This window comes from Stenotrophomonas cyclobalanopsidis (genome assembly GCF_008710035.1).
In the GTDB taxonomy this organism is placed as follows: domain Bacteria; phylum Pseudomonadota; class Gammaproteobacteria; order Xanthomonadales; family Xanthomonadaceae; genus Stenotrophomonas; species Stenotrophomonas cyclobalanopsidis.
Genome location: NZ_VYKI01000012.1, coordinates 70220 through 125963, shown reverse-complemented (window position 1 = coordinate 125963; position 55744 = coordinate 70220). Strand labels below are relative to the sequence as shown.

The window sequence follows — 55744 nt, the reverse complement described above, 5'->3', positions numbered from 1 at the left end:
GGCAACCCCGCCCGATGCGCGTCGAACCCCGAACGGACTCACAACGCGTTCATCGCTACGACACCACCCTCACCGCCATAACAAGGAGATCCCATGCGCCGCACCGCCACCCCGCTGCTGCTTGCCCTGTCCCTCGCTCTTGGAGCCTCGATGACCGCCCACGCCGCCCCGTCGTCGCCGTCGATCGCCGCCCAGGCCGAAGGCACCCTGCTGAACATCTCGGCGAATGCCGAAGCCACCCGCGTGCCGGACGTGGCCACCCTGTCGGCCGGCGTGGTCACGCAGGCCGCAGACGGCAACAGCGCCATGCGCGAGAACGCCCAGCAGATGGACAAGGTGCTGGCCGCTGTCAAGGCTGCCGGCATTGCCGAACGCGACGTGCAGACCAGCGGCGTCAGCCTCAACCCGCAGTACCGTTACGCCGACAACGAGGCGCCGAAGATCACCGGCTACCAGGCCAGCAACACCGTCAGCCTGAAGGTGCGCGACATCGCCAAGCTGGGCAAGGTGCTCGACGCCCTGGCCGCGCAGGGCGCCAACCAGATCAACGGCCCGCAGTTCGAGATCGACCAGCCCGAGCCGGTCTATGACGAAGCCCGCCTGGCCGCGCTGAAGAAGGCCCAGGCCCGCGCCCAGACCTATGCGAAGTCGCTGGGCCTGCAGGTGCGCCGCATCGTCAGCATCTCAGAGAACAGCAATGGCGGCTTCCGCCCGATGCCGATGATGCGGGCCATGGCCGCCGGTGCGGCGATGGACAATGCGACCCCGGTGGCGCCGGGCGAATCGACCGTGTCGGTGAACCTTGACGTGGTGTTCGAACTGGGCCGCTGACGGGTAGCGCGGGGCCACGCCCCGCGAGCGCAGCGGCATGCATTTCCGCCGGGCATGGCCCGGCGCTACCCGCAATGGCCGACGAGCCGGTAGCGCGGGGCCATGCCCCGCGAGCGCAGCGGCATGCATTTCCGCCGGGCATGGCCCGGCGCTACCCGCAATGGCCGACCAACCGGTAGCGCGGGGCCATGCCCCGCGAGCGCAGCGGCATGCATTTCCGCCGGGCATGGCCCGGCGCTACCCGCAATGGCCGACCAACCGGTAGCGCGGGGCCACGCCCCGCGAGCGCAGCGGCGTGCATTTCCGCCGGGCATGGCCCGGCGCTACCCGCAATGGCCGACCAACCGGTAGCGCGGGGCCATGCCCCGCGAGCGCAGCGGCATGCATTTCCGCCGGGCATGGCCCGGCGCTACGCGTTCATGAAGGCCAGCCCAACGGCGTCGCCCCTGCCTCTAGGCAGTGGCCGGGGGGCGGCGCTAAAGATTGACTGCCAGCCGCGTGCGGCAACCCCGATGGCGGCCCTGGTGCGTTGAGGACTTCGTCACTGGCATGGAGGTGGACCATGGTTCGTACGTATCCCGTTGTACCGCTGCAGTTCGATCCCGCCCGCGTCGCCGCCTGGAGCGCGGCCATCGCCCTGCACCTGCTGGCCTTCCTGTTGCTGCTGATACCGGCAACCTACCAGGCCATCACCGCCCTCCCCCGCGACACCACCGAGGTCAGGTTGATTCCCAAGGAACAGCCGAAGCCGCCGGAGCCGTTGCCGGTGGAGCCGAAGCCGGAAGTCGCCAAGGTCGTGCCCAAGCCGCAGGCCGCGCCGACCGTGATCCCGCCGCTGCCGGCCCCGACCGCTACGCTGGAGGAGGCCCAGGGCATCATCCTGCCCGCAGCCGAACCGGCCCCCGTGCAGGCGGCACCAAGCCTGGCGCCGTCCACGCCGATGGCCGGGGTGCAGCTGCAGTACCGCAGCGCCCCGCCGCCGGCCTACCCGGTCCAGGCCCTGCGCAACCACGAACAGGGCACCGTCCTGCTGCGGGTCGAGGTGGATACCAGCGGCAAGCCGGTGAACGTCAGCATCGAGCGCAGCAGCGGCTCGCGCAGCCTGGACCAGGCCGCCCGCCAGCAGGTGCTGCGCCAATGGCGGTTCGTGCCGGCCGAGCGTGACGGCGTGGCCGTGCCGGCCATCGGCATGGTGCCCGTGCAGTTCTCCCTGCCCGACTGAGGCCCGCAGGCGGCCCGGCGCAATGCCGGGCCGCCATGGTCCGCGCTTACCCCACCCGTCAAGAGCCGTTCGCGCCAGAACATTTCGCTTCGGTCGAAAAATCGTTACGAATTCAGTAAATCTTCACTGCGCCGTCACCTGCCAGAAACCTAGATTGATACGTCCCGGTACAAACCGGATGACGTCCTCAATGCTCGAGTTTTCCAGTCAGGAGAGAAGCTGTGAAACACCCGATCCAACGGCCCGCCAGCCGCCGCCAACACCACCTGGCATCGTCCATCACCCATATCCTCGCTGGCGGCACCCTGCTGCTGGCCGGCGCCGCGGTCTCCTCCACTGCTTTCGCACAGGAACAGGCCACCAACCTTGACCGCATCACGGTCACCGGTTCGAACATTCCGCGCACCAACACCGAGACCCCGTCTCCGGTGCAGGTGGTGACCCGCCAGGAAATCGACCGCACCGGCAAGACCACGGTCGCCGAGTACCTGCAGACGCTCACCGCCGATGGCGCCGGCTCCATTCCCAAGACCTTCGGCAACGGCTTCGCCGGTGGCGGCGCGGGCATTTCGCTGCGCGGCCTCGGTGCCGGTTCGACGCTGGTGCTGTTGAACGGCCGCCGCATGGCGACCTACGGCCTGGCCGATGACGGCCAGAAGGTGTTCACCGACCTCAGCACCATCCCGCTCGACGCCGTCGAGCGCGTGGAAGTGCTGAAGGACGGCGCCTCGGCCATCTACGGTTCCGACGCGATCGCCGGCGTGGTCAACATCATCCTGCGCAGCGACTTCCAGGGCGCGATCCTGCGCGGTTCGTACGGCGTGTCCGGCGATGGCGACGGTGATGCCAAGAAGGCCACCCTGACCGCCGGTACCGGCGACCTCGCCAGCGACGGCTGGAACGCGTTCTTCAGCCTGGACGTCGGCAAGACCGACCGCATCCAGATCAGCGACCGCAAGAACCGCAAGTGGATCGGTACCGGCGATATCCGTCGCTGGGGCTACGACGCCGCTGACGCGCAGTTCCTCGGTGGCGCCTTCCTGTCCGGCGGCACTGCCGGCGGCACCGGCCCGAACGGTTCGGTGTTCAACACCGCCGGCCGGCTGGTCGCCCTGCCGGGTTGCGCGGGCGTGACCACGATTCCGGGCCAGACCGATGCCACCGCCCAGGCACAGGGCTGCCTGTGGGATCCGGCACAGCAGTACCGTGACCTGACTCCGGAAGAGAAGTACGTCAACGTGTTCGGTCGTGCCAGCTTCGCCTTCGGTGAAGGCGGCGAGGTCTACACCGAGATCGGCTACTCGAAGAAGGAAACCATCTTCAGCAATACGCCGTCGGGCGTGTCCGGCGGCTGGGGTTACCCGGGCGGCCCGGTCAACGCCAACAGCGGCGCCGGTGCGACCATGCTCTACGCCGGCCACCCGGACAATCCGCTGCCCTACGCTGCGCGCCTGCGCTACAGCGCCTGGGACGTGGGCCCGCGCGTGACCAACAACACCAACGAGTTCAACCGCTTCCTGGTGGGCGTCAAGGGCAACTGGGGTGAGTGGAGCTACGACACCGCCTACCTGCACTCGGGCACCGACCTGGTCAACAAGCGCACCGGCTTCCTGAACTATGACGCCGTGCGCTGCGTGCTGGGCAACCCGGCCTGTCCGTACGGCACCTGGCGCATCGGTGATAACGCCTCGCTGACCCCGCAGTCGGTCTACGACGCGATCAGCCCGACCATCAGCGCCCGCGCCAAGTCCAGCCTGGACATGTTCGACTTCACCATCTCGCGCAGCCTGATGGACCTGAAGGGCGGCCCGCTGGGCCTGGCCTTCGGTACCGAGTGGCGCAAGACCAGCAACAGCCTGACCCCGCAGACCTTCACCGACGTCGGCCAGATCATCGGCCTGGGCTACTCGGCCTATGACGGCACCCAGAACGTGTACGCCGGCTACGCCGAACTGTCCGCACCGGTGCTGGAATCGTTGGAACTGTCGGGCGCCGTGCGTTACGACAAGTACGAGAGCGGTGAAGGCAAGGCCACGCCGAAGCTGGGCGTGAAGTGGACCCCGGCCGACTGGATCGCCCTGCGCGCCAGCTACGCCGAAGGCTTCCGCGCGCCGAACCCGGCCGAGAACGGTGATGGTGGCCTGGCCGCCTTCTCCAACGCCCGCGATCCGGTGCGCTGCGCCATCGATCCGGCCAACGAGTGCACCGCGCGCTCGGTGGCGATCATCACCCGCCCGAACCAGGACCTGAAGCCGGAAGAGTCCAAGAGCTACTCGGTGGGTATCGTGCTGCAGCCGACCTCCACCACCTCGCTGACCGTCGACGCCTGGGAAATCAAGCGCACCAACGAAATCGCACAGGGCAGCACCGCCGATGCAATCGCCGCCGGCAACGTCCTGCGTGATTCCAACAACATCGGTGGCGTGGCCAACAGCGGCACGATCCTGGCGGTCAACACCGCGTACGTGAACGCCAACTCCTCGCGTGTCCGCGGTATCGACACCGACGTGCGCCAGACCTTCGACTTCGGCGCCGGCCAGCTGGAAATGGACCTGCAGTGGAGCCACATCCTGAAGTTCGAACGTACCGAGGGTGACACCACCGTCGATTACGTTGGCACCCACGGCAACTGCGACGTGACCAACTGCATCGGTACGCCGCAGGACAAGATCAACTTCGGCACCACCTGGAAGCAGGGTCCGTGGAGCGTCAGCGGTGTGGTGAACTACATCGACAGCATGGACAACAAGGACCGCCGCGGTGGCGACTACCTGGCGTTCTACGAAGACGGTTCGCCGGTGGAGAAGATCTCTTCCTTCACCACCTTCGACCTGTCCGGCCGCTGGAACATCACCGAAGCCTTCGAACTGAATGCCTCGGTGCAGAACGTGTTCGACCGCATCGCTCCGCTCGACCCCAGCACCTACGGTGCGGTCAACTACAACCCGCTGCACTTCAGCGGCGCGATTGGCCGTTACTTCACCGTCGGCGCCAAGTACACCTTCAACTGATCGAAGGCGCGTCACCTGCAAAGGCCCGGGCATCTGCCCGGGCCTTTGCTTTTTTAAATGATTTTCGCCGCAGGCTCAGGCATGTCGGGCGCCCCCGCTCACCAGACTATCCAGCACACCAGAATCAACAGGGCGACGACCAAACTCCAGCAGCAAATCTGGTAAAAACGTCGGTCGAGGACTTCGGACTGCACAGAATCTTGCGCAACCTGCAGCGCCCCCTGCTGGGACGCAAGTTTCTTTTTCAGATCGACAGCGGCCTGCTGTGCTCCGACGAGCAGCTCCTCGTTTTGCCTCAATTGGGCAGCCATCCGGCTCAACCCTTGCTCCATTCCAACGCAGCGCGCGGTCACTTCGTCCAGTTCCGACTGCCGCTGGCCGCTCTGCTTTTTTAGTATCTGCAGGTTCTCCTGATATTTACGCAACTGCAACTCTAGGAAGGCTTTGCTACTCGGATTGCTGAGAACTATTGCCTGCAGAAAACCACGCTCACTTTCCAGCAAGCGCTTGATCCCATCGAGATACCGCGCCTCCTTCAGATCACTGGTCTCATCTTCTGGGTGGGGATAGCAGTAAATCGGCACCCTTCCGATATCCACCTCGATCACCGCAATCCCCAGATGTCGGAGACCATCCTGTTTTGCAGCGTCCACCGCGTGCGACCGTCTGACCTCAAGAAGAAAGTTACCTTCCCACTTCAAACCCAACGCATCTTCGCTGGCGAACTCGACGTAAAGATCTGCTCGATAGTCCCCCCGGCCCGGAACTCTCCACTCCTGCTCCACCCGGGTAATGGATATCTTCGATTCGCACCAGGGGCGAGGTCCCTTCTTGCTGGGAACTGAAAGCGAGAGCCGGACGTGAGTCAACCGGCGGAATGCCTCTTTGAAAAGAAGGTGCTGAAGGGATTCACCGTCCGTGGCCGCCCCTCCCTTCTGACCATCAATATACGCAAAGTACCAAGAGGACCCCTTCATGACATGCGTGACCGGACGACGATGACCCACGCGATGTGTCGAGAAGTAGCGGTCCCCGGTCGGTTCCCCCCCGTAGTCCTTGTTGCGACGGTTCCCCACGGCCTGCGCCGTGACGTACTCGTTTCCGTCCAGTGTAAGGTAGGCCCGCGATTTCATCATTCAGAGGACTCGTTGGGGAGGTTCCAGCCTGCCAGATCCCCGTCTCACACAAAGAGATGGATTGAATCAACGAGCACCTGAAATGTGAACCTCAAAGGATGCTTTGCCTTTTGGGCTCATGAGCCCGTTGCCAGCGCAGGAACCCCAGCGGATGCCCACCTCCAACCAACGTCTTGGCCTGGCCGCGCTGACCGCCCTGGTGGTCGGCTCGATGGTGGGCGCTGGCATTTTCTCGCTGCCGCAGAACGTGGCCCGCAGCGCCGGGCCAGCCGCCGTCCTCATCGGCTGGGTGCTCAGTGGTGCCGGCATGCTGATGCTGGCCTTCGTGTTCCAGGCGCTGGCCAATCGCCGCCCGGACCTGGATACCGGCATCTACGCTTACGCCCGCGTGGGCTTCGGCAACTACATCGGCTTTTCCGCGGCGTGGGGCTACTGGGTGGCCTCGGTGCTGGGCAACGCCAGCTTCTTCGTGCTGATCTTCAGCGGCGTGGGCCATTTCCTGCCGGTATTCGGCGAGGGCAACACCGTTGCCGCCGTGGCGGCGTCCTCGGTCCTGTTGTGGACCGTGCACCTGCTGGTGCTGCGTGGCCTGCGCACGGCCGCGCTGGTGAACAGCCTGGTGACCGTGGCCAAGCTGGTGCCCATCGCGCTGTTCCTGGTGCTGGCCGCAGGCGCGTTCCGCATGGACATGTTCACGGCGGATTTCTTCGGTGCACCCGCGCTGGGCGACCTTGGCACGCAGCTGCGCGGCATGATGCTGGTCACCGTGTGGGTATTCATCGGCATCGAAGGCGCAAGCATCTATTCACGGCGTGCCGCGCGCCGCGCCGATGTCGGCCGGGCCACGGTCATTGGTTTTGTCGGCGTCTGGCTGCTGCTGGTACTGGTCAGCCTGCTGTCCATGGGCGTGCTTTCGCAGCCGCAGCTGGCTGCGCTGCCCAACCCTTCCATGGCCTACGTGCTGCGCGCCATTGTCGGCGAATGGGGGGCGTCGGTAATCATCATCGGCTCGATCATTTCAGTACTGGGCGCGCTGCTGGCCTGGGTGCTGCTGTGCGCCGAAGTGCTGTATGCCGCCGCCGGCGATGGCACCATGCCCGCCTTCCTCGGCCGTGAGAACGCGCGCGGCGTGCCGGCCAATGCGCTGTGGCTGAGCAATGGCCTGATCCAGCTGTTCCTGCTGCTGGTGCTGTTCAATTCGGGCAGCTACACCAGCCTTGTGCTGCTTGCTGCATCGATGAGCCTGGTGCCCTACTTCCTGTCGGCGGCATTCGGCGTGCAGCTTGCCTGGCGCGGCGTGGCCTATGCGGGACAGCCGGCCGTGCGCTGGCGTGATTTCGGCGTGGCCCTGCTGGCCAGCACCTACGCGTTGTGGCTGGTATACGCCGGCGGCCTCGACAACCTGCTGCTGTCGGTGCTGCTGTATGTGCCCGGCGTGGCGCTGTTCGCGCTCACCCGGCGCCAGCATGGGCAGCCGGTGTTCACGCGCTGGGAGTGGGTGCTGTTCGGCACGATCCTGGCCGTGGCGGTCGCCACGCTGGCGGCGGTCTGCAGCGGCAACCTGAAACTGTAGCGTCGAGCCTTGCTCGACTGCTCTTTTGTAGAGCCGAGCCCATGCTCGGCTGCCGTTCTGCCGGAGCCGAGCATGGGCTCGGCTCTACAGAAGCTCGATGCAAAAAAACCCGCATCTTGCGATGTGGGTTTTCAAAGGTGGCGCCCGAAGTTGGACTCGAACCAACGACCCCCTGATTAACAGTCAAGTGCTCTAACCGGCTGAGCTATTCGGGCAGACGATTAGTATAACCACTCTTCACGCGCGATGGTAGGGGTGATTGGCAATCATTGCGGCGGCCCGATACAGCTGCTCGGCCACCACCAGCCGCACCAGCATGTGCGGCAGCGTCAGCGGTCCGATCGACCACTTCTCATCGGCCAGCGCGGACACTTCCGGCGAGTGCCCTTCCGGGCCACCGATCAGGAACGCCAGGTCCCTGCCCTGCCCGCGCCAATGCTCCAGGCGCTGCGCGAGCTGTTCCGAACTGAGCTGGCGGCCCGGCACGTCCAGCGCCACCACGTAGGCATTCTTCGGCAACGCAGTGATCACCCGCCTGCCTTCGTCCTCGGTGGCGCGTCGCGCATCGCGGCCCTTGCCACGCAGGCCCGGTTCGATTTCCACCAGTTCGAACGGCAGCCAGTGCGACAGCCGCTTCTGGTATTCGGCGAAGCCCTGCGCGACCCAGCTGGGTGCGCGTTCACCGGTGGCGATCAGGCGGGCTTTCATCTACGCAGTCTCCAAAACGTCGACGGCGCCATCGGCGCCGTCGAAGGGGTACAGCAACGCCGTGGCTCAGGCCACTTCGTCGTCGTCGCTGGGCGGCGGCTGGTCGCCGACGGTCCACAGTCGCTCGAGGGCGTAGAACTCACGCACGCGCGGCAGCATGACGTGGACGATGATGTCGCCCAGGTCGACCAGCACCCACTCGGCTTCGCGCTCGCCTTCCACGCCCAGCGGCATCACGTCGATGTTCTTGGCGAAGCGCACGACTTCGTCGGCGATCGACTTGACGTGGCGGGTCGAGGTGCCCGAAACGACGATCATGTAATCGGCAACGCTTGACCGGCCGCGCACGTCGATCTCGACCAGGTCCTTGGCTTTCAGGTCTTCGGTGGCTTGGCGGACGCTGGCCAGCAATTGCGGCACGGAAGGCGGCGGGCTGGGCAGATCGACCTTGATGGTCTGGGGCTGGGTCTGGTTGCTCAAAGTGGATCGACTCGATAAACGTGGGGGCGATTATACGGGCATGGCGCGCTTGCGCCATTCACGCAGGTATTCAGGGTGTGCCGGGGTGGTACAGGCGATGGCCGGCCACGTAGTCGGCCACCGCCGGCGGCAGCATCGCCCGCCAGGGCCCGGCCGCGGCGATCTGGGTGCGTACGGCACTGGCCGACTCGCTTCGCAGGGGCTGGTGCAGGCGCAGCACGCGCCCGGCCGGGCTGGCGAACAGCGACTGCTCGTTGTCGGCCCAGCGCCCCTCCAGCGCCTGGCCGAGCTCGCCGGCCACGGCATCACGCAACGGGCTGCCCGGCCGCTCGGCCACGATGATGTGGGCCAGGCCGAACAGCGCCTGCCATTCGTGCCAGGCCGGCAGGGCCAGCAGGCTGTCGGCACCGACCAGCCAGGCCAGCGGCCGGCTCGGGCCCAGCTCGGCGCGCAGCTCGCGCAGGGTGTCGACCGTATAGGACGGCTGGCCGGGGTTGCGCGCGGCCCGGTCCAGCTCGCGCCGGTCGAGCAGCAGGCCCGGCTCGTCGCCGATGGCCAGCGACAGCATCCGGCAGCGCTGTTCGGCGGTGGCTCCCGGGGCGGCGCGGTGCGGCGGGTCGGCGGCCGGCAACATGCGCACGGCCACCTGCAGTTCGTCGCGTGCGGCGCGCGCGATGGCCAGATGGCCCAGGTGCACCGGATCGAAGGTGCCCCCGTAATAGACCCGCAGGCTCATCACTCAGGCGCGCGCGAGCAGGCGCACGGCACGGGCCTCGGACACCGCCACCAGCAGGCGCTCCAGCGCCAGCCAGGCGTCACCGTCGGCACGCCCCTTGGCGATCCGGTCGACCAGCCCCGCCTCGGCCACGAAGCGCTCCCAGCGCTTGCCTTCCGGATGCCGCTGCAGCGCGCGCTTGTACGGCGCCTGCCGCGATTCCCAGATGCCGCGCGATTTCATTTCAGCGGCGACGTTGCCGCCACGGGCCTGCACCCGCGCCAGGCCGGCACCGGCCAGCAGTTCGCGGATCACGATCGGCATCAGCGCGGCCACGGCCTCGCCTTCGCCACGCAGGCCGGCCAGCATGCGCAGCACCGCCTGCGGCTGGCCCGAGAAGGTCGCTTCGACCAGGCGGAACACGTCGTAGCGGGCGGCATCGGCCACCAGCGACTCCATCCTTTCCACGTCCAGCGGCTGGCCGTCGGCCAGCAGGGCCAGCTTGTCGATTTCCTGTGCGGCAGCCAGCAGGTTGCCTTCCACGCGCTCGGCCAGACGCTGCACCGCGGCACCGTCGGCACGCAGGCCCTTGCTGCGCAGGCGGCGCTCGATCCAGTCCGGCAGTTCGTGCGGCTTGATCGCCCAAGCCACCGACAGCACGCCGACGCGGTTGACCGCCTCGGCCCACTTGCCCTGGTGGGCCTTGCTCCATTCGTTGGCGGTGATCAGCAGCACCACGTCCGGCGCCGGGTCGGCGCAGAACCGGCTGATGACCTCGGCACCGTCCTTGCCCGGCTTGCCGCTGGGCAGGCGCACTTCCACCAGGCGCCGCGCACTGAACAGGCTGGGCGCGTTGAAGCTGGCGTCGAGCTGGTTCCAGTCGAAGTCGCGGCCGTCGGCGTCGAACACCTCACGTTCGTCGACGCCGCGGGCACGGGCGCGTGCGCGCACCGCATCGGCGGCTTCAAGCACGCGCAGGGTTTCCGGGCCGGCGATCAGGTATACCGGCGCCAGCGCGGTGTCACCGCCCTGGCTGGCCAGCTGCTCCGGTCGCAGTTCCATCGTGGGCGGCAGCTCAGGGCTTGACCGGCGCCGGCGTCGTCGCCGGTTCGCCATCGGTGGTCACGGCCGGCTTTGGCGCGGCCAGGCTGCCACCGCGTTCCAGCTCGGCACGCACCACGCTGTCGATGCGTCGGATGATCGAGGCGGACATTTCCCGGCGCAGTTCGTCGGCCAGGATCTCGCGTTCGGTGGTGGTACCGGTGGCGTCGGTCGGCGGCGACACGTAGTCGCGCGACAGTTCGATCACCTGCTGCGGCACCAGCTCGCTGCCATCCTCGCGGCGGAAGATGAAGATGACCGCGTAGCGCAGGCTGTATTCCTGCGCACGGCCCTGTGCATCGATGGCGATGGGCAGGTCGCCCCAGCGCTCGGACAGCACCTGCAGCTGTGCTGCCGGGTCCTTGCTGTCATCGTCGGCCAGCTTCGCACCGGATGCCAGCAGGCTGCGGTTCAACAGCTTGACCAGCTCGCTGTAGGGCGCGGTGGACACCACCTTCACCGGCGCGGTGTCGGTCGGCAGCATCAACTTGTTGCGCAGGTGGAAGCCACAGCCGGCAAGGCCGAGGGCAAGGACGAGGGCAAGCAGAATTCGAGTCATGGGAACAGTCTGGCGGAGCCGGGCGATCACGGCAACAGACAGCCTGCCCGAGGACGCGTGAACGCAGGGCCATCGGCCGATGGCCGTGGCGACAACGCACCGGCCGCCTGGGCGGCGGCCGGTGCCGGGTACATCAGGCAGCGACGATGTTCACGATCTTGCCGGGGACAATGATGATCTTGCGCACCGTCAGGCCTTCCATGAACTTGGCGGTGTTCGGCTCGGCCAGGGCCAGTGCCTCCACCTGCTCGCGCGCGGCCTCGGCGGCCACGTCGATCGTGCCACGCAGCTTGCCGTTGACCTGCACGGCCAGGGTCAGCGCATCACGCACCAGCGCGGCACTGTCGGCCTGCGGGAACGGTTGGTCTTCCAGCAGCGTCTGGCCGTGGCCCAGCACCTGCCACAGGGTATGGCTGGCGTGCGGGGTGATCGGGTTCAGCAGCAGCACGACGGCCTGCAGCGCTTCCTGCCGCACCGCACGACCCTGCTCGCTGGCGTCCTCGAACCTGGCCAGTGCGTTCATCAGTTCCATCACCGCAGCGATGGCGGTGTTGAAGCTGTGGCGGCGGCCGTAGTCGTCACCGACCTTGCCGATGGTCTCGTGGGTCTTGCGGCGCAGTGCCTTCTGGTTGGCATCCAGTGCGGCCACGTCCAGCGCCGGGGCGGCGCCGTCGGCGGCGTGCTTGTGCACCTGGGCCCACAGGCGGCGCAGGAAGCGGGCCATGCCGTCCACGCCGGCCTCGTTCCACTCCAGCGACTGCTCCGGCGGTGCGGCGAACATCGAGAACAGGCGCACGGTGTCGGCGCCGTACTTGCCGACCATCGCCTGCGGGTCCACGCCGTTGTTCTTCGACTTGGACATCTTCTCGGTGCCACCGACCACCACCGGCTGGCCATCGGCGATCAGGGTCGCGCCGGTGATGCGGCCGCGCTCGTCGCGCTGCACGTCCACGTCGGCCGGGTTGATCCAGTCCTTCGAGCCGTCCGGGTTCGGGCGGTAGTAGGTCTCGGCGATCACCATGCCCTGGCACAGCAGGTTGCGCGCCGGTTCGTTGCTGTCCACCATCCGCGCGTCACGCAGCAGCTTGTGGTAGAAGCGGAAATACATCAGGTGCAGGATCGCGTGCTCGATGCCACCGATGTACTGGTCCACCGGCAGCCAGTAGTTGCCGCGCTTGTCGACGGCATCACGGGCACCTGGCGAGGTGTAACGGGCGTAGTACCAGCTCGACTCCATGAAGGTGTCGAAGGTGTCGGTCTCGCGCTCGGCCGCGCCGCCGCAATCCGGGCAGGTGGTCTTGCGCCATTCCGGGTCGGTCTTGATCGGTGAACCGGTGCCCGAGAACGCCACGTCCTCCGGCAGCACCACCGGCAGCTGTTCTTCCGGCACCGGCACCGCGCCGCACTTGGCGCAGTAGATCACCGGAATCGGGCAGCCCCAGTAACGCTGGCGGCTCACGCCCCAGTCGCGCAGGCGGTAGTTGACGCGGCGCTGGCCCTGGGCCTTGCGCTCGAATCGTTCGGCCAGCGCTTCGAAGGCGCCCTGGAAGTCCAGGCCGTCGAATTCGGCCGAGTTGACCAGTTCGGTCTGGCGGCTCTTGTCGCTGTACCAGTCCTGCCAGCGGGTGGCATCCCAGGTGCGCTCATCGTCGTTGCGCGCATCCTTCAGGGCGATGACCTGCACGATCGGCAGGCCGTACTTGTTGGCCACCTCGTTGTCGCGCTGGTCGTGGCCGGGAACGGCCATCACCGCGCCGGTGCCGTAGCCCATCAGCACGAAGTTGGCCACCCACACCGGCACCTGCTCGCCGGTGACCGGATGCACGGCGCGCAGGCCGGTATCCATGCCGCGCTTTTCCTGGGTTTCCAGTTCCGCTTCGGACACGCCGCCCTGCTTCAGGTCGGCCAGCATCGCGGCCAGTTCCGGGTTGCTCTTCGCGGCGTGCAGCGCCAGCGGATGCTCGGCGGCGATCGACACGAAGGTCACGCCCATCACCGTGTCCGGGCGGGTGGTGAACACGCGCAGCGGGTCCAGCGCATTGCCATCGACATCGCGCACGTCGAACTGGATTTCCAGGCCTTCGGAACGGCCGATCCAGTTGCGCTGCATGGTCTTGACCGATTCCGGCCAGCCGTCCAGCTCATCCAGGCCGTCCAGCAGTTCCTGGGCGTAATCGGTGATGCGCAGGAACCACTGCGGGATCTCGCGCTTCTCGACCAGTGCGCCGGAGCGCCAGCCGCGGCCGTCGATGACCTGCTCGTTGGCCAGCACGGTCTGGTCGACCGGGTCCCAGTTCACCACCGCGTTGCGGCGGTAGGCCAGGCCCTTGCGCATCAGGCGGGTGAACATGCGCTGCTCGTGGACGTAATAGTCCGGGCGGCAGGTGGCGAACTCGCGCGACCAGTCGATGGCATAGCCCAGCGACTGCAGCTGGCTGCGCATGTGGTCGATGTTCTTGTAGGTCCACGCCGCCGGCGCGGTCTTGTTCTTGATCGCGGCGTTCTCCGCCGGCAGGCCGAACGCGTCCCAGCCCATCGGCTGCAGGACGTTGTGGCCGGTCATGCGCTTGTAGCGGCTGATCACGTCGCCGATCGTGTAGTTGCGCACATGACCCATGTGCAGCGCGCCGGACGGGTACGGAAGCATCGACAGGCAGTAGTACTTCGGCTTGTCCGAGGTCTCGTCGACCTCGAAGGCGCGGGTGGCATCCCAGAAGCTCTGGGCGGCGGATTCAACCTGCTGCGGGTCGTAAACGTTGGGTTCGGCGCTGGTCATGTAACACGCGGTTGCGGCGGCAAAGCGGTACAGCGTACCGCAGTGCGGCAAATGGCTCCAATCCCGGGACGGAAAGCCTGGCGCGACCGTGGCCCGGCTGCCGTCTCAGCGCGCCCGCGACAGCGGCAGAGCCAGCGCCAGCCAGGCCGCCCAGCAAGCGAAGGCCAGCCGCTGCGCCCACGGCGCCGGCAGCACGCCCTGCAGCACGAAAGCGGCCAGGCCAGCCAGCGCCCCGCAGGCCACGGTCAAGCCGGCCATGGCGCGCGCATGCCCCGCGCGCAGGCGCGGGATGCCCAGCATCAGCGCGCCGACCACGAAGCCCAGCACCCAGACCATCCACGCGCTGGCGTGCAGCTGGCTGGCGCCGCCATGCAGGTCTTCCGGGTCCAGCGGCAGCAGGCCCATCGCCGCGAAGGCCAGGCCCGCCAGCAGCAGCATCTGGCTGCCGACCCGCGGCGCCCAGCCTGCCCCCACCGGCAGCTGCCGGCGCAGGCGCTCGGCCACCAGCACCGCCAGCGCGCCCGGCAGCACCAGGCCCAGCACGTTGAAGGCCAGCGCGTGCGGCACGCCGCGGGCCCCGAGCAGCGCCACCGGGTGGACGGCCTGGGAGTAGCCGCCCAGCGCCGCGCCGAAACCGACGACCGCCAGCACGAAGCACGCGGCGGCCAGCAGCCCCAACCAACGATCAAGCCAGAGCACGGACATCGCGCGGATCCACCTGTAATGAAAGACCGCTGCATTGTCGCGGCAGGCGCGGCAACCGCCAAGCCACGACGCGGTTGTCGGTGCCTGGTGTGAGGACAGGGTTGAGACCGACACGGATCGACACCATAGAATCGGTCTCCAGTTGCCAGGCGATACTTCTCCCATGACCGAGACGACGACCCACGTATTCGACGCCACCACCGCGACCTTCGAGGCCGAGGTGCTGCAGAAGTCCCTGCAGACGCCGGTGCTTGTGGATTTCTGGGCCACCTGGTGCGGCCCGTGCAAGACTCTGGGCCCGATGCTGGAAAAGCTGGCGGCCGAGTACAACGGCGCGTTCGAGCTGGCCAAGGTCGATGTCGACGCCGAACAGCAGATCGCCGCCGCCTTCCAGATCCGCTCGGTGCCGACCGTGTTCCTGGTCAAGGGCGGCCAGCTGGTCGACGGTTTCCCCGGCGCCATCCCCGAAGGCCAGCTGCGTGAGTTCCTGGCCCAGCACGGCGTCGTGCCGGCCGACATCGGCGACACCGTCACCGAAGACGAGGCCCCGCTGGACCCGCAGGCGCAGGTGGACGTGCTGCGTGCGCAGATCGCCGCCGAGCCGGACAAGGACGAACTGAAGCTGGACCTCGCCCTGGCCCTGCTGCAGGTGGGCGGCGTGGACGAGGCCGGCAACCTGATCGATGCCCTGCCCGCCAACCTGGCCACCGATGACCGCGCGGTGCGCGGCCGCGCCCGCCTGGCCTTCGCCACCGCGCTGAAGGATGCGCCCCCGGCCGAGGCCTTGGACGCGCGCATCGCCGCCGACGGCAAGGACCTGCAGGCCCGCCATCTGCGCGGCGTGCAGCTGCTGCTCGGCGGCCACGACGAAGCCGCGCTGGAACAGTTCCTGGAGATGCTGCGGATCGACCGCAGCTTCGCCGAAGGTCTGCCGCGCAAGGTGCTGATCGATGCCTTCAACGTCATCACCGACGAGGACCTGGTTGGCCGCTACCGCCGGAAGATGGCCTCGCTGCTGTTCTGAACAAAGACGCGTCTCGTTCAGAAATCCTGCACTGACCACGGGCGATAATGTGATCGGTAGCGTGCTTTTGGCCGCTACGATCCATTCGGGGGGATGAGGTCGGGGCCATGGGGTCTTGCAGCTGCGCCCCCGCTCAGCCGGGACAGCACTCCGTGACCGTTGGCCGTTCGTCGTCTTCCCTCGTCCGCCGCTTCGCCGCACTGCTGTGCGCCCTGCTCCTGCTACCCGGCCTCGCCGCCGCACAGGAGTGGAACTACCGGGTCCGCCCCGGCGATACCCTCTGGGACCTGGGCGGCCTGTACCTGAAGGCGGATGTGCCGTGGCAGCAGCTGCAGCAGCACAACCGCATCGACAACCCCTACCGCCTGCCGCCCGGCGGGCTGCTGCGCTTCCCGGTCAGCTGGCTGCGGGTCGAACCGGCCCCGGCCCGCGTGTTGGCCGTGCGCGGCGGCGTGCAACTGGTGGCCGCCAATGGCAGCGCCACCCGCGCCCTGCACGCCGGCGAGCTGCTGCACATCGGCGACACCGTGCAGACTGGCGCCGATGCCAGTGTCACCCTCGAATTCGCTGATGCGTCGCGCCTGCAGCTGCGCGAGCATTCGCGGTTGCGCCTGGACCAGCTGAGTCGTTACGGTCGCACCGGCATGGTCGACACCCGCATGCGCCTGCAGCAGGGCCGGGCCAGCAACCGCGTCACCCCTGCCCGCGGTCCGGCGTCGCGCTACATCATCGATGCCCCAGCCGCCACCAGCAGCGTGCGCGGCACCGTGTTCCGGGTCAGTGCCGGCGACGGCACGCAGATCGGCGCCACTGAAGTGCTGGAAGGCCGCGTGCAGGTCGGCAACCCGCATGGCCATCGTCTGGTGCGCCCGGGCCAGGCCAGCCGCAGCGCCAGCGCCGATATCGCCCCCGAGGCGGCATCGGTGCTGCTGCCCGCGCCACGGCTGCGCAGCGATGCCACCGCGCTTCCGCCACTGCCGGCACGCCTGGCCTGGGAGCCGGTGGCCACTGCCGACCACTACCGCGTTGAAGTCGTGCTGGCTGCCACGCCGGAGATCCTGCTGTTCGCGGCCACCACCGGCGACACCTCGCTGGTCATCGACGACCTTCCGCCGGGTGCCCTGCGCCTGCTGCTGCGCGCTGTCGATGCGCAGGGCGTGGAGGGCCTGGATGCCAGCGCCGATTTCCTGCTCAGCGACCAGCCGCCACCGCCGCTGACCGTCTCGCCCCTGCACGGCCAGACCGTCAACAGTGACCGGCCGCGCTTCCACTGGACCCAGGCCCCGGGCGCGGGCAGCAGCGTGCTGCAGATCGCCGCCGAGCCTCGTTTCCTGCAGCCGCTGCAGCAGCAGGCCAGCACCGGCACCGACCTGCGCCTGGCCACGCCGCTGCCGCCCGGCCAGTACTTCTGGCGCGTGGCCTCGCGCGATGGCCAGGGCCACCAGGGCCCGTTCGGCCAGGCACTGCCGCTGCAGCTCACCGACGAACCAATCGACCCGGCCCTGCAGCCGCCCGAAGCTGCGCATGGCGAACTGACCCTGCGATGGCAGGCCGGCAGCGAAGGCCAGCGCTACCGCGTGCAGGTCGACCGCCGCGGTGACTTCAAGGCACCACTGGTGGATGAAACGCTGGCGCAGCCGCAGGTCAGCTTCAAGCGACCGTGGCGCGGCACCCTGCACGTGCGCGTGCAGTACATCGACGACGACGGCCACGTTGGCCCGTTCTCACCGGCCCAGCAGGTCACGCTGCCGTGCCGGCTGTGCTACGGCGCCGGTGGCGGTGCCCTGCTGCTGTGGCTGCTGCTGTGAGGCGCTCGCCGCTGCCCTGGTCGCGACGCATCCTGCTGGCCCTGCTGGCCGGCATCGCCACGGCGGTGGTCAGCCACGGGCAGCTCCTGTGGCGGCAGGATGAAGCGGTGTACGACCTGCTGGTGGGCGACTGGGAGTACCGGCCTGACCCCAGCGTGCTGATCGTCGCCATTGATGAAGACAGCCTGCAGCGCATCGGCCAGTGGCCGTGGCCACGCTCGGTGCATGCTCGGCTGCTGGACCGGCTGACCGATGCCGGCGTCGAACGGGTGGTGCTGGACCTGATGCTGTCCGAGCCGGACCGCCACGATGCGCGCCAGGATGCCGAGCTCGCCGCGGCCATCCGCCGCAACGGCCGGGTGGTGCTGCCGGTGTTGGCGGCGCCGGCGGCGGGCGACCGCCTGGCCGAGGAGCTGCTGCCCATCCCGTTGATCGCGGACAGCGCCGCGGTGATCGGCCACAGTGATGTCGAGGTCGATGGCGATGGCGTGGCGCGCGGCGTGTACCTGCGCGCCGGCATCGGCCAGGCGCACTGGCCGTCGCTGGGCATGGCCCTGGCCGGCATTCCGGCCAATCGCGTGTACGGCCTGGCCGACCCCGAGCCCGCGCTCGACTCGCCCTATCAATGGCGTCGCGATGATTACGTGCGCGTGCGCTATGCCGGCCCGCCCGGGCGCCTGCCGCAGGTCTCCTACGCCGACGTGCTGGATGGCCAGGTTGACGCGTCGCTGCTGCGCGGCCGGCGCATCGTGGTCGGCATGACCGCCAGCGGCATCGCGCCGCCGCTGCTGACCCCGACCACCCGCGAGTACTGGATGAGCGGCAGCGAATACCAGGCCAACATCGCTTCGATGCTGCTGCAGGACGAGCAGATCAACGTGCTGCCACGCGCCGTGCAGGATCTGCTGTCCGGGTTGATGGCTGCACTGTGCGTGATGCTGCTGGGCCTGCGCCTGCCGTGGCTGGCTGCGCTCTGCTCGCTGCCGCTGGCTCCCGTGCTGGCCTGGCTGCTGCTGCGCGTGGGCAACCTGTGGTGGGCACCGGCCAGCGCTCAGCTCGGCGTGCTGCTGATCCTGCTGGTGTGGGCCGTCTGGCGCATCTCGGCCTGGCACCGCCAGGCCAACCGCGATGCGCTGACCGGGCTGGGCAACCGCCTTCGTTTCGAACAGGCCCTGCAGGAGGAATGCGATGCCGCGCGGCGCAGTGGCAAGCCGCTGAGCCTGGCCCTGATCGACGTGGACCATTTCAAGCATCACAACGACCGCCATGGCCACCAGGCCGGCGACGGTGTGCTGCGCGACGTAGCCCGGCTGATCGCCGCACATGCGCGCCGCCCGCGCGACATGGCCGCGCGCTATGGCGGCGATGAGTTCGCACTGGTGCTGCCGGACACGCCGGCCGACGGCGCGCGCCTGGTGGTGGAAGACCTGATCGCCAGCGTGCGCGCCTTGCCGTCCCCAGGCGACGGCAGCGGCGCAGGCATCACCCTCACCATCGGCGTGTACACGCGCGTGCCCGACGGCAGCCTGCACCCCCATCATTTTGTTGAAGGCGCCGATGCCGCGCTGTACCGCGCCAAGGACAATGGCCGCGACGGCTATGCCATCAGTGGCGACCCGTAACGTCGAGCGCGCTCGACTGGCCGTGCCGTGACGGCCCGTAGAGTCGAGCTTGCTCGACTGGCCGTAGTCGAGCTTGCTCGACTGACCGTAGAGTCGAGGGGGGGGGGGCGGCCCACACCCCGCACCCACCCAAACCACAAACAACGACCCCCCCCCGCCCCTGCCGTGGCGCGTGCCTCCCCACCCCCCCCCCCCCCCCCCCCCCCCCCTCGACTCTACGACAGCGCCCAGCGGCACCAGGCGTAGGGATAGTCGCCCAAGCCAGTCGCCAGGCCTGCGCGTACGGGATTGTTCATCACGTACAGGACCTGCTGACGGACATCCCGTTCGTCCCGTATCCAGTGATCGTAGTAGCCGCGTTGCCAGACCGTCGCACTCCCGCCAAGTGTCGCGTTGATGGCAATGGCAGACCGCGATTTCAGGGACTGCACACAGCCCCCCAACACACCTTCGCGCAACTGCATCACCCAGTGGAAATGGTCAGGCATGACCACCCAGGCGAAAGACCGGGTCAATCCACGCCTGTCGCTGTCCTTGAACTGTTCCATCAAGGCGCCCGCACATTCCTGGGCAGCAAACAAGGGGCGGCGGCCGGCCACTACGCTGGTAATGACGTAGAAGTGTCCAACCGCTGAAGTTCGGCAGCGCAGGAGGGCGGGACTGGGCATGGCCCAGAGTGGCGCATCGTGTTCGAAGTTGCCCTAGGGAAAGGCGGAATCTGCTGTCGGTGAAATTGAGCAGAGCAGTCGAGCAAGCTCGACTCTACGACCGGCAAGGGCCAGGAGCAGTCGAGCAAGCTCGACTCTACGACCGGCAAGGGCAAGGAGCAGTCGAGCAAGCTCGACTCTACGACCGGCAAGGGCCAGGAGCAGTCGAGCAAGCTCGACTCTACGAATGGCAAGGGCGAGGAGCAGTCGAGCGGGCTCAACGTTACGACCGGCAGATCGGGGCTCAACATACGCATGCGAATGTTAGACTCGGATTCTCGCCCCCGCGCCCCGTCCGCACATGAAAGCCAGCACGTTCCGCCTCGGCATCAACCTGTGGCCGCCGTTCCTGTTCACCGGCATCCATGTCACCCGCATCACTCCGGACTACCGGCAGATCGAGGTCGAGCTGCGGATGCGCCCCTGGAACCGCAACTACGTCGGCACCCATTTCGGCGGCAGCCTGTTTGCGATGACCGATCCGTTCTGGATGCTCGGCCTGATGCACACTCTGGGCCGCGACTACTACGTGTGGGATCGCGCGGGCGCCATCGACTTCCTCAAGCCCGGGCGCGGCACCGTGCGCACCGCCTTTCATATCGACGAGGCGGTGCTGGATGAACTGCGCGCCGAGGCCGCCAGCGGCGAGAAGGTCCTGCGCTGGTTCAGCAACGACGTGGTTGATGCCTCCGGCGACGTCGTCGCCCGCGTGCGCAAGCAGGTCTACGTGCGCCTGAAGCCGCAGGCGCGCGCCAGCGCTGCCTGACCGACAGCGGCACCGACAACATCGCATCATCCTTGCCGCCTGCATCACGCGCGCGCCGCGACACCTGCAGGCGCGTGCCATTGGCCGACAGCACCGGCACACGCGTGGATGAGCGCCATTGCGCCGGAAGGCGCTGCAGGGCCTGCTGCGGGCCCTCGGGCTGCTTCCGGAGCCAGCGCTGTGCGCCCAGCAGGCGCAGCAGGGCCGCCACGTCCTGGCTGCGTGCGGCGTAATCCTGGTAGGCCGGCCCGGAGATATCACTCAGCGTGCAGCCCACGAAATTGGCCAGGCAGCGCATATCCCAATCCGAGCCCGCAACCACCTCGACCGGCCGGTCGGCCTGCAACGCAGCCTCCGAGCCTGGGCCACAGGCCCAGCCGAAGTTGGCGGCGAAGCGGCCCAGCGTGTGCTCGCGATCCATCACCAGCACGGTGCCGGTCTGCTGCAGCGATGCATCGATGGCTGCCCGGGTCATCGCGAACTCGCCCTGCATCGGCCGGCACAGGCTCTGTTCGGCAGCTTCCATCGGCTGCAGTGCGCTTTCGCAGGCCGACGGCAACACCTGGTCCGGCGGCAGTTCCGCCAGCATCTCCGCGAGCAGGTGCACGTTGGCGCCCACCATCGCGGCGCCGATCATGCTGTCGATAAGCGTATTGCCACCGTGCATCAGGCGCCGGCCCAGCTGCACCGAACGGCAGCTGCCGGCCAGCGCCGCAGGAACATCGCCCTGCACGAAGGCCAGCGCATGCACGCCGCTGCCATCCATCAGGGTCTGGTAGCGCGGCATCGGGAACAGTCCGGTGCCGTCGTCGGCCTGGAACGGGCTGTCGAAGCGCTCTGCATCGGCCAGCGCGTCCAGGCGTTGATGCAGGCCCTCGTGCCCGGCATGCGCGGCACGGAACTGGGCGGTATCGGCGCGCACGCGGGCCAGGCAGCTCTCGCCGCTGGACCGGCAATAGCCCTGGTTGTCGACCTTCACTGCCGGTTGCGTGGCCGCCAGCGCGGAATCGATGACATCCGGCGTGGAGCGCGCCTGCCAGCGCCTGGCATCCTCGGCCAGCGCAGCCTCGCGCCGGGCCGGGTCCAGGCCGTTGAAGGGCAGCGTCCACAGCAGCGCGAACCCGTTCCTGCCCGGCGCCTGCCGGACGTCTTCCAGCAAGCGTACCTGCTCTCGCTGGGCGGCCGGCAGCGGCCAGAACCGCGACAACGTCCACACCAGCACGACCAGCACCAGCAGCCCCAGCAGGGCCCAGCCCACTCCGCGCAGAATCCTCAACACAGCATCCCTTCCCCGTCCGGCTCCCGCCCTGGGTTCCAGCGTAATCCACCGCCTCCGGCCGCTACAATGCGCACATGTCGCTCGAAGCCCCCGCCCTGGTCCCCCGTCCTTCCCTGCAACGCCTGTTCCTGACCGGCCTGCTGACCCTGCTGCCGATCTGGCTGACCTGGGTCGTGGTGAAGTTTGTCTTCGTGTTGCTGTCGGGTATTTCCAGCCCACTGGTGGTGCCGCTGTCCGAGCAGATCGCGACCAGCTTCCCGCACTACCTGGGCTGGGTCCATGCCGAGTGGATCCAGGACACCATCGCCCTGCTGGCCACCCTGCTGGTCATCCTGGCGGTCGGTGTGGCCAGCCGTCGCGTGGTCGGCCAGCGCCTGCTGCGCTGGGTCGGCGCCATCATCAAGCGCATCCCGCTGGCCAGCATCATCTACGACAGCGCCAAGAAGCTGCTGGACATGCTGCAGACCGAGCCGGGCAGCACCCAGCGCGTGGTCCTCATCGACTTCCCGCACCGTGACATGAAGTCGGTCGGCCTGGTCACCCGGGTCATCAAGGAACAGGGTACCGACCGCGAACTGGCGGCGGTGTACGTGCCGACCACGCCCAACCCGACCTCGGGCTACCTGGAAATCGTGCCGGTGGAACTGCTCACCCCGACCGACTGGACCGTGGACCAGGCGATGAGCTTCATCATTTCCGGCGGTGCCGTGGCCCCGGCCAGCGTGCCGTTCACCCGCGCAGGCGAACGCCCGGAGTGAGCACCACGCCCAGCGACGCGCCCTTTGCGCGCCCCCTGCAGGATCGTGCGGTTCTGCTGTTCATCATCCTGGCCACGTTCTTCTGCGGCAACGCAGTGCTGGCCGAGCTGATCGGGGTCAAGATCTTCGCACTGGAAGACACGCTGGGCATCGACGCGCTGAACTGGAACCTGTTCGGCCAGACCGGCTCGTTGAGCTTCACCGCCGGCACGCTGCTGTGGCCGGTGGTGTTCATCATGACCGACACCATCAACGAGTTCTTCGGCAAGCGCGGCGTGCGCTTCATCTCGTGGCTGGCGGTGGTGCTGATCGCCTACGGCTTCCTGTTCGCGTTCGCGGCGATCTCGCTGGCCCCGGCCAGCTGGTGGGTCACCTCGATGGATGCGCACGGCGTGCCGGACTACCAGGCGGCGTTCGCTGCGGTGTTCGGCCAGGGCATGTGGACCATCGCCGGTTCGCTGGTGGCGTTCCTGGTCGGCCAGCTGATCGACGTGGCGGTGTTCCATCGCATCCGCCAGGCCACCGGCGAGCGCCATGTGTGGCTGCGCGCCACCGGCTCGACCGCCGTCTCGCAGCTGGTGGACAGCTTCGTGGTGATCTGGATCGCCTTCGTGCTGGGCCCGCAGAAATGGCCGACCTCGCTGTTCCTGGCCGTCAGCAGCGTCAACTACGTCTACAAGATGGGCTTTGCGATCGCCCTGATTCCGTTGTTGTACCTGATGCGACGCGCGATCACCCGCTACCTGGGCGAACAACGTGCCGCGCAGCTGCGCGCTGCCGCTGCGGCTGACTGAAGCCCCAGCGACGGCAAGCTGACTGCGCCTTCACGCTGGCCGTACGCGCGCGGATCGTGCAAGCTCCACGATCTGTGTTCCACGGAAGCTCCTGATGCCGTATCCCACCCGCGCCCTGGCCGCCGCCATCGCCGCGTTGTTCCTGTTCAGTGCCGTGCCGTCGGCAGAGGCAGCGAAGAAGAAGGCCAGCCGCCCCGCCGCCGCGCAGACCCGGCAGGCTGCCAAGCCGAAGGCCAAGCCCGCACGCGCCACCCCGGCCCGCGGCAGCAGCACACGCCGCGCCGCAGCGCGCCCGGTCGCACCGGCCCGCGCCGTGCCCAAGCAGGTGCAGCTGGAGCGTCTGTACGACGAATACTGGGAAGCCTCGATGCGGTTGAACCCGCTGCAGGCCACGTTCCAGGGCGACGCCCGCTACAACGACCAGCTGCCCAACATCCTCTCCGCCACATGGCGCCAGCAGTCGCACGATTTCACCACGCAATGGCTGGGCAAGGTCGAGAAGCTCGGCAGTGACGGCCTGCAGGGCCAGGACCTGCTCAGCTACGAGATCTTCGTGCGCGATGCGCGCGCCTCGCTGGCCGCCGAGCGCTACCCAAGCTGGATGATGCCGATCAGCCAGTACTACAACATCGGCAGCATCATGGCGATCCTCGGCGCCGGCGCCGGCGCCCAGCCGTTCAACACGGTCAAGGATTACGACACCTGGTCGCGCCGCTCGCTGGGCATCCCCGACCTGTTCAACCAGGCCATCGACAACATGCGCCAGGGCATGAAGGCCGGCGTGGTGCAGCCGCGCGACCTGATGGAAAAGGTGCTGCCGCAGCTGGACGCGGTGATCACCCCGACCGCCGAGGAAAGCATCTTCTGGTCGCCGATCAGGACCATGCCGGGCGATATCCCCGCCGAAGAAAAAACGCGCATCAGCGCCGAATACAAGCGCATGATCGAGCTGCGCATCCTGCCGTCCTACCGCGCCCTGCGCGGCTTCATCGCCACCGAATACCTGCCGGCCACCCGCAGCAGCAGCGGCCTGGGCGCCCTGCCCGACGGCCAGGGCTGGTACGCCAACCTGATCGTGCAGACCACCGCCAGCGACCAGACCGCCGCCCAGCTGCATGCCCTGGGCGAGCAGCGCGTGCAGGAGCTGGGCGCGCAGATCGCCGCGGTGATGAAGGACAACAAGCTGCGCGGTTCGCAGGCCAAGCTGCTGAAGAGCATGCGCAGCGACCGCCAGTTCCAGTACGGCGATGCCCACGCACTGATCAACCGCTACCGCCAGCTGCAGCAGCAGGTGGATGCGCGCCTGCCGCGGATCCTGGACACCCTGCCGAAGGATCGCCTGGAAGTACGCGCGGTCGAGCCGGAGCGCTCGATGACCGCTGCCGCCGCGGCCTACCAGCCTGGCCAGCCGGGGCAACCCGGCGTGCTCTACATCAACACCCGCGACCTGCCCAGCCGCAAGCGCTGGAGCGTGCCGGTGCAGTACCTGCATGAAGCCATCCCCGGCCACCACGTGCAGCTGGGCCTGCAGCAGGAACTGGCCAAGCTGCCGCGCTTCCGCCGCCTCGGTGGCGACCTCGCCTTCGTCGAAGGCTGGGGCCTGTATGCCGAAACCCTGGGCGACGACCTGGGCGTCTACAGCGACCCCTACGACCGCATCGGTTATCTGTATTCGCGCCTGCTGCGCGCGGCCCGCGTCGTTGCCGACACCGGCGTGCATGCGCAGGGCTGGAGCAAGCAGCAGGCGGTGAACTACCTGCAGAAGACCGTGGACATGAGCGAGGACGACGCCAGCGCGGAAGTGGAACGGATCATGGCCCAGCCGGGCCAGGCACTGTCGAACGTGGCGGGCCTGAGCCGCATCCTCGCCCTGCGTGACAAAGCCAAAGCCCGCCAGGGCGCGGCCTTCGACCTGCGCCGCTTCCATGCCGAAGTGCTGAAGGACGGCTCGATGCCGCTGGACGTGCTGGAGCGCAAGGTCGACCGCTGGCTCGAGCAGCCCGCCGCAGTGGCACCGGCCACGGCCACGCCATGACCGGCGCAGCGACCGGCGGCCTGCTGGGCATCCACCATGCCGCCGTGATCTGCAGCGATTACGCACGTTCGAAGGATTTCTACGTGCGCGTTCTCGGCCTGCGCGTGCTGGCCGAGAACCACCGTGCCGCGCGCGACTCATGGAAGCTGGACCTGGCCCTGCCTGACGGTGGCCAGCTGGAGCTGTTCTCCTTCCCCGCCCCGCCGCCGCGGCGGAGCCGCCCCGAGGCCCAGGGCCTGCGCCACCTGGCCTTCCGCGTGGCCGCGCTGGAGCCGATGATCCAGCGCCTGGCCGACCACGGCGTCGCTTGCGAACCGATCCGCGTCGACGAATACACCGGCGCCCGCTTCACCTTCTTCGCCGACCCCGACGACCTGCCGCTGGAGCTGTACGAAGTCGTCTGATCCGGGGTCGGATCCCTTTCCCGCGGAAAGGGCTCCGACCCCGTGCCGACAATCAGCCGCGTGAACCTGTCAGAGGTGGGGCTTGCTTTGGCCGTTGTCGTTGCATTGAGCAGGTGCAGGGCTGCAAGCCCTGCAAAGCCCCCCCTTCCCCATACCCCGCCGAATGGGTATACAGTCGCCCTGACCGGCGACGTGCCGGAATGAACCCTGGGAGGGGACCATGCGCAAGACCTTCAAGACCCTGTTGCTGGCACTGCCGCTGTGCCTGGCCGCCCTGTCGGCCCAGGCCGCCGACAGCGCCGCCGGCCGCTGGAAGACCATCGACGACAAGACCGGCAAGGTGAAGTCGATCGTCGAGATCAGCCAGGCTGCCAACGGCGCGCTGACCGGCAAGGTGGTCGAGATCCTGCACTCGGACAAGGGTCCCAACCCGGTCTGCGATGGCTGCGAAGGCGCCAACAAGAACAAGCCGGTGAAGGGCATGACCATCCTGTGGAACCTGTCGCAGGACAAGGGCAGCCACAGCAAGTGGTCCGGTGGCACCATCCTCGACCCGGCCAACGGCAAGACCTACAAGTCCAAGCTGGAACTGCAGCCGGGCGGCGGCAAGCTGGACGTGTCCGGCTGCATCGCCTTCATCTGCCGCACCCAGACCTGGGTCCGCGAGTAACACGCCCGGCCCACGCCGTACCCCCGTGACCCGGCCCCGGCCGGGTCACCTCGTTGCAGGCATGCGATAATCTGCGGTTCCCCTCGGCTGCACCCCGCGACCATGACCCGTACCGCGCTCGTCACCACCGCCCTGCCCTACGCCAACGGCCCCCTGCACCTGGGCCATCTGGTCGGCTACATCCAGGCTGACATCTGGGTGCGCGCGCGGCGAATGAGCGGCGGCAAGGCCTGGTTCGTCTGCGCCGACGACACCCACGGCACGCCGATCATGCTGGCGGCGGAAAAGGCCGGGGTCACCCCGGAAGCCTTCATCGCCAACATCCAGGCCGGCCATGAGCGCGACTTCGCCGCCTTCGGCGTGGCCTTCGACCACTACGACTCGACCAACTCGGCGGCCAACAAGGCGCTGACCGAGCAGTTCTACCTGAAGCTGGAAGCGGCCGGCCACATCAGCCGTCGCTCGGTGGCGCAGTTCTACGACCCGGCCAAGGGCATGTTCCTGCCCGACCGCTACATCAAGGGCATCTGCCCGAACTGCGGCAGCGCCGACCAGTACGGCGACAACTGCGAGGTCTGCGGTGCCACCTACAACCCGACCGACCTGAAGGATCCGAAGTCGGTGATTTCCGGCGCCACGCCGGAAATCCGCGATTCGGAACACTTCTTCTTCGAGGTCGGCCGTTTCGAAGGCTTCCTGCGCAACTGGCTGGCCGGCGACGTCGCCCTGCCGGGTGTGAAGGCCAAGCTGATGGAATGGCTGGACGCTGACGGCGGCCTGCGCGCGTGGGACATCTCGCGTGACGCGCCGTACTTCGGTTTCGAGATCCCCGGCCAGCCGGGCAAATACTTCTACGTCTGGCTGGACGCGCCGATCGGCTACCTGTCCAGCTTCCAGACCCTGTGCGGCAAGCTCGGCGAAGACTTCGAATCGCACCTGCGCGAAGGCAGCAGCACCGAACTGCACCACTTCATCGGCAAGGACATCGTCAACTTCCACGGCCTGTTCTGGCCGGCGGTGCTGAACGGTACCGGCCACCGCGCGCCGACCCGCCTGCACGTCAACGGCTACCTGATGGTCGACGGCGCGAAGATGAGCAAGTCGCGCGGCACCTTCGTGATGGCGCGTACGTTCCTCGACGCCGGCCTGGAACCGGAAGCCCTGCGTTACTACTACGCGGCCAAGACCAGCGGCGGCGTGGACGACCTCGACCTGAACCTGGGCGACTTCGTGGCGCGCGTGAACGCCGACCTGGTCGGCAAGTTCGTCAACCTGGCCAGCCGCTGCGCCGGCTTCATCAGCAAGCGCTTCGATGGCCTGCTGGCGGCGCAGCTGCCCGATGCGGCGCAGTACCAGCGCTTCGTCGATGGCCTGGCGCCGATCCGTGAAGCCTACGAGCGCAACGATCCGGCCGCCGCCATCCGCCTGACCATGACCCTGGCCGACGAAGCCAACCGCTACATCGACGAGGTCAAGCCGTGGGTCATCGCCAAGCAGGAAGGCGCCGACGCGCAGCTGCAGGCGGTGTGCAGCCAGGGCCTGAACCTGTTCCGCGTGCTGGTCACCGCCCTGAAGCCGGTGCTGCCGGCCACCGCCGCGCAGGCCGAAGCCTTCCTGGCCGCCCCGGTGAACGACTGGACCGCACTGGCACAGCCGCTGCTGGGCCACCGCATTGCTGAATACACCCCGCTGTTCACCCGTATCGACCCGAAGAAGATTGACGCCATGATCGACGCCTCCAAGGACACCCTGCAGCCGGCCGCCGCTGCCGCCCCCGCCGCCAAGACCGAAGCCGTGAAGCCGGCTGCCCCGGCCCCGGCCAAGGACGAAGCGAAGAGCGCCGACGCACCGGCCTACATCGGCATCGATGATTTCGCCAAGCTCGACCTGCGCATCGGCAAGGTGCTGGTGTGCGAATTCGTGGAAGGCTCGGACAAGCTGCTGCGCTTCGAACTGGATGCGGGCGACCTGGGCAAGCGCCAGATCTTCTCCGGCATTCGCGGCAGCTACGGCGAACCGGAAGCGCTGGTCGGCCGCAGCGTGGTGTTCATCGCCAACCTGGCCCCGCGCAAGATGCGCTTCGGCCTGAGCGAAGGCATGATCCTGTCGGCCGGTTTCGACGGTGGCGCGCTGGCGCTGCTGGATGCCGACAGCGGCGCGCAGCCGGGCATGCCGGTCCGCTGATGCCCTGCGGGCGCGCCCACCGCCGCGCCCTCCTCGCAGACCGCCACGGATGGCACCGCCATGGGAGAGAGCAGGATGGAACTGGCGCTGTTTGATTTCGACCACACCGTCACCACCTGCGATACCTATGGCCGCTTCCTGCGCCGCGTGGCCACGCCCGAGCAGCTGGCGCGCGCGTGGTGGAAGGTCGGCCCCTGGCTGCTGGCCTACCGCCTGCGCATCATCTCCGCCGCGCGCATCCGCGCCCGCGTCACCCGTCTCACCTTCAGCGAACGCCATGCCGATGACATCGCCACGCTGGCGGCCGGTTTCGCCCGCGAGGTGCTGCCCGAGGTGATGCGTCCGGAAATGCTGGAGCAGATCCGCTGGCACAAGAAACAGGAGCACACCGTGGTGATCGTGTCCGGTTCGCTGGACCTGTACCTGCGCCCGTGGTGCGAACAGCTGGGCCTGCAGCTGATCTGCAACCGGCTGGAAAGCCAGGATGGACGCCTGACCGGGCGCTATGCGGGCGGCGACTGTGGCCCGCGCAAGGTCGAGCACATCCGCCGCCAGTTCGACCTGTCGCGCTACCTGCGCATCCACGCCTACGGCGACAGCTACGAAGACCGCCCGATGCTGGCCCTCGCCCACGAGCGCTGGTACCGCGGCAGACCCCTGAAGTGATTCCAACGCGCAGCCTTCGCCACGCATGAGCCTGATCCCGCCCCTGACCGAACGCCTCGACCGCCTGCTGCCGCAGACCCAATGCGGGCAATGTGGCTACGACGGCTGCCGCCCGTATGCGCAGGCGATGGCACGCGGCGAAGCGGGCGTGGACCGCTGCCCGCCCGGTGGCGATGCCGGTGCACGCGCGCTGGCGCAGGTGCTGGGCGTACCGGCCGTGCCCTTCGACCGCACGCGCGGTGAGCACAAGGCGCCGCAGGTCGCGCTGATCGTCGAAGCCGACTGCATCGGTTGCACCAAGTGCATCCAGGCCTGCCCGGTGGACGCCATCGTCGGCGGCGCCAAGTACATGCACACGGTGATTGCCGACCTGTGCACCGGCTGCGAGCTGTGCATCCCGCCGTGCCCGGTGGACTGCATCGACCTGGTGCAGCTGTAGCAGCCGCTGCCGGGGTCGGATCCCTTTCCAAAGGAAAGGGCTCTGACCCCAGCTCCGCAGACATTCGTCGCGATCACCCAGCGTTACACGCCCCGCGCCCTCACGGAACAGGACGCACATCGCAGATTGCCCCGCTGCTCGCGGCACATGCGCCAGCCCACTGCGGCCTCTTTCAACCGCGTGCCAGACTTCCGCAAACGTCCTGTGACCGGCCACCCCAAGCGGCTGGCCGGTTTTCAAGCCACGTTCCGCCCGCCACCGTGCCGTGGCGGCTATCGATTGACCTGAACGGAGCTATGCCATGACCCCTTCGGACGTTACCGATGCATGCACCCGCGACCTCACCAATGCAGCAGACGAGATCGAGCGCCATCCCGACAGGATGATGGCCCTGCTGCGGAAGATCAGCGCGGCTGCCGCCGTCGATGGATTCCCCTGGCCGGAGGGCTACCTGCTGCCCGGCGGCCATCTCGGTCTGACCGACGCAGACCGCACCCTGGTCGGCCTGCGCGTAGTGCAGGAGATCATGCTCGCCGCCGAACGCACCCGCCAGGACGGCGAGGCTGACGAATACGTCGGCGACCGCATCATGGAAGGCCTGATGCAGGCCTGCATCGCCCTCTCCGCGCACGCCGCGACGAAAATCCGCCCGCACTGAACCAGAACGGGATCAGAGCCCTCTCCTTCGGAGAGGGATCCGACCCCGCTTCACGCAATCCAGGATTACGGCACGGCCGCCGTGATCACGATCTCGACCTTCCACTCGGCATGCGCCAGCTTCGCTTCGAACGTCGCACGCGCCGGGGTCGCACCTTCGACCACCCACTCATCCCATGCCTTGTTCATGCCGTCGAAATCGGCGATGTCGGCCAGGAACACTTCCGCGCGCAGCACGTGCTGGCGATCACTGGCCACCTGCGCCAGCAGCTTGTCGATCTCGGCCAGCACCTGCCGGGTCTGCCCGGTGATGTCCTGGCTGGTGTCATCCGGAATCTGGCCGGAAAGGTAGGCGACCTTGTTGTGCACGGTCATCTCGGACATGCGCGGTCCGACGTCGTAACGCTCCATCATGGGCGTGGCTCCTGCGGGGTGGACTGAACCCCATTCTCACCCAGCCGGGCGGTGAAATGTGGCCTCCCGCACCCACATGCGTTGCCGCCAATCGCCGCACAGTGCCGGTGCTGGTCAAACGCCAGCGACAGGTGCACGATGCGCCACGTTCACGTTGACACCCCTCTTCCCCCTGCTGTCGCACTCTTGCGCCGATGACCCCAGCCAACGATCCCACCACCGCTTCGCACACCCCGGCATGGAAGCGGGTCCTGACCATCGTCGTCCCGCTGCTGATCCTGGCGCTGGCCCTGCACGGGCTGGCCAACGAGTTCGACGAGCACGGCTACCGCGCCATCCGCGAAGCCTTCCACAAGCTGACCGGCACGCAGATCGCGCTGACCGTGCTGCTGGGCCTGGCCAGCTACGGTTGCCTGATCGGCTTCGATGCCATCGGCCTGCGCCGCAGCGGCATCCGCGTGCATCCGGCGCGCGTGGGCATCACCGCCTTCCTTGCCCACACCCTGGGGCAGACGGTGGGCTTTGCCGCACTGACCGGCGGCGCGGTGCGCCTGCGCGGCTACCGCAGCGCCGGCCTCGACCTGGCGCAGATCGGCCAGGTGGTGCTGATGAGCACGCTGGGCTTCGTGTTCGGCGCCTGGCTGCTGATCGGCGTCGCGCTGTGCATGGAACCGGCCGGCGCCGCGCTGGCCCTGCCGCTGGACCCGGCCGCGGTGCGCGTGGTGGGCATCCTCGCCCTGCTCGCCTACGCCGCCACCGTGCTGCTGGTTGGCCGCAACGGGCGCCAGTTCCACATCTTCGGCCATGGCCTGTGGCTGCCGGATCGCCGCACGATGCTCGGCGTCACCGTGCTCAGCGTGATCGAACTGGTGCTGGCCAGCGCCGCGTTTTACGTACTGCTGCCCGACTCGACGCCCACCGGCCTGCCCGGCTTCGTCGGCCTGTACCTGGTGGCGGTGCTGGCCGGCCTGGTGTCCACGGTCCCGGCCGGTCTGGGCGTGTTCGAATGGAGCCTGCTGAAACTGCTGCCGCAGGTCGCCCCGGCCGCGGTGCTGGCGGCCGCGCTGATCTATCGCGTCACCTATTATGTGCTGCCGCTGCTGCTGGCCACCCTGCTCGCCCTCGCCCCGGCCCTGCGCCAGCCGCTGCAGGCCAGCGCCGGTGCCACCCGCGCCGGCTGGCATGCGCTGCGCCCGTGGCTGCCGCAGATCATCGCGCTGGCCGCCTTCAGCATCGGCGCTGCGCTGGTCATCGATGGCACGCTGCCGACGCCGCGCCGCCATCTGCTCAACGCCTCGCTGCCGATCCTGGAAACCTCGCACCTGATCGGCAGCCTCGGTGGCGTCGCCCTGCTGCTGATCGGCCAGGGCCTGGCCCGGCGCAGCCATGCGGCCTGGATGCTGGCGATGGCGGTGTGCGTGATCACCCCGCTGCCACTGTGGCTGCGCGGCGGCCAGCCGCTCATCGCCGTGTCCGCGCTGCTGGTGGCGATGGCGCTGTGGGCCGCGCGCCGTGAGTTCTACCGCCAGGGCGCGCTGCTGGATGAAGCGTGGTCGTGGCCGTGGCTGCGCAACCTGGGCCTGGTGCTGGTCGCGGTCACCTGGCTGCTGTTCTTCACCTACAGCCACGTCGAGTACCAGAACGAGCTGTGGTGGCAGTTCGCGGTGTCGGGCAATGCGCCGCGTGCGCTGCGCGCGTTGCTGGTGGTGGCCATCGCGCTGGTGATGTTCGGCCTGGCGCGCCTGCTGCACAGCACGCGCACGCCGCTGCCGGCCGCCGGCGATGCCACTCTGCAGGCGCTGGCCCCAGTGCTGGCGAGCGCAACCGATACCCAGGCCTGCCTGGTGCTGACCGCCGACAAGGCGGTGCTGCGCGACGAGGCGAAACAGGGCTTTGTGATGATGCAGCGCTATGGCGGCTCGCTGATCGCGATGGGCGACCCGGTCGGCCCGCCCGACGTTGCCCGTGCGCTGATCTGGCGCTTCCGCGAGGAAGCCGACCGCCTTGGCCTGCGCCCGGTGTTCTACCAGGTGGGCGAGGCGTACTGGCAGACCTATCTGGATCTCGGCCTGGGCCTGGTCAAGCTGGGTGAGGAAGCCATCGTGCCGCTGCACGACTTCGGCCTCGAAGGCCGCGAGCGTGCCGACCTGCGCCAGGCCTGGAACCGCGGCAAGCGCAGCGGCCTGTCGTTCCGCGTGGCAGCGTTGGAAGAGATTCCCGAGCTGCTGCCGCGCCTGCACGCCATTTCCAACGCGTGGCTGGACGACAAGGCGGGGGATGAAAAAGGCTTCTCGCTGGGCAGCTTCGACCCGCAGTACCTGGTGCGTTTCCCGGTGGCGCTGGTCGAGGCCGAGGGCGAGATCGTGGCCTTCGCCAACCTGTGGCAGGCACCGGCCGGTGCCGAGCTGTCGGTGGACCTGATGCGCCACGTCAACGAGGCACCGAAGGGCACGATGGATTTCCTGTTCATCGAGCTGTTCCTGTGGGGCCGCGCGCAGGGCTATGCGCGTTTCTCGCTGGGCATGGCGCCGCTGTCCGGGTTGGCCCAGCACCGCTTGGCGGGCCGCTGGAACCGCTTGGCCGGCCTGCTGGCGCGGCATGGCGAACGTTTCTACGGCTTCAGCGGCCTGCGCCGGTTCAAATCGAAGTTCGCCCCGCAGTGGCGCCCGCGCTACCTCGCCGCACCGGGTGGCATGCACCTGCCGGCGGCGCTGCTGGATGCCACGCGGTTGATTTCGCTGGACCCGCGCCGCGGTTGATCGGGTGTGTTCCGCCGGGCATGGCCCGGCGTTACCGGTGGGTGCGGCCTACGCGCCGCCCTTCAGGATTACGTCGGCCAGGCGGTCGTAATCACCATTGAAGTGATGGTCGCCCGGCAGCTTCACTTTCTGCACCGCCTCACCGGCCGGCAGATCCGGGCACAACGCATCCTCATCCTTTTCGCCGTACACGCACAGTGTCTTGCCCGCCGGCAGCCTGGCCACCTCCGGTGCGATCGGCAGGCCATCGCCACCGCCGCCCAGCCAGTTGCTGACGTGGAATTCGAAATCGGCCTTGCGCCCCACCGACAGCAGGGCGATGCGCTCGACACTCTCGCGGGTGCCTGCATCAAGCTGGTTGATGGTGGCCGGCAACACGTCGGCGCCCTGCGAGAAGCCGACCAGCATCACCTTGTCGCGGTGCCACTGCTGCCGGTAGTGGGCGATGATCTTCTGCAGGTCGGCGGCAAAGCCCTTGGGCGTGCGCTCGCTCCAGAAATAGCGCAGTGAATCGATGCCGACCACGGCCACGCCATGCTCGCTCAGCGAGGCGGCAACGTTCTTGTCAAGGCCGGCCCAGCCGCCGTCGCCCGACACGAAGATGGCCAGGGTGTCGCCGTTGCCGGTGGCCGGCACTTCCACCACCGGCAGTCCCTTCAACGCATCCGGCGGCGGTGCCAGGCTCACGCCAGCCTGCGCGCCCACCACCCGTGCCGCAGCCACCAGGCCGGGCGAGGCATCGCCGCGTGCGGTGCGCTTGAACTCACGCGCCATCGCCACCTGCTGCACGAACGGGCTGGCCTGGCCGGCCTGGCAGGCGTTGCCGCCGGCCGCGCTCAGCCACGGAAAATTCAGTTCGGCCGGCTGCAGCCGGTTGTGCTTCACGCCATCGCCGCAGACCATGCGCTCATGGCTGTGGCCAGGGCAGAAGCCGGTGGTCAGCAGGCCGGCAAAGACCTGGGTATCGGCCTGCGCGGCCAGCGTGTAGGCCATCTCCGCACCTTCGCCATCACCGCCAATCAACGGCAGGTGATAACCCGGCAGGTGCAGCGAAGCCTGCAGCCAGCGCGAGAAATTCTCGACGTCGCCGGCACCGAACGAGCAGGTCGGATCGCCTTCGCGCTTCAGCACGCCACGCAGGTGGCTGATGTCCACGGCGGCAACGAGAGCGCCATCGGCACGCAGGGCCTCGATCGGCAGGCGGCTGGTATCGCCACCGGCGGTCGGCTCATGGAACCAGATCACCACCCGCTGCGGGGTTCCTGCCGGCATGTGCACCGGTATCTGGTCGAAGCGCCCGTGGCTGAACTGCTGCACGTTCGCTGCCGCCATGGCCGGCAACGCCGCCAGCGCCAGCACCACCCCCATTGCCCTGCCCAGCCCTGCACGCTTCATATCGCATCCCCGGTGGAATGCGCACACGATACGCCGCCACCGCGTGCACGGCACGTACCCGTGCAGGCCGTTGGCGGTTCAGCGGGACGCGCTGCGGCTACCCCGCCGGTACATCGCCACCGCCAGCCACAGCAGCCAGCCGACGATCACCACGATCACCGTTTTCTGGCCCAGCCCACGCGGCGGACCTGCCCGCCACAGCACGTGCAGCCACAACAGGGCGAAGGCCAGCCACGCCCAGCCCCACAGCAGCGCCGCACTGCGCTGCCAGCCCGGCTCACGGCGCAGGTACCAGGCCTGCAGCAGCATGCCGACGCTGGCACACAGGAAGGCGGTGTTCGCAGCCACGCCATGCACCAGCGGCGCCAGCAGTGGCGTCGCCTCGGGCAGCCAGCTGTCGCCGATGGACACGGTCGCCAGGCCGAGCGCGGCCACGGTGAACAGCAGCGGTGCGGCGGCACTGCGGCGGGGCCCCGTGCTGTGCCGGTACAGCGCGGCGCCGAGCACGGCGATGGCCAGCGCCAGCAGGCAATAGGCGCTGCGCAGGGCCAGCCCCCAGGGGCCGTGCAGGTAGATGCTCAGGGTGGTCTGCACCCAGTCCAGGTCACTGCGCGCGAACTGGGTCCACAGCGCCGTGGCGATGAACAGCAGCAGCGCGACCATGGCCAGCAATGCCGCCGGCCGCGCGCGCGTCATGACGCCTCCTGCGGATGCCGTGCCTTCCATTCGGCCAGCGCCTTGCGGTAGCGCTGCAGCTCGTCGGAATACAGGTCGAGCACGCACAGCGGGCAGCCGCTGCCACAGCATTCGTTGGGGCCGGGCTCTTCCGGCGGTAGCGGACGCGGATCGGGATCAGGCGCAGACACGGGGTCGGTCACGGGCAGGCACGGCGTTGCAGACAGGCGCCCAGTGTAACGATCCCGCTCAGGCGTCCAGCTGCCGCTGCAGGTTGGCGCGCGCCGCCGCATCCAGGCGCTGGTGGAAGAAGTCGCTGAGGAAGATACGCGGCGCGCGCAGCAGGCCCTGCAGGAAGCGGCGGCGGCCGGCACGGTAGAGAAAGCCCGGCACCACGCCCTGGTACTCCTCGGCCACGCCGCGGTCGTAGGCGGCGAACACCGCTTCAGGGGCCGCCAGGATGGCCATGTCGCAGTCCAGGAACAGGGCCGCCTCGGCGTCCACGTCGTCTGGTCCCAGTTCGCCGTGGCGCGCGGTCAGCAGGATCAGCTGCTCCACCCGCGCGGCATCGATGCCCGACAGCTCCGGCGCATGCGCGATGACCCTGCGCGCCAGCTCGGCCGAGCGCGCTTCGTTGTCCTTGCGCCCTGCCTGGTAGATGGCGTCGTGGTACAGCACCGCCAGATATACCTCGGCGGGCTGCTGCCATCCCGGCCCGGCCGCGACGTCCTGGCAGTGCTGCAGCACCGCACGCACGTGGCCGAAGTGGTGGTAGGCGCGCGGCGGCGTGGCGTAGGCATCCTGCAGCGTCTGCCACTGCGCCGGTGCAAGCGGGATCGGGGCGAAGTCCATGCAGGGATCATCCCGCCCGCAGGCGCCGCGGGCAAGCTGGACAATTTTTCACCAGCCGCTCACATCGCTTGCCGGGCAAGGCTGGCAAGGAGTTGTCCACAGCTTTGTCGCGGGCTGGTCCACACCGCATGTGGATGAACGCGGACGGCCGGCCAATGGTTGATGCCGGCCCCCCCGTGCGGGTCTACACTGCTGGCAGACGGGCCTACCCGCCGCCGCAGGAAACTGCCATGCGCCGTCTTGCCGCTTGTTGCCTTGCACCTTTGCTGGCTGCCACGGGCGTATCAGCCGCCCTGGCCCAGGATCCTCCAGCACTCGCCCCCCAGGTGGCGCCGGCCGCACCGGTTGCGGTGGCCAGCGTGCCGACACCGGAGCAGGTGCTGGCCATTCCCGCACCGCTGCGGCAGATGCTGCAGACACGGGTGATCGCCCGCCACAGCTCGCGCGAGCAGCGCCTGCAGGCGCTGGCCGAAATGATCTTCGGTGCGCAGGCGCTGGACCTGCAGTACGACCCGGCGGCGACCTACACGCTCACGGAAATCTGGCAGAAGCGGCAGGCCAACTGCCTGGCGTTCACCCTGCTGTTCGCCGCCCTGGCGCGCGAAGCCGGCATCCAGGCGCGCGTGCAGGAGGTGGATCGCGTGGTGTCCTGGTACCAGGACCAGGAACAGGGCGTGGTCTACAGCGTGGGCCACGTCAATGTGGGGATCGTGGTGGACGGACGCGGGGGCACCGTCGACCTCGACCGCAACATCCTCTACGACCGCCGCGGCCCGCACCCGATCCCGCTCGACCGCGCACTGGCGCACTTCTACAACAACCGCGGCGCCGAGCGCATGACCGCGGGCGACAAGGTGGGCGCGCGCGCGTTCTTCACTGCGGCACTGGCGCGTGCGCCGGATTTCGCGCCGACCTGGAACAACCTCGGCGTCCTCGACAGCCGCGAAGGTGACCTCGCTGGCGCGCGTGCCGCACTCGAGAATGCGCTGCGCCTGGATGGCCGCGAGGATTCGGCGCTGATCAACGCCAGCGTGCTGTATCGCCGCCTGGGCCTGGTAACGCAGGCGCAGGCGCTGGAGCAGCGTTTGAAGGCGGTGCAGCGCGATGATCCGTTTGCCCAGTACATGGCCGGTGCCGCCGCCGAGCGCAGTGGCGACCTGGCCCTGGCGATCCGCTATTACCGGCGCGCGGTGCAGCTGTACGACAACGCGCACCAGTTCCATTTCGGGCTGGCGCGCGCCTATTTCCTCAGTGGGCAGTTGGCGCGTGCCGACCGCGAGCTGACGCGGGCACGTGCCCTGGGCGGCAACAGCAACCAGCAGCGCTACCAGGCCAAGCTGGACGGCCTGTCGCGCCTGCGCACCCAGCAGGCGCGGCGCTGAGGACGGCTCAGGCCTTCTTGAGGAAGCAGGTCTTCAGCACCAGGCCCTTGATCTTGTCCGAGTTGCCTTCGATGTGTTCGGCGTCATCCTCGACCAGGCGGATGTTGCGGATGACCGTGCCCTGCTTGAGCGGGATGGACGAGCCTTTGACCTTCAGGTCCTTGATGACGGTGACGGTGTCGCCGGCCTGCAGGGTGTTGCCGTTGCTGTCACGCACGACCAGGGCCGTGCCGGCGCCCTCCTCGGCGGTCCACTCGAAACCGCAGTCGGCGCAGATCCACAGCGCGCCATCGGCGTAGGTGTTTTCCAGGGTGCACTGCGGGCAAGCGGGAGCGGACGACATCAGCAAGTACCTCAAAATGAATCAACAACCGCCATTGTAACCGGCGGGTCCGTGCTTCCATTTTTTCCCGCGTGTGGCGCCTCTGTTGATACTGGTTTGAGGCGAGGGGCCATGCGGGTCAGGACACGCAAAATCCCCTCCATGGTGCTCGATGGCGCCTTGCTCGTGTGCGCTGTCCTGCGCACACGGCAAGACCGGGGTTGGGCGTCCTGCCCAACCCGCCCGAGGCATGCCTCGGGCCCATGGCGCCAACGGTCCTGCCCCGCATGGCCCCTCGCCTCCGGACAGTTTCCCGCGCTGGCGGCCGGGACAATCAGAAGCCTGAGCTGCTGCTTTGCTGTCTGTTGCCGCGGCGCCGGGGAACTGTCATGGCGGCGTGGGGAGGGGCGGACGGGACCGTAGGCGCCAGGGACGGCGCCTACGAGCTACATGGGTGAGGGCGCTTTGCTTGCGAAGCACTGCTTCGCAAGCGACCGAACGCACAGCCGCCAGCGGCTGGGCCGGACCCCGGAGGGGGATTTACCGCGTGTCCCGTCCGCCCCTCCCCGCGCCGCCCGAGCGATCCATGGAGGCGCTGAACCCACCCGAAGCCAACAGGAACTTGCAGGAAGACCCGAACTGCAGCAGAGTGCGCGGCCCCCGCCCGCCCCGGATCTTCCCATGCGCCTTGGCATCGACTTCGGTACCAGCAACTCCGCCGCCGCCATCGTCCGTGATGGACGGCTGCTGCCGATCCGCTTCGGTGACGCCGAGCAGTTTCGTACCAGCGTGTATTTCCCCGGCGTGGTGCCCGACCCGGACGACTTCCAGCTCGACGCCGGCCAGGAACACGAACTGCAGCAGATGATCGACAGCGCCGCCCGTGCCGCGCGCGCCGCCGGCCAGGAACGCACCCCGCAGGCACTGCGCCGCGAAGCCCTGCGCGCCCTGCGCCGCGAATGGATGGAAGCCCGCGCCGGCAAGGAGCGCAGCGCCAGCGACCTGCTGCAGAACGCCATCTACGGCGATGACGCGCTGGAAGCCTATTTCGAGGAGCACGAAGGCAACCTGGTGCAGAGCCCGAAGTCGATGCTCGGCTACAACCTGCACCCGCGCGCGCGGCAGACCATTACCGGCATCGCCGCGCACATTCTCGAACACATCCGCCTGACCGCCAGCGCCCAGCTCGGCCAGCCGTTGCGCGCGGCCCTGCTCGGCCGCCCGGTGCAGTTCCGCAGCTCGATCGGCGCCGCCGGCAACGACCAAGCGCTGGACATCCTGCGCGAGGCCGCCACCCAGGCCGGGTTCGACCAGATCGATTTCCTCGAGGAACCGGCCGCGGCGGCCATGCACTACCACGCCGAAAGCCGTGAGCGGCACCAGGCCGTCATCGTCGACATCGGCGGCGGTACCACCGACATCGCCCACGCCGAAGTAGGTGGCGATGCCGCCCCACGCATCCACCGCGCCTGGGGCATCGCCCGCGGCGGTACCGATATCGACCTGTCGCTGAGCCTGTCCAGCTACATGCCACTGTTCGGCCGTGGCGTCACCCGCGTGCCCGCCCACCACTACGTGGAAGCGGCCACCGTGCAGGACATGACCCGCCAGCGCGACTTCCGCCAGCACAAGTACGAACATGTCGACGACCCGTGGGGTTCGCGCCTGCAGGCGCTGCAGGACACCGGCAATACCGCGCGCCTGTACCGCGACGTCGAACGCGCCAAGATCGCCCTGAGCAGCAGCCCCAGCCACCGCAGCACGCTGGACTACATCGCCCGCGACCTGCATGCCGACAGCAGCACCGAAGGCCTGGCCACGGCCGCCTCGGGCTACCTGACCCAGATCCGCGAGCTGCTGGCCCAGGTCCGCAGCGACATCGGCGGCGACCCGGATGCGGTGTTCCTGACCGGCGGCATGTCCCGCGCCGGCTACCTGCGGCAGGCCGCCGCCGAGGCCTTCCCGGGCGCCCGCATGGTCCACGGCGAGCCCTCCCTGGGCGTCGTCCAGGGCCTGGCGCTCGCGGCAGCCAGCCGGGATTAACAAAACGTTACGCGGAGTTTGCTACCCTCAGCAGGCTTGATAGGGCTCTACCTTCCGCCGGCTGCGCCGGTGTGTGTACCCGGGTAGGGCCCGGCCCGCTTCGCGGGCCTTGCGGCCATGCCTTCTGGCTCGTTCATGGTCCGCGTATTACCCGAGCCGCCATCGAGACCCGCTTTGGGCACCCGCCTGGCCCCTGTGGCCGCACAACCTGAAGAAGCACCTGCACCCATCGACTGCCGCCGTTGTGACGCGGTGTGTTGCCGGTTGCCCGTGCTGCTGCAGGCGGGCGACGACGTGCCCCGCCAGTATACCTCGCGCGACAGGCACGGCCGTGCCGTGATGGCGCGCAATGACGAGGGCTGGTGCGCGGCGATCGATCCCTATCACCTGCGCTGCACGATCTATTCGCAGCGCCCGGCGATCTGCCGCCAGTTTTCGATGGGTGGCGACGACTGCCGCCGCGAGCGGCAGGATTACCTGCGCCAGGCCGATGCCTGGTCGCTTTCCTCCCCTTCCACCTGACAGGAGCAACCATGCCCCGCAAGGCAAAGACCCCCGCGAAGGCTACCAACAGCATCCGCAGCGAACGCAAGGGCGCGGCCGCCAGCAGCACGGTCAGCAGCGATTCGATTGCGTCCGATCTGGCCGCGTTCCGCAAGAGCGGTGGCAAGATCGAAGTGCTTGGCACCACCTGGGCGCTGAAGAAAGCCAGCTGACCCACCCTGACCGCGGCGGCGCTGCCGCCGCGGCCTGCCGGGCCGCGCTCAGCGGTCCAGGCTGACCCGCACGCTGCCCGAATGCGACTGGATGCGGATGTCACCATCACCGCCACCCAGCTTTGTGTCCAGGCTGCTGCCCGGCCCATAGCGCGGCCGCTCCACGGTGCCGGCATCACTGTTGATCGAGCCGGCGAAGCTGTTCACCGACAGCTGTGCCGAGACCTTGACCGGCAACCGCAGGTTCACCGACGCACTGACCGATTCGACGTTGATGCGGCCCCCCGGCGCCAGGCCGGAGGTGGACAGATCGATGCCGCCCGAGACCGTCTCCACCGCCAGGCGCTGGACGCGGCCGGCATCCACGCCCACCCGACCGGACACCGTCTGCGCACCAATATCCCCAGACACGCCGCCACCGGCCTCGATGCGGCCACTGACCGTGTTCACGTCCAGCCGCGGCGTCTGCAGTTTGGCGATGACATTGCCACTGACCGTGTTGAGCTTGCTGTCGCCACTGCGTCCGGCCGCGGTCAGGCTGCCACTGACCGTATCGGCCTGCAGGCGGCGCACGTCGATGCCACTGATGTCCTGGTCGGCACTGACCGTGCTCAGCAGCAGTTCCGAGGCACGCGGGACATTCAGCACCAGCGTCGCCGTGCCACTGGTGTGGCGGCGCGGATACTCCACTTCCCAGCGCACGCGGTTGGCGCTCTTTTCCTGGCGCAGCTGCAGGCCATCACCAAGGCTGCCGGTCAGCTGTACCTCGTTGCGGTCCCAGCCGCGCACGGTGACCTTGCCGGCCACGTTGCTCAGCTCGATGCGGCCACCACTGGCCAGGGTATGGCGCTCATCGACGCGGGTGTCGGCCAGGGCCAGCGAGGGCAACAGCAGCAACGCAGCGCAGAGCGGAAAAAGGGATCGCATGGGGTGTCTCCTTAGGTTGTCATTCCGGCCGCGGCGGCCTGCGCCGCCTGCCGGGTCAATTCCAGCCGCAGCGCATAGGTACGCTTGAGCTGTCCAAGCAGGTGCGGTGCGCGCGGATCCTGCGCCAGCGCGGCACGGATCTGTGCCGCGCTTTCATCCAGTTCGTGCAGGGCCGGCTGCCATGCGGCCGCGCGGCCACCGGGCAGCGATGCCACCGCCTGCTGGTACTGCTCGGTCATGGCCGCCGCCTGCAACTGCAGGGTCGATGGCGCCGGTGCCTGCAGCGGCGCCTGCCGCCACGGTGCAACCGCATAGACGGCCAGGCTGGCGGCAAGCGCCGTGCCCAGCGGCAGCCACCCGCGCAGACGGCGGCGCTGTGGCAGGGGGACGACGTTGTCTGCGTGCTCCATCGCGATGGGCGCGGCCTCGCGTGGTGGCAGCTGCGCGGCCAGGCGTGCCCAGCCATCGGCGGGGGGCGTGCGCTGGTCGGGCAGCGCGCGCAGCCGCGCCTGCAGATCGGGGTCGTGGTCGTGGTCGTGGTCGGTTTCGTGGGTACTCATGTCATGTCTCCCAGACGCGCGCGCAACAGGCCACGCGCGCGGTGCAGCTGTGCCTTGGAACTGCCGACGGCCATCTGCAGCTGTTCGGCGATCTCCTGGTGTTTCCAACCCTCGATGTCGTGCAGTACCAGCACCGCACGGCCCCGTGGTGGCAGCGTCGCCAGCGCGCGCTCCAGGTCGCGCTCGGTGCCGGCGCAGCGATCGTGCACGGCCAGCTCCTGCAGGTCGCCGTCGACATCCTCCAGGCTGTCGTGGTCCTGCCCGGCGGCGCGACCGCGCAGTTCCATCAGCGCCGCGTTCACGCCCAGCCGGTGCAGCCAAGTGGACAGGCTGCTTTCAAAACGGAACCCCGGCAGCGCCTTCCAAGCCTGCAGGAAGGCTTCCTGCAACGCATCTTCGGCGCGCGCTTGCTGGCCGCCACATAGCCGCCACAGCACGGCGAACACACGCGGCGAGTGGCGCCGGTAGAGCTGTTCATAGGCCGCCATGTCTCCGGCGGCTGCGGCCCGCACCAGGTCGGGATCGTCGACGGCGTCGTTGGCGGCAGGCAGCGCTGGCATGGTGGTGTCGAGCATATCGCTTGGATGCGGCGGGCCGGAAAAAGGTTTAACCCCCCCATTGACGGCAGCTGCATTGCAACCTTTTCGGTGCTGGCTGCATCCATGCAGGGTCCTTGGTGAAAATTCCCGGAGTCCTGCCATGTCCAGCCCCTCCTGCGCCGCCTTGCTGGTGATCGTCGCCTGCGTCGTGCTGCAGGCCCTGGACCTGTCGCTGCAGCTGCGCGCGGACAGCGGCCAAGCCTGTGTGCATCAGCATCGCCAGGCCCTGGTCTGCGTGGCCTGGTCCGGATCGGTCGAAACCCCGGCACGCGCCGGGTAACATCAAGGGTCGTTAACGCCAGATGCTGTCGCCCCATGATGTTGTCGCTGAAAGACCACCTGCCCGCCTGGAGCCACCCGTGGCTGCACTACATCGGCATCGCCCTGCAGATCATGCTGGTGCTGGTAGTCGCCTGGCTGCTGCGGGTGCTTGCCCGCCGCCTGATCCGCCGCTTCGCCGAGCACTACACGCTGCCGCCGGAGATGGCGATGGGCGCGCGCCGGATCACCAGTTTCGTGGTCTATTTCAGCGCGCTGCTGTACATCCTCAGCCTGCTGGGCGCTAAGCCATCGGTGCTGTGGACGGCCTTCACCGGCTTTGCCGCGGTGGGCGCGGTGGCGTTCTTCGCGGCGTGGAGCGTGTTGTCCAACATCTTCTGCACGCTGCTGATCTTCACCACGCGCCCGTTCCGCCTGCATGACTACATCGAGGTGCTGGAGAACGGCGAGAAGCCGGGCCTGAAGGGCCGGGTGATCGACGTGAACCTGATCTACACGACGCTGCAGGAAACCGGCAATGGCCACGAGGGCACGGTGCTGCAGCTGCCGAACAACCTGTTCTTCCAGCGCACGGTGCGACGCTGGCGCGATCCTTCGCATGCCCCGGGTGGCATCCAGGGCGACGGCTGAGGGAGGGTTTTTCTTTGCAGGGCTGCGCTCTGCACCTGCAGAGGCCAGAGCAAGAGCTGGCTTTCCATGGGTTGGCGGGTGGGTCCGGTTGAGGGGAGCAATGCAAGTCCCCCTCCGGGGCCCGGCCCAGCCGCTGGCGGCTGTGCGTTCGGGCGCTTGCGACGCAGTGCTTCGCAAGCAAAGCGCCCTCACCCATGTAAGCTCGGTCGCCGCTTGCTCGTGTGCGCAGTCCTGCGCCCACGGCAAGACCGGGGTTGGGCGTCCTGCGCAACCCGCCCGAGGCATGCCTCGGGCCCATGCGGCTCACGCCCCTCAACCGGACCCACCCCGCCTTCGACAGGTTCCCGCGATCTGCCGGAACAGCGTCCGCTCTGGTAGGTGTCGACCTTGGTCGACACGGATGAATTCATTCAATATCTGACAGATGTGTCGACCAAGGTCGACACCTACCAACAGCAAACGGAATCTGTCAGAGGCGGGGCGGTGTGGGCTTGCAGGACCGTTGGCGCCATGGATGGCGCCGTCGAGCCCCCATGGACGGGTTGACGGCGTGTCCTGCAAGCCCACACCGCTCCGCCATCCCACTGAACGCCGCTCTTGCCTTGGCTGTTGCCGTTGCATTGAGCAGGTGCACGGCGCAGCCCTGCAATAAAAACCCCCTTTACCTGAGCTGGCTGTCCTTGCTGCCGCGCCGGTTGTAACCGGCATGCGCCTGCTCATCGTCGTCCAGCGCCTGCTGGCAGGCCACGCACAGCCGTACGCCCGGCACGGCCTCCCGCCGCGCCAACGGAATCGGCGCGTCGCATTCCTCGCAGTGTTCCAGACCCGGGCCTTGCCGCAGCTGGCGCCGCGCGCGGGCGATTGCATCGTCGACGGTGGCGTCGATCTGGTCCTGGACCGCGCCGTCTGCCGCCCATCCGGTGGCCATGGCCATCCTCCGCAGGTGTGTCGCCTGATATGGGGACGATACACCCCGCCGCAAATGGCAGCGCCGGCCCCGGCCCGGCGATCGACGCGGCCGGTTCAGCCGCGCCTTACCAGACGAGGTCGTCAGGGACCTGGAACTGGGCGTAGTAAGCGTCGTCCTCGGCGTTGCCGGTGGATATCTCGGCGGTCGAGCCCGGCTGGCCGTGGTCGACGATGATTGCTTCCGGGGCGCGCTCACGCACCTTCTCGGCGGCGGCACGCGGCAGCAGCGCGTAACCGTCGCCCTGGGCGACGATCACCAGCACGCCTACCGACAGCGCCTTGCGCAGCTTGGGGTCGATCAGCAGGGTGCGGATCGCCGCGCCGTCGCTGAAGCGGTACTCGTCATCGCCCTTGTGGGGCACGGCATGGGCGGTGATGATCTGCCTCGCCTGCGCCTTCTGTTCAGCCAGCTTGGCCTGGGCATTGCGCTCGGCAGCGAGCGCGCGGTCACGTTCAACCTTCTCGGCGCGGGCGCGTTCAGCGTCGCGCTGGACCTCGGCCGAGGTCGATTCGGCCTTGCCCTGGCGGGCCTTGGCCTGCGCGCTCGCGGCGGCGCTGGCCTGCGACTTCTTGGCCAGGCCGGCCTTGAGCAATTGTTCCTGCAGCGCGTTGGGCTTTGCCATGGTCGTTGCGTACCGCGTGTAATCTTGGATGCCCCATTCTACCGACGCCCCGCCGCCCCTGCATGGCTGTCCTGAAGTACCTCACCGGCTACCCCGAACCCCTGGTCGCCCAGGTCAGCGAACTGCTGGCCCAGGGCAAGCTCGGCCCCTGGCTGCAGCAGCGCTACCCCGACCCGCACGAGGTGCGCAGCGACCGCCAGCTGTACGACTACACCCAAGACCTGAAGGACCGTTACCTGCGCAAATCGGTCCCGCTCAACAAGGTCTGCTACGACAACACGCTGGAAGTCATCAAGCACGCGCTTGGCACCCATACCGCCATTTCCCGCGTGCACGGTGGCCGCCTCAAGGCCAGCCGCGAGATCCGCATCGCCACCGTGTTCCGCCAGGCGCCGGCCGCCTTCCTGCGCATGATCGTGGTGCATGAACTGGCCCACCTGAAGGAGGCCGACCACAACAAGGCCTTCTACCAGCTGTGCCAGCACATGGAGCCGGAGTACCTGCAGCTGGAGTTCGATACCCGCCTGTACCTGACCGAGCTGGCCAACCGCAGCCAGCGCTGACCGCCCGCAGCAGCTACACTGCGCGCCCCCTGACCGACCTGCCCGCCATGGAACCGACCCGTCTCGACAAAGCCCTGTCTGCCCTGCTCGGCATCCCGCGCGGCGAAGCGCGCCGCTACATCGAGGGCGGCTGGGTGACAGTCAATGGAGAGGTGGTCGAACAGCCGCAGCGCCCGGTCGATGAGAGCGCGGTGATCGTGATGGCTGAACAGGCCGAAGACACCAAGGCCGAACGGGTCACCATGCTGCTGCACAAGCCCGCCGGCGTGGCCGCCGAGGCGCTGTGCGCAATGGTGAGCAGCGCCACCCGCAGCCAGCTCGACGCCAGCGACATCCGTCCGCTGCAGCGTCATTTCCATGGGCTGCAGCTGGCGGCATCGTTGCCGGCGGCCGACAGCGGCTTGGTCGTGGTCAGCCAGGACCCGGCCACCCTCGCCCACCTGCAGCGCAATCTGGGCCGCACCGAGCAGGAATACCTGGTGGAAGTGGCCGAGGGCGGGCCCGAGCGCGGGCCGTGGCTGATGGCGCGGCTGCAGCACGAATCCGGTGGCGCCAAGGTCAGCTGGCAGAACGAGCAGCGCCTGCGCTTCGCCGGCAAGGGCCTGACCGCCAAGGGCCTGCGCACGGCAGTGGGCAACGCCGGGCTGCAGGTGGCCGCGGTTCGCCGCCTGCGCATCGGCCGCGTGGCGTTGGGGCCGCTGCCACCGGCGCAGTGGCGTTACCTGGGCAGCGACGAGCGGTTCTGAGCCTGCGCGCCCCGCTTGCGCGGCGTCATTCCAGCATGACGCCCATCCTCTAGCATGCAGGGATGAAAACACACCGGCCCTTGTGGCGACGCGCACTACGGTGCGCAATCATCCTCGTTGCTTTACTGGTGCTGCTGGTGCTGTCCGGCCTGCTGCTGGCCGACTACCTGACGCCGCAGGCGCACGGACCGGCAAGCCATGCCCTGCCCGTGCAGCCTTCGCAGACCGCGATCGATCAGGTGCTCGGCCCGCAGCAACGGACACATCCCGGCAAGTCAGGCGTCGCCTTTCTCGGCGATGGCATGGACGCCTACGCGGCCCGCGCGCTGATCACCGGGCAGGCCGGGCGCAGCCTCGACCTGCAGTACTACATCTGGCACGACGACCTGATGGGTCATCTGATGGCCAAGGCCCTGTATGACGCCGCCGAACGCGGCGTGCGGGTCCGCCTGCTGCTGGATGACATGAACGGGCGCGACAAGGATGGGCTGATGCTGGCCCTTGACCGCCATCCGAACATTGAAATCCGCCTGTACAACCCGTTCCGAAACCGCAGCGGGCTGCTGCGCATGGTCGAGATGGTGCAGCGCTTCTTCAGCGTCAACCACCGCATGCACAACAAGAGCTGGATTGCCGACGGCCGGGTCGCGATCATCGGCGGACGCAATATCGGCGAAGCGTATTTCAGCGCGCGCACGGATGTGAACTTCCAGGATCTGGACCTGCTTGTGGCAGGCCCGGCCGTGACCGATGCCAGCCTGATCTTTGACGATTACTGGAATAGCGAGGCTGCGATTCCGGTAGCCGCCATGGCGTTCCAGACCGACGCGCAACTGCGCCTGCTGGTGCGCCAGATCCGGCACGAAGCCGGTCGCGATGCCGCCCATCCCTACCTGGAGCGCGGAAAGGGCCTGCGGGAATCGCGCCGCCCTTATCTGACGGCACTGCACTGGAGCAGCAACGTCAGCGTCATGTCCGACCCCCCGCTGAAGCACAAGCGGGATGACCGTTCGCAATGGCTGGTCAGTACCTTGGTGAAGCAGCTGCAGTCGGCGCGCACCAAAGCCCTGCTCATCTCGCCCTACTTCGTGCCCGGCAACGAAGGGCTGGACGGCTTTTCGACCATGAGCGAGCGCGGCGTGCAGGTTGGCGTGGTCACCAATTCACTGGCCGCCAATGACGTCGCTGCTGTCCACGGCGGCTATCGCGGTTACCGGGTCCCGCTGCTGAAGGCAGGCGTGCAGCTCTACGAGCTGAAGGCCCAGGGCCAGTCAGGCAACGGCGGGGTCTTTGGCAGCAGTGGCGCCAGCCTGCACACGAAAGCCTTTGTCATCGATGATCGCCGCGGTTTCGTTGGCTCGTTCAACCTGGACCCGCGCTCGGCGTACCTCAACACGGAGATGGGCGTGCTGTTCGATGACCCTGTGCTGGGCCGGAGATTACGGCAGGAATACCTGCGTCTGGCCGATCCGCAGCACAGCTGGTGGCTTGCACTTGGCCCCGACGACGAGCTCCGCTGGTTGGAGCGTACACCCCCACCACGCTGGGCCGACGCCGAGCCTGAGTCCACGCCGCGCCAGAGAATCCTGTCGCGGGTGATCGGCTGGCTGCCGCTGGAATCGCAGCTGTAGCGCTCATGTCCCAGCCTTGCTGTGGGCATCGTGCAAGGCCTCGTCCAAGGTCTCAACGTTGCGCCCATGCAGCCGCCGCCAGATGCCGCGCAGCGCGTGCGCCGGTGCCGAAGGCAGCTGCTCCAGCAGCGCCAGCATGCGTGCCTGGGTGCCGTGGCCATGCCGACACAGCAGGCTGGCCGCCGCCGCCGCGCTGCCCAGGCGCAGGCTGTCGGCCAGCGCCCCTTGGGCGTCGGCGGCCAGCGCCTGATGCACCTGTTCGGGCAGCTCCCACGCTGCGACCACACGCTGGGCCAGCGGCAATGACCACCGCTCCAGCAGGTCCAGGGCCACCGCAGGCTCAACGGTCTCACCCCGGATCTGCGCCTCCTGCAACAGCTGGCGCATCACCAGCGCTGCGCCAAGTCCCTGCATCAGGCCGAGCCATTGCGCGGCGAAGGCATCGCCGAAGGTGACCGTGCGCGCATGGTCCGCCGCCGCGCGCGAGGCCAGCAGCGCGTGCTCCCAGATGATCGCGCTGAACTGCGTGAATACCTCGCACTGCACCTGCATCACCGGCTGCACCAGCACGGCGCTGATGATCTGGCGCACGCCTTCGGTGCCGACCAGCGTCACCGCCCGCTGCAGGCTGTCCACCGGCCGTTCGTGCACCTTGTAGGCCGGGCTGTTGGCGATGCGCAGCAGGTTGCCGGTCAGCACCGGGTCCTGGCCGATGATCGCGGCCATCACCCGTGCCGAGGCAACGTCGTCATTGACCGTCTGGATCAACTGCGGCAACAGCTGCGGCCGCCGCGGCAGCTGCCGGGTCGCCCAGTCACGGTCCCGCAGGGCCCGATCCACCGCCTCGGCCAGCGCCGATGGGCCGGGTGCGGCCGGCTCGCCAGCCAGATGCGGGTACAGCGCCAGGGCATGCAGGCCACGTTGCAGGTGCGCGGCGACCTCCGCCGGCGGCAGCGCCTCGCCCTGCAGGCTGGCGGCTGCGGCGGCCGCGGCGGCCACGGCCTGCCGCGGTGCCGTCGCCAGGCGCACCGGGTCCGTGCCGCACAGCCGGGACACCCATTTCACCAGCGTTTGCCACCAGGCCGGCCTCATCCGGATCGGCCCTGTCGTTGCACTGCTTCTGCCACTGACTGCCCCTGCGCGTTCTTCACATCGGCCACCTGCCGTCGACGCTGCATCGGCCGCACTTTCATCTTCTTTAACCCGGACCGCTCGGATCTGCACGGCAGATGCCGGGGGAATGGACTAGAATGGCGCCTCGCGACCCGTCCCCCAGCCATGACGACGTCGCTTTTTTTGTTTTGGGACCCTACCGTTCATTGGCAGTTCGCTGCAGTTCGCTGCTGATCGCGCCATCGGAGACGCCATGCTATTCGAAACCCTCGCCACCACCGGCCACGAACAGGTTGTGTTCTGCCACAACCAGAATGCCGGCCTGCAGGCGATCATCGCCATCCACAACACCACCCTGGGCCCGGCCCTGGGCGGCGTGCGCATGCGCCCCTACGCCAGCACCGACGAGGCGCTGGCCGATGTGCTGCGGCTGAGCCGGACGATGACCTACAAGAATGCACTGGCCGGGCTCAATGTCGGTGGCGGCAAGGCGGTCATCATCGGTGACCCGAAGGTGGACAAGACCGAAGTGCTGTTCCGCGCCTTCGGCCGCTACGTCGACTCGCTGGGCGGCCGCTACATCACCGCCGAGGACGTCGGCACCGACGTCAACGACATGGAGAACATCTACCTGGAAAGCCAGTTCGTGACCGGCGTGCACCAGGTCCACGGCGGCTCCGGCGACCCGGCCCCGTTCACCGCCTATGGCGCGCTGCAGGCGCTGATGGCGTCGCTGCGCTTCAAGTTCGGCCACGAGGAAGTGGGCAAGACCAGCATCGCCGTGCAGGGCCTGGGCCATATCGGCATGGAACTGGTGAAGCTGCTGCGCGACCGCGGCGCCAAGCTGTACGTGACCGACCTGGACAGCAGCCTGGTCGATCGTGCGGTCAGCGATTTCGGTGCCGAGGCGGTCAAGCCGGACGAGATCCACGAGGTCAACGCCGACGTGTTCGCACCGTGCGCGCTGGAAAGCGCGATCAATGCCGACACCCTGCCGCGCATCAAGGCCAAGATCATCTGCGGCACCGCCAACAACCAGCTGTCCAGCCTGGAGATCGGCGATGAACTGCATGCGCGCGGCATCCTCTACGCGCCCGACTATGCGGTCAACGCCGGTGGCGTGATGAACGTGTCGCTGGAGATCGACGGCTACAACCGCGAACGCGCGATGCGCCTGATCCGCAGCATCTACCACAACCTCACGCGCATCTTCGAGCTGTCCCAGCGAGAGAACATCGCGCCGCAGCGTGCGGCCGACCGCATCGCCGAAGCGCGCATCCTGTCCATCGGCAAGCTGAAGATGCCGCTGGGCCGCAGCACCCCGCGCCTGGGCAACCTGCGCGGCGGTTGATCCGCCCCCCGACCGCGGGACAAGGGGAATGCCGGCCAGCGGCCGGCACTACCGGGTAACCCCGATCAGAAAGCGGCGCTGTAACGCAGCGCCACCTGGCGCAGATCCCCACGCGGACCGAAGCGCTGGTCGTAGCCGAAGCCCAGCCGCGTGTTGCGGCTCAACCACGATTCCACCGATACGCCGAACAGGCCACCGGAACGCGTCGGCTGCAGGCCGGCCATCGGTGCCCATGCGTCGACGCCGACGAAGCTGGCGTCCGCATCCAGGCCCTGGCTGGACAGCAGCTGCTGCCACTCGGCATAACCGCGCAGCGACCAGCCGCGCCACTCGCGCTCGGCGCGCACACCGGCCAACGCCTGGCTGCGGCTGCTGATACCGCCCTGCGTGCGCAGGCCGAAGCCCAGCCCGCCCTGTTCGCTGAAGCGATCGTTGCCGACCCGCGCGTAGTCGGCGCCCACATAGGGGGTCAGCGCTGCATGCGCAGACCCGAGGCGGTAGCCGGTCTCCACGCTGGCCATGCTGAAGCTGCCGCCGTATCGCGCATTGACGCCGTACTGGCCGGCTCCCAGCAGCAGCTGGCGATCGATCTGGCGGGTGAACTGGCCGGCACCCACCTGGCCCAGCGCGTAGGCACCACCGCTGCTCCAGCCCGCGTACAGCTGCGCCTGCGACTGCCTGTCACGCCCGCGGTCGCCGCCCCAGCTGCTGTTGCTGTAGCTGCGCAGTTCGCCGAAGGCAAAGCCGAGCACGCCGTTGCCGCCCATCGCCACGTCCTGGCCCATCATCCAGCCCCGGGTGTCGGTGCCGCTGGCCGAGAAGCTGCCCTGGCCGGCATCGCCCAGCGCGTTCTGCCAGGTGCCGCCCAGCCGCGGAGCGGCCTGGACCTGGCCGAAGCGGGCCGACAATGCACGCCGGCCCAGGTCGATGCTGTCGAAGGTGGCCGCAGCGGCCAGCGCATGCGCCTTGCCGGACAGGCTGTCGAGGCTGGCCTGCAGGGCCTGGTTGCCTTCCACCCGCTGCAACGCGGCCGCGCCATCGGCGAAGGAGGCCGAGCCAGCGCCGAGATCGAGGCGCTCGAACGCTGATTCCACCCGCAGCGCCGAGGCCAGCGCGGCGTTGGAGGCGCGCGCCAGACTGGCGGCCTGGGTGACGTTGATGCGGTCGGTGACCAGCACCACGTTGTCGCTGCCGTAGGTCAACGAACTCTGCAGCAGGGTGCCCTGTGGCAGGCTGTTGCTGACCGCGTCGAAGCGGCCGGTGACGCCCTGGCCGGCATGCAGCACGGTCTGGGTGCGGCCATCGGCAGCCACGTAGCCGCTGACGATGCTGGCGACGTGCACGTCGCCGCCCTGCAAGGTGGCCGTGCCGGTGATCTCCAGCGGGTTGGAACCCAGCGCAATGCTCAGCCGCGCGCCGGCACGATGCAGGTAGTTGCCCTCGATGGTGGCGCTGGTGTTGGCATTGCGCAGGATGACGGTGGCGCCGTTGTCAACATTGCCGCGGATCCGGCTGGTGCCGGTCATGAACTGCAGCGCGGCGCCCTCAGGCACGCCGGCCTGCGGCACCACCACCACGCTGGAGGTGATCGACGCGCCATCGCGCAGCGCCAGCGTGCCCTGCTCGATGCGGGTTTCGCCGGTGTAGGTGTTGGTGCCCGACAGCCCCAGCGCGCCGACGCCCTGCTTGACCAGGCCACCGCTGCCGCTGATGTCGTTGCTCCAGACCGAATCCAGGCCGGTCTGCGAGACATTGACCACGGCATTGCCCCAGTCGAACTTCGCCGGCCCGTTGATGGCCTTGGCGATGTTCAGCAGGCCGTAGCCGAAGGTGCTGTCCACGCCGGGCGCGCCGAGGTCGGTGGCGGTGCCGAGCAGGGTCTGCCGCACCAGGTCGTTGCTGAAGTACGGATACTTCTGCCAGACCACGGCCGCCGCACCGGACACCAGCGGCGCGGCGAACGAGGTGCCGTAGTTCCACAGCAGGGTGGAGCCGGTCGGGTAATTCGGATTGACGAAGATCGCCGCACCGGGCGCCGCGAGGCAGTAGCTGGCCGCCACGCCGCAGGCATTGGCATAGCCGGCCAGCTTGCTGGGGTCGGTGGAATCGACCGCGGTGACCGCCAGCCAGCCACGCTCCAGGTCGGCGGCCGGGCGCGAATTGTTCGGGCCGGCCTGGCTGGGCAGCGCCGCCATGTCCGACGGGTTGGCCTTGGATTCATTGCCGGTGGCGAACACCACCAGGCCGTTGTTGCCGATGATGAAGGGACGGTACTCGGCCGCGATCGGGGCGGTGGCCGCGGCGTTGGTCCAGTACAGCCCGCCCCATGAGTTGTTCATGATCTTCACGCCCTGGTTGATCAGGTCCTGGTGGACCCCCGCCAGACCAAGCGCACCATCGACCTGGTTGCCGTTGCCCGACCCGTCGTCGGTGGGGCGCGTGTCGGAAATGATCCGCGCGGAGACGATCTGCGCGTTCGGTGCGATGCCTCCCGGCCACGACCCGAAGGCCTTGCCGGCCGCCAGTTCGGCCACCGCCGTACCGTGACCGACCACGTCATCGTTGTTGAGGTTGTTGCTGCGCGGATCCACGTAGCTGTAGTTGGCCAGCACCCGCCCGGTCAGGGTGGGATGGTTGCGCTGCACGCCCGAATCGACGATGCCGATGCGCACGCCGCTGCCATCCAGCCCCGCGCTGCGCGCTGCGTCGGCCTTGGTGATGGACAGGTGGGCGTTGATCGCCGGTTCGGCCGGCTGGGTCGGGGTGGTCGGCGGAGGCGTGGTAGGCGGCGGGGTGGGCGGGGTGGTCGGTGGGGGATCGATGCGCACGTTGCTGCCGCCGCCTCCGCCGCCACATGCCGTCAATGCAACCACCAGTGCCGATCCCAGGACCGACGGTGCCATCGTCTTGCGTTCCATCGATTCCTTCCCATGAACGTTGGCCTGCCAAGCTCCCTGCAGGCATCAAGGGCTGCCCGGCGGCAGCCATCGCCGACCCTCTATACTTGGGCCGACCCCCACGCAGTCTGCCGGGAAACAGCGCTGCATCCAACAGCCGCCGTCTCCTTTCCGAACATTGCTCACGCATCAACGAGATTGCCATGTCCAACATCGTCATCGCCGCCGCCAAGCGCACCGCCATCGGCTCCTTCCTCGGCCAGTTCAACGGCGTGCCCACCCCGACCCTCGGCGCGGCCGCCATCGCCGCTGCCCTTGAACAGTCCGGGGTTCCGGCCAGCGACGTCTCCGAGGTCCTGATGGGCTGCGTGCTGCCGGCCAACCTCGGCCAGGCGCCGGCCCGCCAGGCCGCCATCGCCGCGGGCATCCCGCTGTCGGCCGGTGCCACCACGCTGAACAAGGTGTGCGGCTCGGGCATGAAGACCATCATGCTCGGCCATGACCTGATCAAGGCCGGTTCGGCCACGGTCGTGGTCGCCGGCGGCATGGAATCGATGTCCAACGCCCCGCACATGCTGCCCAATTCGCGCACCGGCAACCGCTTCGGCAACTTCCTGGCGGTGGACCACATGGCCCACGATGGCCTGGTCAACGCCTACGACGGCAAGGCCATGGGCGAGTTCGCCGAATGCGCGGTGGACAAGTACCAGTTCACCCGCGAGGAGCAGGACGCCTACGCCATCGAATCGGTGCGCCGTGCCCAGGCCGCGCAGGCCAATGGCGCATTCGCCGACGAGATCGCCGCGGTGAAGGTCGCCACCCGCAAGGGTGAGGTCGAGTTCGCCATCGACGAGCAGCCGGGCCGTTCGGACATCGCCAAGATCCCCACCCTGCGCCCCGCATTCAAGAAGGATGGCAGCGTCACCGCCGCCAGCTCGTCCAGCATTTCCGACGGCGCCGCCGCGGTGGTCCTGCTGACCGAGGAAGACGCCGCTGCGCGCGGCATCACCCCGCTGGCGCGCATCGTCGGCCATGCCACCCATTCGCAGGAACCGGAATGGTTCACCACCGCCCCGATCGGCGCGATCCACAGCCTGCTGCAGAAAACCGGCTGGACCCTGGACCAGGTGGACCTGTTCGAGATCAACGAAGCCTTCGCCGTCGTCGCCATGGCGCCGATGCGTGAGCTGGGCATCCCGCATGCGAAGATCAACGTGAATGGTGGTGCCTGCGCACTGGGCCATCCGATCGGCGCGTCCGGCGCGCGTCTGGTCGTGACTCTGGTCAACGCCTTGCGCACGCATGGCGGCAAGCGCGGCATTGCTACGCTCTGCATCGGAGGCGGCGAAGCAACGGCCATCGCCATCGAATTGATCTAAAAGGGATTAACGCTGATTTCGCAAAAATGAATGCGGGATCGCTTGACAGCCAAACGTGGCTTGTCATCATGTTGTCGGCGCGCAGTTGCGCGTTGCCTAATTCAACGACGAGGATTCACACAATGAGCATCAACAAGCTGCTGGTCGCTATGTCCCTGGCCCTGGCCCTGGCCGCCTGCTCGAAGCAGGAAGCTGCCCAGGACGCCGCTGCATCGGCCAATGAAGCCGCCACCGAAGCCCAGGCTGCTGCCGACCAGGCCGCTGCTGCTGGCACCCAGACCGCCGACGC

General features: G+C 68.3%; 53 protein-coding genes and 1 tRNA gene (1 of these 54 only partly in view). 30 read left to right on the top strand and 24 right to left on the bottom strand.

Annotation, left to right across the window (positions count from 1 at the left end; genetic code table 11):
* Window positions 1–93: 93 nt before the first annotated feature.
* From FJU31_RS11370 to FJU31_RS11360, 3 genes are all read left to right on the top strand, one after another.
* Window positions 94–831, top strand: coding sequence for an SIMPL domain-containing protein (locus FJU31_RS11370; RefSeq protein ID WP_150454839.1), 738 nt, complete (start codon window positions 94–96; stop codon window positions 829–831).
* Between the two features lie 562 nt (window positions 832–1393).
* Window positions 1394–2053 (top strand): energy transducer TonB, encoded by a 660-nt coding sequence (locus FJU31_RS11365; RefSeq protein WP_150454838.1) that lies wholly within the window; start codon window positions 1394–1396, stop codon window positions 2051–2053.
* 221 nt (window positions 2054–2274) lie between these two features.
* Window positions 2275–5064, top strand: a complete 2790-nt coding sequence (locus tag FJU31_RS11360; protein WP_150454837.1) for a TonB-dependent receptor — start codon at window positions 2275–2277, stop codon at window positions 5062–5064.
* Window positions 5065–5162: 98 nt separating this feature from the next.
* On the opposite strand, the gene FJU31_RS11355 is transcribed toward FJU31_RS11360, so the two are convergent.
* Entirely contained in the window at window positions 5163–6197 is a 1035-nt protein-coding gene (locus FJU31_RS11355) for a hypothetical protein (RefSeq protein WP_150454836.1), read from the bottom strand.
* 154 nt (window positions 6198–6351) lie between these two features.
* On the opposite strand from FJU31_RS11355, the gene arcD reads away from it, so the two are divergent.
* The gene (gene arcD, locus FJU31_RS11350; protein ID WP_150454835.1) at window positions 6352–7773 is read left to right on the top strand and encodes an arginine-ornithine antiporter; all 1422 of its coding nucleotides are present in this window, start codon (window positions 6352–6354) and stop codon (window positions 7771–7773) included.
* 138 nt (window positions 7774–7911) lie between these two features.
* On the opposite strand, the gene FJU31_RS11345 is transcribed toward arcD, so the two are convergent.
* From FJU31_RS11345 to FJU31_RS11310, 8 genes are all read right to left on the bottom strand, one after another.
* Window positions 7912–7988: transfer RNA gene (locus tag FJU31_RS11345), tRNA-Asn, on the bottom strand.
* Window positions 7989–8010: 22 nt separating this feature from the next.
* Complete coding sequence (gene rlmH / locus FJU31_RS11340; protein ID WP_150454834.1) at window positions 8011–8481, bottom strand: 23S rRNA (pseudouridine(1915)-N(3))-methyltransferase RlmH; 471 nt, start codon at window positions 8479–8481, stop codon at window positions 8011–8013.
* A 66-nt stretch (window positions 8482–8547) separates the two neighbouring features.
* A complete protein-coding gene (gene rsfS, locus FJU31_RS11335) occupies window positions 8548–8961 on the bottom strand; it encodes a ribosome silencing factor (RefSeq protein WP_108769533.1) in 414 nt (137 codons plus the stop codon).
* A gap of 70 nt (window positions 8962–9031) precedes the next feature.
* Window positions 9032–9697 carry a nicotinate-nucleotide adenylyltransferase gene (gene nadD, locus FJU31_RS11330; protein ID WP_150454833.1) on the bottom strand — a complete coding sequence of 222 codons (666 nt, stop codon included), beginning with the start codon at window positions 9695–9697 and terminating at the stop codon, window positions 9032–9034.
* A 3-nt stretch (window positions 9698–9700) separates the two neighbouring features.
* Window positions 9701–10738 carry a DNA polymerase III subunit delta gene (gene holA, locus FJU31_RS11325; RefSeq protein WP_150454832.1) on the bottom strand — a complete coding sequence of 346 codons (1038 nt, stop codon included), beginning with the start codon at window positions 10736–10738 and terminating at the stop codon, window positions 9701–9703.
* A 13-nt stretch (window positions 10739–10751) separates the two neighbouring features.
* Entirely contained in the window at window positions 10752–11336 is a 585-nt protein-coding gene (locus tag FJU31_RS11320; RefSeq protein ID WP_150454831.1) for an LPS-assembly lipoprotein LptE, read from the bottom strand.
* A 133-nt stretch (window positions 11337–11469) separates the two neighbouring features.
* Window positions 11470–14112, bottom strand: coding sequence for a leucine--tRNA ligase (gene leuS / locus FJU31_RS11315; RefSeq protein WP_150454830.1), 2643 nt, complete (start codon window positions 14110–14112; stop codon window positions 11470–11472).
* A 105-nt stretch (window positions 14113–14217) separates the two neighbouring features.
* Window positions 14218–14817 carry a DUF998 domain-containing protein gene (locus FJU31_RS11310; protein WP_150454829.1) on the bottom strand — a complete coding sequence of 200 codons (600 nt, stop codon included), beginning with the start codon at window positions 14815–14817 and terminating at the stop codon, window positions 14218–14220.
* 163 nt (window positions 14818–14980) lie between these two features.
* On the opposite strand from FJU31_RS11310, the gene trxA reads away from it, so the two are divergent.
* The 3 genes from trxA (at window position 14981) to FJU31_RS11295 (ending at window position 19271) form a co-directional block, all read left to right on the top strand.
* Window positions 14981–15841 (top strand): thioredoxin, encoded by an 861-nt coding sequence (gene trxA / locus FJU31_RS11305; RefSeq protein WP_150454828.1) that lies wholly within the window; start codon window positions 14981–14983, stop codon window positions 15839–15841.
* Between the two features lie 107 nt (window positions 15842–15948).
* Complete coding sequence (locus FJU31_RS11300; protein ID WP_150454827.1) at window positions 15949–17649, top strand: FecR family protein; 1701 nt, start codon at window positions 15949–15951, stop codon at window positions 17647–17649.
* Window positions 17646–19271: a CHASE2 domain-containing protein gene (locus tag FJU31_RS11295; protein ID WP_150454826.1), complete on the top strand. Its 1626-nt coding sequence runs from the start codon at window positions 17646–17648 to the stop codon at window positions 19269–19271. Before FJU31_RS11300 ends, FJU31_RS11295 begins: the two co-directional genes overlap by 4 nt.
* 215 nt (window positions 19272–19486) lie before the next feature.
* Here FJU31_RS11295 and FJU31_RS11290 read toward each other — a convergent pair whose 3' ends face one another.
* The gene (locus FJU31_RS11290) at window positions 19487–19939 is read right to left on the bottom strand and encodes an REP-associated tyrosine transposase (protein ID WP_150454825.1); all 453 of its coding nucleotides are present in this window, start codon (window positions 19937–19939) and stop codon (window positions 19487–19489) included.
* Window positions 19940–20279: 340 nt separating this feature from the next.
* On the opposite strand from FJU31_RS11290, the gene FJU31_RS11285 reads away from it, so the two are divergent.
* On the top strand, window positions 20280–20744 hold the full coding sequence (locus FJU31_RS11285) for a DUF4442 domain-containing protein (RefSeq protein WP_150454824.1): 465 nt from the start codon (window positions 20280–20282) through the stop codon (window positions 20742–20744).
* Here the strand turns inward: FJU31_RS11285 and FJU31_RS11280 are convergent.
* On the bottom strand, window positions 20644–22023 hold the full coding sequence (locus tag FJU31_RS11280) for a hypothetical protein (RefSeq protein WP_246161306.1): 1380 nt from the start codon (window positions 22021–22023) through the stop codon (window positions 20644–20646). The two genes, FJU31_RS11285 and FJU31_RS11280, sit on opposite strands and share 101 nt — an antisense overlap.
* Before the next feature lie 74 nt (window positions 22024–22097).
* On the opposite strand from FJU31_RS11280, the gene FJU31_RS11275 reads away from it, so the two are divergent.
* The 9 genes from FJU31_RS11275 (at window position 22098) to FJU31_RS11235 (ending at window position 30631) form a co-directional block, all read left to right on the top strand.
* On the top strand, window positions 22098–22781 hold the full coding sequence (locus FJU31_RS11275) for a DUF502 domain-containing protein (RefSeq protein WP_079222700.1): 684 nt from the start codon (window positions 22098–22100) through the stop codon (window positions 22779–22781).
* Window positions 22778–23575, top strand: a complete 798-nt coding sequence (locus FJU31_RS11270) for a queuosine precursor transporter (RefSeq protein WP_150454823.1) — start codon at window positions 22778–22780, stop codon at window positions 23573–23575. The genes FJU31_RS11275 and FJU31_RS11270 overlap by 4 nt, the downstream gene beginning before the upstream one ends.
* Before the next feature lie 94 nt (window positions 23576–23669).
* Window positions 23670–25610 (top strand): DUF885 domain-containing protein, encoded by a 1941-nt coding sequence (locus FJU31_RS11265; protein WP_150454822.1) that lies wholly within the window; start codon window positions 23670–23672, stop codon window positions 25608–25610.
* Entirely contained in the window at window positions 25607–26014 is a 408-nt protein-coding gene (gloA2, locus tag FJU31_RS11260) for an SMU1112c/YaeR family gloxylase I-like metalloprotein (protein ID WP_150454821.1), read from the top strand. The genes FJU31_RS11265 and gloA2 overlap by 4 nt, the downstream gene beginning before the upstream one ends.
* Before the next feature lie 220 nt (window positions 26015–26234).
* On the top strand, window positions 26235–26684 hold the full coding sequence (locus tag FJU31_RS11255; protein WP_150454820.1) for a DUF2147 domain-containing protein: 450 nt from the start codon (window positions 26235–26237) through the stop codon (window positions 26682–26684).
* 102 nt (window positions 26685–26786) lie between these two features.
* A complete protein-coding gene (gene metG, locus FJU31_RS11250) occupies window positions 26787–28868 on the top strand; it encodes a methionine--tRNA ligase (RefSeq protein ID WP_150454819.1) in 2082 nt (693 codons plus the stop codon).
* Window positions 28869–28943: 75 nt separating this feature from the next.
* Window positions 28944–29534, top strand: a complete 591-nt coding sequence (locus FJU31_RS11245; RefSeq protein WP_150454852.1) for an HAD family hydrolase — start codon at window positions 28944–28946, stop codon at window positions 29532–29534.
* Window positions 29535–29559: 25 nt separating this feature from the next.
* The gene (rnfB, locus tag FJU31_RS11240; protein WP_150454818.1) at window positions 29560–29973 is read left to right on the top strand and encodes an Rnf electron transport complex subunit RnfB; all 414 of its coding nucleotides are present in this window, start codon (window positions 29560–29562) and stop codon (window positions 29971–29973) included.
* Window positions 29974–30274: 301 nt separating this feature from the next.
* Window positions 30275–30631: a hypothetical protein gene (locus FJU31_RS11235; RefSeq protein WP_246161305.1), complete on the top strand. Its 357-nt coding sequence runs from the start codon at window positions 30275–30277 to the stop codon at window positions 30629–30631.
* A 65-nt stretch (window positions 30632–30696) separates the two neighbouring features.
* Here FJU31_RS11235 and FJU31_RS11230 read toward each other — a convergent pair whose 3' ends face one another.
* The gene (locus FJU31_RS11230; RefSeq protein ID WP_150454817.1) at window positions 30697–31044 is read right to left on the bottom strand and encodes a RidA family protein; all 348 of its coding nucleotides are present in this window, start codon (window positions 31042–31044) and stop codon (window positions 30697–30699) included.
* Window positions 31045–31238: 194 nt separating this feature from the next.
* Between FJU31_RS11230 and mprF the strand changes: the two genes are divergently transcribed.
* Window positions 31239–33803: a bifunctional lysylphosphatidylglycerol flippase/synthetase MprF gene (gene mprF / locus FJU31_RS11225; RefSeq protein ID WP_150454816.1), complete on the top strand. Its 2565-nt coding sequence runs from the start codon at window positions 31239–31241 to the stop codon at window positions 33801–33803.
* A 48-nt stretch (window positions 33804–33851) separates the two neighbouring features.
* Here mprF and FJU31_RS11220 read toward each other — a convergent pair whose 3' ends face one another.
* The 4 genes from FJU31_RS11220 to FJU31_RS11205 all read right to left on the bottom strand — a co-directional run bounded on the left by FJU31_RS11220 (window position 33852) and on the right by FJU31_RS11205 (window position 36725).
* The gene (locus FJU31_RS11220; RefSeq protein WP_281290821.1) at window positions 33852–35198 is read right to left on the bottom strand and encodes a virulence factor family protein; all 1347 of its coding nucleotides are present in this window, start codon (window positions 35196–35198) and stop codon (window positions 33852–33854) included.
* Window positions 35199–35276: 78 nt separating this feature from the next.
* On the bottom strand, window positions 35277–35894 hold the full coding sequence (locus FJU31_RS11215) for a DUF998 domain-containing protein (RefSeq protein WP_150454815.1): 618 nt from the start codon (window positions 35892–35894) through the stop codon (window positions 35277–35279).
* Complete coding sequence (locus tag FJU31_RS11210; protein ID WP_246161303.1) at window positions 35891–36064, bottom strand: oxidoreductase-like domain-containing protein; 174 nt, start codon at window positions 36062–36064, stop codon at window positions 35891–35893. The genes FJU31_RS11215 and FJU31_RS11210 overlap by 4 nt, the downstream gene beginning before the upstream one ends.
* Before the next feature lie 58 nt (window positions 36065–36122).
* Window positions 36123–36725 carry an HD domain-containing protein gene (locus FJU31_RS11205; protein ID WP_150454814.1) on the bottom strand — a complete coding sequence of 201 codons (603 nt, stop codon included), beginning with the start codon at window positions 36723–36725 and terminating at the stop codon, window positions 36123–36125.
* Window positions 36726–36955: 230 nt separating this feature from the next.
* Between FJU31_RS11205 and FJU31_RS11200 the strand changes: the two genes are divergently transcribed.
* Complete coding sequence (locus tag FJU31_RS11200) at window positions 36956–38107, top strand: transglutaminase-like domain-containing protein (RefSeq protein WP_150454813.1); 1152 nt, start codon at window positions 36956–36958, stop codon at window positions 38105–38107.
* Between the two features lie 7 nt (window positions 38108–38114).
* Here the strand turns inward: FJU31_RS11200 and FJU31_RS11195 are convergent, their stop codons facing one another.
* Window positions 38115–38450, bottom strand: coding sequence for a zinc ribbon domain-containing protein YjdM (locus FJU31_RS11195; RefSeq protein ID WP_150454812.1), 336 nt, complete (start codon window positions 38448–38450; stop codon window positions 38115–38117).
* 660 nt (window positions 38451–39110) lie between these two features.
* Here FJU31_RS11195 and FJU31_RS11190 point away from each other — a divergent pair.
* The 3 genes from FJU31_RS11190 (at window position 39111) to FJU31_RS11180 (ending at window position 41188) form a co-directional block, all read left to right on the top strand.
* A complete protein-coding gene (locus FJU31_RS11190; RefSeq protein WP_150454811.1) occupies window positions 39111–40472 on the top strand; it encodes an Hsp70 family protein in 1362 nt (453 codons plus the stop codon).
* A 228-nt stretch (window positions 40473–40700) separates the two neighbouring features.
* Entirely contained in the window at window positions 40701–40994 is a 294-nt protein-coding gene (locus FJU31_RS11185; protein ID WP_108747862.1) for a YkgJ family cysteine cluster protein, read from the top strand.
* An 11-nt stretch (window positions 40995–41005) separates the two neighbouring features.
* Complete coding sequence (locus FJU31_RS11180) at window positions 41006–41188, top strand: hypothetical protein (protein ID WP_150454810.1); 183 nt, start codon at window positions 41006–41008, stop codon at window positions 41186–41188.
* A gap of 48 nt (window positions 41189–41236) precedes the next feature.
* Here FJU31_RS11180 and FJU31_RS11175 read toward each other — a convergent pair whose 3' ends face one another.
* Genes FJU31_RS11175 through FJU31_RS11165 form a run of 3 tightly spaced genes read right to left on the bottom strand, consistent with a single transcriptional unit; the run spans window position 41237 to window position 43250 of the window.
* Window positions 41237–42115: a DUF4097 family beta strand repeat-containing protein gene (locus FJU31_RS11175; protein ID WP_150454809.1), complete on the bottom strand. Its 879-nt coding sequence runs from the start codon at window positions 42113–42115 to the stop codon at window positions 41237–41239.
* 11 nt (window positions 42116–42126) lie between these two features.
* Window positions 42127–42675: a hypothetical protein gene (locus tag FJU31_RS11170; protein WP_150454808.1), complete on the bottom strand. Its 549-nt coding sequence runs from the start codon at window positions 42673–42675 to the stop codon at window positions 42127–42129.
* Window positions 42672–43250, bottom strand: coding sequence for an RNA polymerase sigma factor (locus tag FJU31_RS11165; protein ID WP_150454807.1), 579 nt, complete (start codon window positions 43248–43250; stop codon window positions 42672–42674). Before FJU31_RS11165 ends, FJU31_RS11170 begins: the two co-directional genes overlap by 4 nt.
* A 124-nt stretch (window positions 43251–43374) precedes the next feature.
* Between FJU31_RS11165 and FJU31_RS11160 the strand changes: the two genes are divergently transcribed.
* Both FJU31_RS11160 and FJU31_RS11155 read left to right on the top strand, forming a co-directional pair.
* Window positions 43375–43554 (top strand): hypothetical protein, encoded by a 180-nt coding sequence (locus tag FJU31_RS11160; RefSeq protein WP_108769565.1) that lies wholly within the window; start codon window positions 43375–43377, stop codon window positions 43552–43554.
* A gap of 35 nt (window positions 43555–43589) precedes the next feature.
* The gene (locus FJU31_RS11155; RefSeq protein ID WP_150454806.1) at window positions 43590–44183 is read left to right on the top strand and encodes a mechanosensitive ion channel family protein; all 594 of its coding nucleotides are present in this window, start codon (window positions 43590–43592) and stop codon (window positions 44181–44183) included.
* Window positions 44184–44844: 661 nt separating this feature from the next.
* On the opposite strand, the gene FJU31_RS11150 is transcribed toward FJU31_RS11155, so the two are convergent.
* On the bottom strand, window positions 44845–45111 hold the full coding sequence (locus FJU31_RS11150) for a DksA/TraR family C4-type zinc finger protein (RefSeq protein WP_150454805.1): 267 nt from the start codon (window positions 45109–45111) through the stop codon (window positions 44845–44847).
* A 106-nt stretch (window positions 45112–45217) separates the two neighbouring features.
* Window positions 45218–45775, bottom strand: coding sequence for a DUF2058 domain-containing protein (locus FJU31_RS11145; protein WP_150454804.1), 558 nt, complete (start codon window positions 45773–45775; stop codon window positions 45218–45220).
* 62 nt (window positions 45776–45837) lie between these two features.
* Between FJU31_RS11145 and FJU31_RS11140 the strand changes: the two genes are divergently transcribed.
* From FJU31_RS11140 to FJU31_RS11130, 3 genes are all read left to right on the top strand, one after another.
* Window positions 45838–46338 (top strand): M48 metallopeptidase family protein, encoded by a 501-nt coding sequence (locus tag FJU31_RS11140; RefSeq protein WP_108769568.1) that lies wholly within the window; start codon window positions 45838–45840, stop codon window positions 46336–46338.
* Window positions 46339–46385: 47 nt separating this feature from the next.
* Window positions 46386–47084: an RNA pseudouridine synthase gene (locus FJU31_RS11135; protein ID WP_150454803.1), complete on the top strand. Its 699-nt coding sequence runs from the start codon at window positions 46386–46388 to the stop codon at window positions 47082–47084.
* A gap of 62 nt (window positions 47085–47146) precedes the next feature.
* Window positions 47147–48715, top strand: a complete 1569-nt coding sequence (locus FJU31_RS11130) for a phospholipase D family protein (RefSeq protein WP_150454802.1) — start codon at window positions 47147–47149, stop codon at window positions 48713–48715.
* A gap of 3 nt (window positions 48716–48718) precedes the next feature.
* Here the strand turns inward: FJU31_RS11130 and FJU31_RS11125 are convergent, their stop codons facing one another.
* A complete protein-coding gene (locus FJU31_RS11125; RefSeq protein ID WP_150454801.1) occupies window positions 48719–49807 on the bottom strand; it encodes an HDOD domain-containing protein in 1089 nt (362 codons plus the stop codon).
* A 274-nt stretch (window positions 49808–50081) separates the two neighbouring features.
* Between FJU31_RS11125 and FJU31_RS11120 the strand changes: the two genes are divergently transcribed.
* Complete coding sequence (locus FJU31_RS11120; protein ID WP_150454800.1) at window positions 50082–51179, top strand: Glu/Leu/Phe/Val dehydrogenase dimerization domain-containing protein; 1098 nt, start codon at window positions 50082–50084, stop codon at window positions 51177–51179.
* Between the two features lie 65 nt (window positions 51180–51244).
* Here FJU31_RS11120 and FJU31_RS11115 read toward each other — a convergent pair whose 3' ends face one another.
* The gene (locus FJU31_RS11115) at window positions 51245–54097 is read right to left on the bottom strand and encodes an autotransporter serine protease (protein WP_150454799.1); all 2853 of its coding nucleotides are present in this window, start codon (window positions 54095–54097) and stop codon (window positions 51245–51247) included.
* Window positions 54098–54279: 182 nt separating this feature from the next.
* Between FJU31_RS11115 and FJU31_RS11110 the strand changes: the two genes are divergently transcribed.
* Window positions 54280–55455: a thiolase family protein gene (locus tag FJU31_RS11110; protein WP_150454798.1), complete on the top strand. Its 1176-nt coding sequence runs from the start codon at window positions 54280–54282 to the stop codon at window positions 55453–55455.
* Between the two features lie 122 nt (window positions 55456–55577).
* Window positions 55578–55744 carry the 5' end (the start) of a hypothetical protein gene (locus FJU31_RS11100; RefSeq protein ID WP_116864087.1) on the top strand. It continues 175 nt past the right edge of the window, so only the first 167 of its 342 coding nucleotides appear in the window; it begins with the start codon at window positions 55578–55580; the stop codon falls past the right edge of the window.

Excerpts from the sequence above, each read along its gene's own strand:
- FJU31_RS11370 (WP_150454839.1), top strand. The coding sequence starts at position 94 with ATGCGCCGCACCGCCACCCCGCTGCTGCTTGCCCTGTCCCTCGCTCTT.
- FJU31_RS11365 (WP_150454838.1), top strand. The coding sequence starts at position 1,394 with ATGGTTCGTACGTATCCCGTTGTACCGCTGCAGTTCGATCCCGCCCGC.
- FJU31_RS11355 (WP_150454836.1), bottom strand. The coding sequence starts at position 6,197 with ATGAAATCGCGGGCCTACCTTACACTGGACGGAAACGAGTACGTCACG.
- arcD (WP_150454835.1), top strand. The coding sequence starts at position 6,352 with ATGCCCACCTCCAACCAACGTCTTGGCCTGGCCGCGCTGACCGCCCTG.
- rlmH (WP_150454834.1), bottom strand. The coding sequence starts at position 8,481 with ATGAAAGCCCGCCTGATCGCCACCGGTGAACGCGCACCCAGCTGGGTC.
- nadD (WP_150454833.1), bottom strand. The coding sequence starts at position 9,697 with ATGAGCCTGCGGGTCTATTACGGGGGCACCTTCGATCCGGTGCACCTG.
- holA (WP_150454832.1), bottom strand. The coding sequence starts at position 10,738 with ATGGAACTGCGACCGGAGCAGCTGGCCAGCCAGGGCGGTGACACCGCG.
- FJU31_RS11320 (WP_150454831.1), bottom strand. The coding sequence starts at position 11,336 with ATGACTCGAATTCTGCTTGCCCTCGTCCTTGCCCTCGGCCTTGCCGGC.
- leuS (WP_150454830.1), bottom strand. The coding sequence starts at position 14,112 with ATGACCAGCGCCGAACCCAACGTTTACGACCCGCAGCAGGTTGAATCC.
- FJU31_RS11310 (WP_150454829.1), bottom strand. The coding sequence starts at position 14,817 with ATGTCCGTGCTCTGGCTTGATCGTTGGTTGGGGCTGCTGGCCGCCGCG.
- trxA (WP_150454828.1), top strand. The coding sequence starts at position 14,981 with ATGACCGAGACGACGACCCACGTATTCGACGCCACCACCGCGACCTTC.
- FJU31_RS11300 (WP_150454827.1), top strand. The coding sequence starts at position 15,949 with ATGGGGTCTTGCAGCTGCGCCCCCGCTCAGCCGGGACAGCACTCCGTG.
- FJU31_RS11290 (WP_150454825.1), bottom strand. The coding sequence starts at position 19,939 with ATGCCCAGTCCCGCCCTCCTGCGCTGCCGAACTTCAGCGGTTGGACAC.
- FJU31_RS11285 (WP_150454824.1), top strand. The coding sequence starts at position 20,280 with ATGAAAGCCAGCACGTTCCGCCTCGGCATCAACCTGTGGCCGCCGTTC.
- FJU31_RS11275 (WP_079222700.1), top strand. The coding sequence starts at position 22,098 with ATGTCGCTCGAAGCCCCCGCCCTGGTCCCCCGTCCTTCCCTGCAACGC.
- FJU31_RS11265 (WP_150454822.1), top strand. The coding sequence starts at position 23,670 with ATGCCGTATCCCACCCGCGCCCTGGCCGCCGCCATCGCCGCGTTGTTC.
- gloA2 (WP_150454821.1), top strand. The coding sequence starts at position 25,607 with ATGACCGGCGCAGCGACCGGCGGCCTGCTGGGCATCCACCATGCCGCC.
- FJU31_RS11255 (WP_150454820.1), top strand. The coding sequence starts at position 26,235 with ATGCGCAAGACCTTCAAGACCCTGTTGCTGGCACTGCCGCTGTGCCTG.
- metG (WP_150454819.1), top strand. The coding sequence starts at position 26,787 with ATGACCCGTACCGCGCTCGTCACCACCGCCCTGCCCTACGCCAACGGC.
- FJU31_RS11245 (WP_150454852.1), top strand. The coding sequence starts at position 28,944 with ATGGAACTGGCGCTGTTTGATTTCGACCACACCGTCACCACCTGCGAT.
- rnfB (WP_150454818.1), top strand. The coding sequence starts at position 29,560 with ATGAGCCTGATCCCGCCCCTGACCGAACGCCTCGACCGCCTGCTGCCG.
- FJU31_RS11235 (WP_246161305.1), top strand. The coding sequence starts at position 30,275 with ATGACCCCTTCGGACGTTACCGATGCATGCACCCGCGACCTCACCAAT.
- FJU31_RS11230 (WP_150454817.1), bottom strand. The coding sequence starts at position 31,044 with ATGATGGAGCGTTACGACGTCGGACCGCGCATGTCCGAGATGACCGTG.
- mprF (WP_150454816.1), top strand. The coding sequence starts at position 31,239 with ATGACCCCAGCCAACGATCCCACCACCGCTTCGCACACCCCGGCATGG.
- FJU31_RS11220 (WP_281290821.1), bottom strand. The coding sequence starts at position 35,198 with ATGAAGCGTGCAGGGCTGGGCAGGGCAATGGGGGTGGTGCTGGCGCTG.
- FJU31_RS11215 (WP_150454815.1), bottom strand. The coding sequence starts at position 35,894 with ATGACGCGCGCGCGGCCGGCGGCATTGCTGGCCATGGTCGCGCTGCTG.
- FJU31_RS11205 (WP_150454814.1), bottom strand. The coding sequence starts at position 36,725 with ATGGACTTCGCCCCGATCCCGCTTGCACCGGCGCAGTGGCAGACGCTG.
- FJU31_RS11200 (WP_150454813.1), top strand. The coding sequence starts at position 36,956 with ATGCGCCGTCTTGCCGCTTGTTGCCTTGCACCTTTGCTGGCTGCCACG.
- FJU31_RS11195 (WP_150454812.1), bottom strand. The coding sequence starts at position 38,450 with ATGTCGTCCGCTCCCGCTTGCCCGCAGTGCACCCTGGAAAACACCTAC.
- FJU31_RS11190 (WP_150454811.1), top strand. The coding sequence starts at position 39,111 with ATGCGCCTTGGCATCGACTTCGGTACCAGCAACTCCGCCGCCGCCATC.
- FJU31_RS11180 (WP_150454810.1), top strand. The coding sequence starts at position 41,006 with ATGCCCCGCAAGGCAAAGACCCCCGCGAAGGCTACCAACAGCATCCGC.
- FJU31_RS11175 (WP_150454809.1), bottom strand. The coding sequence starts at position 42,115 with ATGCGATCCCTTTTTCCGCTCTGCGCTGCGTTGCTGCTGTTGCCCTCG.
- FJU31_RS11170 (WP_150454808.1), bottom strand. The coding sequence starts at position 42,675 with ATGAGTACCCACGAAACCGACCACGACCACGACCACGACCCCGATCTG.
- FJU31_RS11165 (WP_150454807.1), bottom strand. The coding sequence starts at position 43,250 with ATGCTCGACACCACCATGCCAGCGCTGCCTGCCGCCAACGACGCCGTC.
- FJU31_RS11160 (WP_108769565.1), top strand. The coding sequence starts at position 43,375 with ATGTCCAGCCCCTCCTGCGCCGCCTTGCTGGTGATCGTCGCCTGCGTC.
- FJU31_RS11155 (WP_150454806.1), top strand. The coding sequence starts at position 43,590 with ATGATGTTGTCGCTGAAAGACCACCTGCCCGCCTGGAGCCACCCGTGG.
- FJU31_RS11150 (WP_150454805.1), bottom strand. The coding sequence starts at position 45,111 with ATGGCCACCGGATGGGCGGCAGACGGCGCGGTCCAGGACCAGATCGAC.
- FJU31_RS11145 (WP_150454804.1), bottom strand. The coding sequence starts at position 45,775 with ATGGCAAAGCCCAACGCGCTGCAGGAACAATTGCTCAAGGCCGGCCTG.
- FJU31_RS11140 (WP_108769568.1), top strand. The coding sequence starts at position 45,838 with ATGGCTGTCCTGAAGTACCTCACCGGCTACCCCGAACCCCTGGTCGCC.
- FJU31_RS11135 (WP_150454803.1), top strand. The coding sequence starts at position 46,386 with ATGGAACCGACCCGTCTCGACAAAGCCCTGTCTGCCCTGCTCGGCATC.
- FJU31_RS11130 (WP_150454802.1), top strand. The coding sequence starts at position 47,147 with ATGAAAACACACCGGCCCTTGTGGCGACGCGCACTACGGTGCGCAATC.
- FJU31_RS11125 (WP_150454801.1), bottom strand. The coding sequence starts at position 49,807 with ATGAGGCCGGCCTGGTGGCAAACGCTGGTGAAATGGGTGTCCCGGCTG.
- FJU31_RS11120 (WP_150454800.1), top strand. The coding sequence starts at position 50,082 with ATGCTATTCGAAACCCTCGCCACCACCGGCCACGAACAGGTTGTGTTC.
- FJU31_RS11115 (WP_150454799.1), bottom strand. The coding sequence starts at position 54,097 with ATGGAACGCAAGACGATGGCACCGTCGGTCCTGGGATCGGCACTGGTG.
- FJU31_RS11110 (WP_150454798.1), top strand. The coding sequence starts at position 54,280 with ATGTCCAACATCGTCATCGCCGCCGCCAAGCGCACCGCCATCGGCTCC.